The sequence below is a fragment of the Burkholderia sp. BDU5 genome (genome assembly GCF_001522845.1).
Lineage (GTDB): Bacteria > Pseudomonadota > Gammaproteobacteria > Burkholderiales > Burkholderiaceae > Burkholderia > Burkholderia mayonis.
Window position 1 is genome coordinate 1 of the sequence record NZ_LOWC01000015.1, and the last position, 55973, is coordinate 55973.

Genomic DNA, 55973 nt, shown 5'->3' on the forward strand with positions numbered 1-55973 from the left:
GTTCCTCAAACTCGGTTGCTGCCTGATCTGCTGGAATACCCTTCGGCGGGCCGACCAGTCTTTATGAAACCGTCTCTTATATAGAGGGGTCCGCGTTGGGGCGGGTTGGGCCGCATGTTAGAATCGCACGTTGCGTCGCGCGAGCGGCGCCCACGCGAAAGGCGGCCCCGTCTTCGCTCCGAAAAGATACGGATACATGGATCAATTCGCCAAAGAGACCCTGCCCACCTCCCTCGAGGAGGAAATGCGCAAGTCGTATCTCGATTACGCCATGAGCGTGATCGTCGGACGTGCCCTTCCGGATGTCCGCGATGGCTTGAAGCCCGTGCACCGGCGCGTGCTGTTCGCGATGCACGAACTGAACAACGACTGGAACCGGCCGTACAAGAAGTCCGCGCGTATCGTCGGCGACGTGATCGGTAAGTACCACCCGCACGGCGACACGGCGGTCTACGACACGATCGTCCGGATGGCCCAGGACTTCTCGCTGCGCTACATGCTCGTCGACGGTCAGGGCAACTTCGGCTCTGTCGACGGCGACAATGCCGCCGCGATGCGCTACACCGAAATCCGGATGGCCAAGATCGGCCACGAGCTGCTCGCGGACATCGACAAGGAAACCGTCGACTTCGGCCCGAACTACGACGGCAGCGAAATGCAGCCGCTCATCCTGCCGTCGCGGATTCCGAACCTCCTCATCAACGGTTCGTCGGGGATCGCGGTCGGCATGGCGACCAACATTCCGCCGCACAACCTGAACGAGGTCGTCGACGCGTGCCTGTACCTGCTGAGCAATTCGCAGGCGAGCGTCGACGAACTGATCGAGATCATTCCCGCGCCCGATTTCCCGACGGCCGGCATCATCTATGGCGTCGCGGGCGTGCGCGACGGCTATCGCACCGGCCGCGGCCGTGTCGTGATGCGCGCGACGACGCACTTCGAAGAGATCGACCGCGGCCAGCGGATGGCGATCATCGTCGACGAGCTGCCGTACCAGGTCAACAAGCGCTCGCTGCTCGAGCGGATCGCGGAGCTCGTCAACGAGAAGAAGCTCGAGGGCATCTCCGACATCCGCGACGAGTCCGACAAGAGCGGCATGCGCGTCGTGATCGAGCTCAAGCGCGGCGAGGTGCCCGAGGTCGTGCTGAACAACCTGTACAAGGCGACCCAGCTGCAGGACACGTTCGGCATGAACATGGTCGCGCTCGTCGACAACCAGCCGAAGCTCCTCAATCTGAAGGAGATCCTGCAGTGCTTCCTGTCGCATCGGCGCGAAGTGCTGACGCGGCGCACGGTCTACGAGCTGCGCAAGGCGCGCGAACGCGGCCACGTGCTCGAAGGCTTGGCCGTCGCGCTCGCGAACATCGACGACTTCATCGCGATCATCAAGGCCGCGCCGACGCCGCCGATCGCGAAGCAGGAGCTGATGGCGAAGTCGTGGGATTCGTCGCTCGTGCGCGAGATGCTGACGCGCGCCGAGACCGAGAACGCGGCGGCGGGCGGGCGCGAAGCATACCGCCCGGAAGGTCTGAGTCCGGCGTTCGGCATGCAGGGCGACGGTCTGTACCGGCTGTCCGACACGCAGGCGCAGGAAATTCTCCAGATGCGTCTGCAGCGCCTGACGGGTCTCGAGCAGGACAAGATCATCGGCGAATACCGCGACGTGATGGCGCAGATCGCCGATCTGCTCGACATCCTCGCACGGCCGGAGCGGATCACCGTGATGATCGGCGAGGAACTGAACGCCGTGAAGGCCGAGTTCGGCGACGCGCGCCGCTCGAAGATCGAGCTGAATGCGACCGAGCTGAACACGGAAGACCTGATCACGCCGCAGGACATGGTGGTCACGATGTCGCATGCGGGCTACGTGAAGTCGCAGCCGCTGTCCGAGTATCGCGCGCAGAAGCGCGGCGGCCGCGGCAAGCAGGCGACGCAGATGAAGGAAGACGACTGGATCGAGACGCTCTTCATCGCGAACACGCACGACTACATCCTGTGCTTCTCGAACCGCGGCCGCGTGTACTGGGTCAAGGTCTACGAGGTGCCGCAGGGCTCGCGCAACTCGCGCGGCCGTCCGATCGTCAACATGTTCCCGCTGCAGGACGGCGAGAAGATCAACGTCGTGCTGCCCGTCCGGGAATTCTCGGCCGACAAGTACGTGTTCATGACGACGGCCTTGGGCACCGTCAAGAAGACGCCGCTCGAAGCGTTCAGCCGGCCGATGAAGAAGGGCATCATTGCGGTCGGCCTCGACGAGGGCGACTACCTGATCGGCGCGGCGATCACCGATGGCGCGCACGACGTGATGCTGTTCTCCGATGCCGGCAAGGCGGTCCGCTTCGACGAGAACGACGTGCGTCCGATGGGCCGCGAGGCGCGCGGCGTGCGCGGGATGCAGCTCGACGAAGGGCAGCAGGTGATCGCGATGCTCGTCGCGGGCAGCGAGGAGCAATCGGTGCTGACCGCGACCGAGAACGGTTTCGGCAAGCGCACGCCGATCACCGAGTACACGCGCCACGGCCGCGGCACGAAGGGGATGATCGCGATCCAGACGTCCGAGCGCAACGGCCGCGTGGTCGCCGCGACGCTCGTCGACGCCGAGGATCAGATCATGCTGATCACGACGGCGGGCGTTCTGATCCGCACGCGCGTGTCGGAGATCCGCGAGATGGGGCGGGCGACGCAAGGTGTTACACTCATCAGTCTCGATGAAGGCACCAAGCTTTCGGGTCTGCAGCAGATCGCCGAGGCGGACGCTGAGCCCGACGACGATGCGTCGGAGGGCGGCGACGCCTGAGCCAGGTTGTGACCGTCGAGCCGCCGCCCGGCTCGCACGCAAAAATGCGGCGTGACGGGTGCGGCGTATAAACTGTGCATATTTCCATGAGGGAGTGATGATGCAAAAACGATTCAAGCAACTGGTCCTGCTGGCAGCGATGGTTCCGGCGTTCGCGATGGCTCAGTCGCTGTCGAACCAGACTTCGGCTCCGGCGGCCGCTGCTCCGATCGACGCCGACAAGAAGGCAGCCATCAAGGATCTGCTCGACGCGATCGACGCGCCGAAGCTCGTGTCGGCAATCGCGAACAGCGCCGAAATGCAATCGAAGCAGCTCGTGCCGGCGATCCTGTCGGACGCGCTGTCGGAGAACAAGACGCTGAACGACAAGCAAAAGCAAGCTGCCGTGCCGACGCTCCAGAAGAACGCGGTGCCGAAGCTCGTTGACGGCGCGGGCAAGGTGTTCGGCACGCAGCAGTTCTCGAGCGACGCGATGCAGGCTCAGTACGACGCGTACGCGAAGTACTACAGCACGTCGGAGATCAAGGATCTGACGACGTTCTACAAGAGCCCGACGGGCCGCAAGTTCATCCAGGTGCAAGATCAGGTCGGCCGCGACGTCGTGAACGGCCTGATGCAGAAGTACATGCCGCAGGCAATCAAGGCGACGCGCGACCAGGCCGACAAGGAAGTCGCGGGCGTCAAGCCGGGCAAGTAAGCCGCGTCCCGCCGGGGCCCGCCGGCCGGGGCGTTCGCCGCTCGGGTTTGGCGGGTTCGTCGGGACAGTGCGATAATGGTCGTTTGCGCGAGAGCGCAAGCGGCCATTTCCTTTTTTCGCACGGCTTTCGGCCGGTTCGAAGCGGCTGCGTCCCTTCCGAGGTTTTCACGATGCGCGTCTTTAATTTCTCCGCCGGTCCCGCGGCGATGCCCGAGGAAGTGCTGCGCCAGGCGGCCGCCGAAATGCTCGACTGGAACGGCAGCGGCATGAGCGTGATGGAAATGAGCCATCGCGGCAAGGAGTTCATGTCGATCCACGAGGCGGCGCTTGCTGACCTGCGCGAGCTGCTCGACGTGCCCGTGAACTACCGGATTCTATTCCTGCAGGGCGGGGGGATCGCCGAGAACGCGATCGTGCCGATGAACCTGCTCGGCTCGCGCACGACGGCCGATTTCGTCGTCACGGGCTCCTGGTCGCAGAAGTCGTTCAACGAGGCGAAGAAATACTGCACGCCGCATCTCGCTGCGACGGGCAAGACCGAGCGGGGTTACACGCGCGTGCCGGCATTCTCCGAATGGCGGATGTCCGACGATCCGGCATACGTGCACCTGTGCACGAACGAGACGATCGACGGCGTCGAAACGTTCGACATCCCCGATCTCGGCAACGTGCCGCTCGTCGCCGACGTGTCGTCGCACATCCTGTCGCGTCCGCTCGAAATCGCGAAGTATGGTGCGATCTTCGGCGGCGCGCAGAAGAACATCGGGATGGCTGGCGTGACGCTCGTGATCGTCCGAGAGGACCTGCTCGACCGCGCGCTGTCGATCTGCCCGTCGGCGTTCGAATGGAGGACGGTCGCGCTCAACAACTCGCTCTACAACACGCCGCCCACCTACGCGATCTACGTCGCGGGCCTCGTGTTCAAGTGGCTGAAGGCACAAGGCGGCCTGGCCGTGATCGAGCAGCGCAACATCGAAAAATCGAAGCTGCTGTACGACGCGATCGACTCGAGCAGCTTCTATTTGAACAAGGTCGAGAAATCGGCGCGTTCGCGGATGAACGTGCCGTTCTTTCTCGCGGACGAATCGCGCAACGAAGACTTCCTTGCCGGCGCAAAAGAGCGCGGGTTGCTGCAACTGAAGGGCCACAAGTCCGTCGGCGGCATGCGGGCGTCGATCTACAACGCGGTGCCGCTCGCGGGCGTGCAGGCGCTCGTCGAGTACATGAGGGATTTCGAGCGGCAATGCGCGTGATGCGCACCGCTCTTCAGCACGCTTGTTAATTCATGGACGACGAACTCAATACCCGCCTGAAGCCTCTGCGCGAACGCATCGACGCGATCGACGCGCAGTTGATCTCGCTTCTGAACCAGCGCGCGGCAGTCGCGCTCGAGGTCGGCGAGGTCAAGAAGCACTTCAACGCGCCCGTGTTCCGGCCGGAGCGCGAGCAGCAGGTGATCGCGCGCTTGCAGGACATGAGCGCCGGGCCGCTCGCGAGCGAGCACATCAGCGCGATCTGGCGCGAGATCATGGCGGCGAGCCGCTCGCTCGAGCAGACGATTCACGTTGCGTTCCTGGGGCCTGTCGGCACCTACAGCGAACAGGCGATGTTCGACTACTTCGGCCAGTCGATCGAAGGGCTGCCGTGCCCGTCGATCGACGAGGTGTTCCGCTCGGTCGAGGCGGGCGCCGCGGCGTTCGGGGTCGTGCCGGTCGAAAACTCGTCGGAAGGCGCGGTGTCGCGCACGCTCGATCTGCTGCTGCATACGCAGCTTCTGATCGGCGGCGAGCTGTCGCTGCCGATTCATCACAACCTGCTCACGCAGACGGGCAAGCTCGACGGCGTGAAGCGCGTATGTGCGCATGCGCAGGCGCTCGCGCAGTGCCAGCAGTGGCTCGCGGCGAACGCGCCGCATCTCGAGCGGCAGGCGGTCTCGAGCAACGCGGAAGCCGCGCGGCTGGCGGCCGACGACGCGGCGGTCGCCGCGATCGCGGGCGACCGTGCGGCGACGCATTACGGGCTGCAGATCGCATATGCGCTGATTCAGGACGATCCGCACAACCGCACGCGCTTCGCCGTGATCGGCAAGGAGCCGGCAGGACCGAGCGGGCATGACCAGACGTCGCTCATCGTGTCGGTGAAGAACGAGCCGGGCGCTGTGTTCAAGCTGCTCGAGCCGCTCGCGCGGCACGGCGTATCGATGACGCGCTTCGAGTCACGTCCCGCCCGGGTCGGCACGTGGGAGTATTACTTCTACATCGACGTCGAAGGACATCGCGACGACGACGCAGTCAAGGCTGCGCTCGCGGAGCTCGGCAAGAAGGCGGCATTCCTGAAGATTCTCGGTTCGTATCCGCGCGCGCGGTGACGCGCGTCGCGTTGCGCCGCGCCGGCATGCGTGGCCGCGTCGCCCGTAATGGCGCGCGGCAGCGGATGGCGGCGCGTGGCGGCAGGGCTCGCGGCTGGAGCGGCTTGCCGCAGGTAGACGACGCACGGCCCATCGCGCAAGCGGATGCGCGGCGCCTCGGGCAGGCGGCCGTTCGATATTGACCCTCGCGCGCCCGGCTCGGGCGCGTGTTACTTGGCTTTCGTCGTGTCAGGCTTTTCTTTCAACAAACTGGTGATTTTCGGCGTCGGGCTGATCGGCGGCTCGCTTGCGCTCGCATTGCGCGCGGGTGCGTCGGGCGGCGCGCGCGAGGTGGTCGGCGTCGGCCGTTCGACCGCGTCGATCGAGCGTGCGCTCGCGCTGCGCGTGATCGACCGCGCGGCAGCGCTCGACGACGACGCGCAGTTGCGTGACGCGCTCGCGGGCGCCGACATCGTGCTGCTCGCCGCGCCCGTCGCGCAGACGGGACCGCTTCTTGCGCGGATCGCGCCGTTTCTCGACGCATCGACGATCGTCACCGACGCGGGCAGCACGAAGTCGGACGTCGTCGCGGCCGCGCGCGCGGCGCTCGGCGCGCGGATCGGCCAGTTCGTGCCGGGCCACCCGATCGCCGGACGCGAATCGAGCGGCGTCGACGCGGCGCTCGACGATCTGTACGTCGGCCGCAACGTCGTGCTGTGCGCATTGCCGGAGAACGCACCCGATGCGGTCGCGCGCATCGAATCGATGTGGCGCGCGGCGCGCGCCGACGTGCGAGCGATGAGCGCCGAGCAGCACGACCGCGTGTTCGCGGCGGTGAGCCATCTGCCGCACGTGCTGTCGTTCGCGCTCGTCGAGCAGATTCTCGGCGAATCCGACGCCGAGCTGAAATTCTCGTATGCGGCGGGCGGGTTCCGCGACTTCACGCGCATCGCCGCGTCGAGCCCGGAAATGTGGCGCGACGTCTGCCTCGCGAACCGCACGGCGCTCCTCGACGAGCTCGACGCGTACACCCGCGTGCTCGCGCGGCTGCGCGCGGCGGTCGACGCGGGCGACGGCGCCGCGCTCGAAGCCGTGTTCGCGCGCTCGCGCGCCGCGCGCTCGGCGTGGCGCGAGCGCGGCGCGAAGGCCGCGCTCGTCGTCCATTCAGCTCTCCCTGGAACAGGATCTCACATGGAACATCTCGATCTCGGCCCGTTCTCCCATGCGCAAGGCACGGTGCGTCTGCCCGGCTCGAAGAGCATCTCGAACCGCGTGCTGCTGCTTGCGGCGCTTGCGGAAGGCGAGACGACCGTCACGAACCTGCTCGATTCCGACGACACGCGCGTGATGCTCGACGCGTTGGCCAAGCTCGGCGTGAAGCTGTCGCGCGACGGCGATACCTGCGTCGTCGGCGGCACGCGCGGCGCGTTCACCGCGATATCGGCGGATCTCTTCCTCGGCAACGCGGGCACCGCAGTGCGGCCGCTGACGGCGGCGCTCGCGGTCAACGGCGGCGACTACCGGATCCACGGCGTGCCGCGGATGCACGAGCGTCCGATCGGCGATCTCGTCGACGGGCTGCGCCAGATCGGCGCGCAGATCGACTACGAAGGCAACGAAGGCTTCCCGCCGCTCCGGATCCGGCCCGCGGCGATTTCGGTCGAGGCGCCGATCCGCGTGCGCGGCGACGTGTCGAGCCAGTTCCTGACCGCGCTTCTGATGACGCTGCCGCTCGTGAAGGCGAAGGACGGCGCGAGCGTCGTCGAGGTCGACGGCGAACTGATCTCGAAGCCTTACATCGAGATCACGATCAAGCTGATGGCGCGCTTCGGCGTGACGGTCGAGCGCGACGGCTGGCAGCGCTTCACGGTGCCGGCGGGCGTACGGTACCGGTCGCCCGGCACGATCATGGTCGAGGGCGACGCCTCGTCGGCGTCGTACTTCCTCGCGGCGGGCGCGCTGGGCGGCGGGCCGCTGCGCGTCGAGGGTGTCGGCCACGCGAGCATCCAGGGCGACGTCGGCTTCGCGAACGCGCTGATGCGGATGGGCGCGAACGTGACGATGGGCGACGACTGGATCGAGGTGCGCGGCATCGGCCACGACCACGGCAAGCTCGCACCGATCGACATGGACTTCAACCTGATTCCGGACGCGGCGATGACGATCGCGGTCGCCGCGCTGTTTGCCGATGGCTCGAGCACGCTGCGTAACATCGGCAGCTGGCGTGTGAAGGAGACCGACCGGATCGCCGCGATGGCGACCGAGCTGCGCAAGGTCGGCGCGACGGTCGAAGAGGGTGCCGATTATCTTGTCGTGACGCCGCCTGCGCACCTCGTGCCGAACGCGTCGATCGACACCTATGACGACCACCGGATGGCGATGTGCTTCTCGCTCGTGAGCCTGGGCGGCGTGCCCGTGCGCATCAACGATCCGAAGTGCGTCGGCAAGACGTTTCCCGACTATTTCGACCGTTTCCTGGCGCTCGCGAAGGCTTGACGCCCGTATTGACCCGATGAAATCGACTCGACCTTTTCACCCGACCCCAGTTATCACGATCGACGGCCCGACCGCATCCGGCAAGGGCACGGTCGCGGCGCTCGTCGCCGCGCACCTCGGTTTTCACCTGCTCGACAGCGGCGCGCTGTACCGGCTCGCCGCGCTCGCGAGCATCCGCTACCAAGTCGAGCCCGACGACGCCGACGCGCTCGCCAAGCTCGTCGACGGCCTCCACATCACGTTCCGCGAGGGCTGCGCGCAGCTCGACGGCGTCGACGTGTCCGACGAGATCCGTGCGGAAGCGGTCGGCAACCGGGCGTCGGCGATCGCCGTCCATGCGAGCGTGCGCGCGGCGCTCGTCGCGCGGCAGCGCGCGTTCCGCAAGACGCCGGGGCTCGTCGCGGACGGCCGCGACATGGGGACCGTGATCTTCCCGGACGCGGTGCTGAAGGTGTTCCTGACGGCGAGCGTCGAGGCGCGCGCCGCGCGCCGGCATAAGCAATTGATGCAAAAAGGTTTTTCTGCTAATATTGATAACTTGCTTCAGGATTTGCGCGAACGCGACGCACGCGACAGCAATCGCGCAGCCGCGCCGCTCAAGCCCGCAGCAGACGCCAGGCCCCTCGACACGTCGGCCCTCACGATCGAGCAATCGGTCGAACAGGTCCTCGCGTGGTTCCGGGAGCTCGGCCAGCCCGCTTGAAATAGAGGCAAAAGCGTAGTAGGTGCTTCGCGCGTTGCGCGAAGCGTGTGTTAAACCCTAACCCCGTGTGGATTCGCGGGCGCGTCGCCAGCCATGACGGCCGGTGCGGGCGGTAGAGCGAAACCACGCACAATCCGATTTTTATGTCCGACCTGCAAACCTCCACCCCGAATACCGAATCCTTCGCGGCTCTGTTCGAAGAGTCGCTGACCCGCCAAGACATGCGCGCCGGCGAAGTGATCTCCGCCGAAGTCGTGCGTGTCGACCACAACTTCGTGGTCGTCAATGCAGGCCTCAAGTCCGAGGCTTACATTCCGATCGAGGAATTCCTGAACGATCAGGGCGAGGTTGAGGTGCAGTCGGGCGATTTCGTGTCCGTCGCGATCGACGCACTCGAAAACGGCTACGGCGACACGATCCTGTCGCGCGACAAGGCGAAGCGCCTTGCATCGTGGCTGTCGCTGGAAAAGGCGCTCGACAACAACGAACTCGTCACCGGCACGATCACCGGCAAGGTGAAGGGCGGCATGACCGTGATGGTCAACGGCATCCGCGCGTTCCTGCCGGGTTCGCTCGTCGACACGCGTCCCGTCAAGGACACGACGCCGTACGAAGGCAAGACGCTCGAGTTCCGCGTCATCAAGCTCGATCGCAAGCGTAACAACGTCGTGCTGTCGCGCCGCGCGGTGATCGAAGCGACCCAAGGCGAAGAGCGCGCGAAGCTGCTCGAGACGCTGAAGGAAGGCGCGATCGTCAACGGCGTGGTCAAGAACATCACCGACTACGGCGCGTTCGTGGATCTGGGCGGCATCGACGGCCTGCTGCACATCACCGACATCGCATGGCGCCGCGTGCGTCACCCGAGCGAAGTCCTGTCGGTCGGCCAGGAAGTCACCGCGAAGATCCTCAAGTTCGACCAAGAGAAGAACCGCGTGTCGCTCGGCATCAAGCAACTGGGCGACGATCCGTGGGAAGGCATCTCGCGCCGTTACCCGTCGGGCACGCGCCTGTTCGGCAAGGTCACGAACATCACCGACTACGGCGCGTTCGTCGAAGTGGAATCGGGCATCGAAGGCCTCGTCCACGTGTCGGAAATGGACTGGACGAACAAGAACGTCGCTCCGTCGAAGGTCGTTCAGCTCGGCGACGAAGTCGAAGTCATGGTCCTCGAGATCGACGAAGACCGTCGTCGTATCAGCCTCGGCATGAAGCAGTGCAAGCCGAATCCGTGGGACGACTTCAGCCGCAACTTCAAGAAGGGCGACAAGATCACGGGCGCGATCAAGTCGATCACCGACTTCGGCGTGTTCATCGGTCTGCCGGGCGGCATCGACGGCCTCGTCCACCTGTCGGACCTGTCGTGGAGCGAAGCTGGCGAAGAAGCGGTTCGCAAGTACAAGAAGGGCGACGAAGTCGAGGCAATCGTGCTCGGCATCGACGTCGAGAAGGAACGCATCTCGCTCGGCATTAAGCAGCTCGAAGGCGATCCGTTCAGCAACTACGTTGCAATGAACGACAAGGGCTCGATCGTCGACGGCGTCGTGAAGTCGGTCGATGCGAAGGGCGCGGTCATCACGCTGACGCCGGACGTCGAAGGCTATCTGCGCGCGTCGGAAATCTCGCAGGATCGCGTCGAAGACGCACGCAACGTGCTGAAGGAAGGCGACAAGGTCAACGCGATGGTGATCAACATCGATCGCAAGTCGCGCGGCATCAACCTGTCGATCAAGGCGAAGGATTCGGCCGAGCAGCAGGAAGCGATGCGCGGCCTGCAAGCCGATTCGAGCGCCGCTGCGACTGGTACGACCAACCTCGGCGCGCTGCTGAAGGCGAAGCTCGACGGCCAGAACCAGTAAGCCTCGCGAGGTCTGCTGAAGTATGACCAAATCCGAGTTGGTCGCCCAGTTGGCATCGCGATTTCCGCAACTCGTGTTGAAGGATGCGGATTTCGCGGTGAAAACGATGCTCGATGCGATGTCCGACGCACTGTCGAAAGGGCATCGCATCGAAATTCGCGGCTTCGGCAGCTTCGGTTTGAACCGCCGCCCGGCGCGTGTCGGGCGCAATCCGAAGTCGGGGGAGAAAGTGCAGGTGCCCGAGAAGTACGTACCGCACTTCAAGCCCGGCAAGGAATTGCGTGAGCGCGTCGACGGCCGCGCCGGCGAGCCGTTGAAGAACGACGAACCGGAAGATAGCCAGTGACGGTTCAGCCGCAAGCCGATGCCGAACCAGTTTGGCCGAAAGAAAGCGCCCCTTGCGGGCGCTTTTTCTTTGGGCGCACGCAGCGCGGGTTTCGCGAAGCGCGTCAAGCGCCGGCAGAACCGATTCGCGAAGCGCTAAAGGCATCCTTTACAATACGGGGCGCCTGACGCGCTGCGAAGGGGAGTCGCGCGCGCTGCCGAACAATCTCAGTCAAAGAGAGGGAGTCATGAAGTTCATCGTCTGGTTGATCCGTGTGCTGGTGTTCGTGCTGCTGCTCGTGCTTGCGTTGGCCAATACGCAAAGCGCCACGCTGAATTTCCTCGCCGGTTACAACTGGCAGGCTCCGTTGATCCTGATCGGTCTCGCGTTCTTCGGCGTCGGCCTGATCGCCGGTCTGTTGTCGGCGCTGCCCGCGATCTTCCGGATGCGAATGGAGAACGGCCGCCTGAAGCGCGACTTGCGCGCGGCGCGCGAGAACCCGGCCGTCATCGACCAGCCGCCGATGCCGCCCGTCATTTAACGATGCCGACGCCGCGCACCGTGCGCGGCCAAGGTTTTTTTCGACACGTCGCATGGATCTCGATTTCTGGTGGCTGCTCGCCATTCCCGTCGCGTTCGCGCTCGGCTGGATGGCGTCGCGCTACGACCTCAACAAACTGCTGTCCGAGAGCGCGAATCTGCCGCGCTCCTATTTCCGCGGCCTGAACTTCCTGCTGAACGAACAGCCGGACAAAGCCATCGACGCGTTCATCGAAGTCGCGAAGCTCGATCCCGAAACGGTCGAGCTGCACTTCGCGCTCGGCAACCTGTTTCGTCGGCGCGGCGAGACGGACCGCGCGATCCGCGTTCATCAGAACCTGCTGAGCCGCAACGATCTGCCCGTGAACGAGCGCGACCACGCGCTCTTCGAGCTCGGGCAGGACTTCCTGAAGGCGGGCCTGCTCGACCGCGCGGAAGAGGCGTTCCACAAGCTCTCCGAAGGCGACTACGCGCTCGACGCGCAGCGCGCGCTCCTCACGATCTACGAGATCGAGAAGGACTGGAACAAGTCGATCGACACCGCGGCGCGGATCGAGTCGATGGGCGCGCCGCGTCTCGCGACCGAGATCTCGCAGTTCCATTGCGAACTCGCGCAGGACGCGCTGCTGCGCAAGAATGCCGCGCTCGCGACCGAGCATTTGCGCGAGGCGCTCACGGTGAATCCGCAGAACGCGCGCGCAACGATCCTGTCGGGCGACGCGGCCGCCGCGGCGGGCGACCATCGCGCGGCGATCGAACACTGGCGCCGTATCGAGATGCAGAATCCCGCGTATCTGCCGCTCGTCGCCGACAAGCTGATGAAGTCCTACACTGCGCTCGATCAGGCGGCCGACGGCGCCGAGCTGCTGACGGGCTATGCGGAACGCTATCCGTCGAACGATCTGCTCGACGTCGTCTATCAGTACGTCGCGCAGATGCGCGGCAACGACGTCGCGCACGCGCTCGCGCGCACGCAGATGGAGAAGGCGCCGAACCTGTCCGGCATGCTGCATTTGCTCGACGCGCAGATCGCGACGGCCGGCGAGCCGCGCCGCGCGGAGCTCGAAATGATGCGCTTGCTCGTCAAGCAGCGCACCAAGAATTTGCCACGATATACATGCCAGAATTGCGGTTTCCGGGCGCGCCTTTTCTACTGGCAGTGCCCTGGATGCAGCGGATGGGAAACCTACGCGCCGCGGCGCGTCGAACCCGCCGTTGCGTAATGGGGGCAGGCCGCGCGGGATGGCGTGAGATCGCCGCCGCGGGCCTGAACCGGGCGGACGTCGTCCGCTCGAGCGAATCATCGGAATACTTATGAAGATCACCATCATCGGCACGGGCTATGTGGGCCTCGTCACCGGCGCGTGTCTCGCCGAGATCGGCCACGACGTGTTCTGTCTCGACGTCGATCCTCGCAAGATCGACATCCTGAACGACGGCGGCATGCCGATTCACGAGCCCGGGCTGCAGGAAATCATCGCGCGCACCCGCGCGGCGGGGCGCATCACGTTCTCGACCGATGTCGAGGCGAGCGTCGCGCACGGCGAGATCCAGTTCATCGCGGTCGGCACGCCGCCCGACGAGGACGGTTCCGCCGATCTGCAGTACGTGCTCGAGGCCGCGCGCAACATCGGCCGCTACATGACGGGCTACAAAGTGATCGTCGACAAGTCGACGGTGCCCGTCGGCACCGCGCAGCGCGTGCGCGGCGTGGTCGAAGAGGCGCTCTCCGCGCGCGGGCTCGCCGGCAGCGCCGAGCATCGCTTTTCGGTCGTGTCGAATCCCGAATTCCTGAAGGAAGGCGCGGCCGTCGACGATTTCATGCGTCCTGACCGGATCATCATCGGCGTCGACGACGACGCAGCGGGCGCAATCGCCCGCGAGAAGATGAAGAAGCTCTACGCGCCGTTCAACCGCAACCACGAGCGAACGATCTACATGGACGTGCGCTCGGCCGAATTCTCGAAGTACGCGGCGAACGCAATGCTTGCGACGCGCATCTCGTTCATGAACGAGATGTCGAATCTCGCGGATCGCGTCGGCGCCGACATCGAAGCGGTGCGGCGCGGGATCGGCTCCGATCCGCGGATCGGCTATCACTTTCTGTATGCAGGCGTCGGCTACGGCGGCTCGTGCTTTCCGAAGGACGTGCAGGCGCTCATCCGCACTGCGAGCGAGAACGGCCAGCCGCTCAAGATTCTCGAGGCGGTCGAGGACGTGAATCACGCACAGAAGAACGTGCTGCTCGACAAGATCGAGAAGCGCTACGGCGCCGACCTGACGGGCCGCACGTTCGCCGTCTGGGGGCTTGCGTTCAAGCCGAACACCGACGACATGCGCGAAGCGCCGAGCCGGCGTCTGATCGCGTCGCTGCTCGCGCGCGGCGCGACGGTGCGCGCATACGATCCCGTCGCGGTCGACGAAGCGCGGCGCGTGTTCGCGCTCGATCTGCGCGATGCGCCCGACGCGCTCGCGCAGCTCGCGTTCGTCGACTCGGCCGACGATGCGCTCGCGGGCGCGGACGCGCTCGTGATCGTCACCGAATGGAAGGAATTCAAGAGCCCGGATTTCACGCATCTGAAGTCGGTGCTGAAGGCGCCCGTGATCTTCGACGGCCGCAACCTGTACGAACCCGATGCGATGGCCGAGCTCGGCATCGATTACCACGCGATTGGACGCCCCTATGTCGAGCCCATCTCTTCCGAGCGCGCATAAGCATGCGGCGTTGCCCGCCACGGCGCGCGTCGTGGCGCGCGAGCAGATCGCGAAATCGCGCGTGCTCGTCGTCGGCGACGTGATGCTCGATCGCTACTGGTTCGGCAACGTCAACCGGATCTCGCCCGAAGCGCCCGTGCCCGTCGTGCACGTGCAGCGGCAGGAGGAGCGGCTGGGCGGCGCGGCGAACGTCGCGCGCAACGCGGTGACGCTCGGCGGCCAGGCGGGCCTTCTGTGCGTCGTCGGTGGCGACGAGCCGGGCGAGCGGATCGTCGAACTGCTCGGCGCGAGTGGCGTGACGCCGTATCTCGAGCGCGATCCGTCGCTGCCGACGACGATCAAGCTGCGCGTGCTTGCGCAGCAGCAGCAATTGCTGCGCGTCGATTTCGAGGCCGCGCCGACGCACGAAGTGCTGCTCGCGGGGCTCGCGCGCTTCGACGCGCTGCTGCCGTCGTACGACGTCGTGCTGATGTCGGATTACGCGAAGGGCGGGCTCACGCACGTGACGACGATGATCGCGAAGGCGCGTGCGGCGGGCAAGCCCGTGCTCGTCGATCCGAAGGGCGCCGACTGGGCGCGCTATCGCGGCGCGTCGCTGATCACGCCGAACCGCACGGAGCTGCGCGAGGTCGTCGGGCAGTGGACGTCCGAGGACGATCTGCGCGCGCGTGTGACGAAGCTGCGCGGCGAACTCGCGCTCGACGCGCTCTTGCTCACGCGTTCGGAAGAGGGGATGACGCTCTTTTCGAACGATGGCGAGCTGCACGTCAGCGCGCTCGCGCGCGAAGTGTACGACGTGTCGGGCGCGGGCGACACGGTGATCGCAACCGTTGCGACGATGCTCGGCGCGGGGCTGCCGCTCGTCGAAGCGGTCGTGCTCGCGAATCGCGCGGCGGGTATCGTGGTCGGCAAGCTCGGCACCGCGACTGTCGAGTACGACGAACTGTTTCATTGAACGGCGCACGGCGCGCGCTGCCGCGCGCCGTGCGCACACTCTTATCGGTAGGACGATCATGACTCTCATCGTTACCGGCGCGGCCGGCTTCATCGGCGCGAACATCGTCAAGGCGCTGAACGAGCGTGGCGAGACGCGCATCATCGCGGTCGACAACCTGACGCGCGCGGACAAATTCAAGAACCTCGTCGATTGCGAGATCGACGACTACCTCGACAAGACCGAGTTCGTCGAGCGCTTCACGCGCGGCGATTTCGGCAAGGTGCGCGCGGTGTTTCACGAAGGCGCCTGTTCGGACACGATGGAAACCGACGGTCGCTACATGATGGACAACAATTTCCGCTACAGCCGTGCGGTGCTCGACGCGTGTCTCGCGCAGGGCGCGCAGTTCCTGTACGCGTCGTCGGCCGCAATCTACGGCGGGTCGAGCCGCTTCGTCGAAGAGCGCGAGGTCGAAGCGCCGCTCAACGTCTACGGCTATTCGAAGTTCCTGTTCGACCAGGTGATCCGCCGCGTGATGCCGGGCGCGAAGAGCCAGATCGCGGGCTTCCGCTACTTCAACGTGTACGGTCCGCGCGAGTCGCACAAGGGCCGGATGGCGTCGGTCGCGTTCCACAACTTCAACCAGTTCCGCGCCGAAGGCAAGGTCAAACTGTTCGGCGAATACAACGGCTATGGTCCGGGCGAGCAGACGCGCGATTTCGTGTCGGCCGAGGACGTCGCGAAGGTGAACCTGTATTTCTTCGATCATCCGGAGAAGTCGGGCATCTTCAATCTTGGCACCGGCCGCGCGCAGCCGTTCAACGACATTGCGACGACGGTCGTCAACACGCTGCGCGCGCTCGAAGGCAAGCCGTCGCTCACGCTCGCCGAGCAGGTCGAGCAGGGCCTCGTCGAATACGTGCCGTTCCCGGACGCGCTGCGCGGCAAGTACCAGTGCTTCACGCAGGCCGACCAGACGAAGTTGCGCGCGGCCGGCTACGATGCGCCGTTCCTGACGGTGCAAGAGGGCGTCGATCGCTACGTGCGTTGGCTGTTCGGCCAACTGTAAGCAACGCGCCCGCGTCCTTAGACTGGATCTCACGGTCGGCAGCCGCCGGCCGTTTTTTACGGAGATCCAGATGCTGAAGAAACTTCTCGCGGCGGTCGCGCTGTGCGCCGCGACCGCACACGGATGGGCTGCCGTCGACGTCAACGTCGCGAACGACGATGCGCTGCGCGGCATCAAGGGTATCGGTCCGGCGAAGGCCAGGGCGATCGTCGACGAGCGGACCGCGCACGGCCCGTACAAGGATGCGGCCGACCTCGCGCGGCGCGTGAAGGGCATGGGCGGCAAGACGGTCGAGCGCTTGCAGGCCGAAGGCCTCGCGATCGGCGCGGCGCGTGCGCCTGCCGCCTCCACGGCCCCGCAGAAAGCGGCCGCTGCCGGCAAGAAATAATCCGGTCTGCTGACGATGCCGGCGCCGGCGGTCCAGCGGCCGGCGGTTGGGTGATGCCTCCTTCAGGCGCCGCTTCGGCGGCGAATTCCCGCGGCGCACGCCGCGGGCTTTTTGCATTGCCCGAGCGCCCGCGCGAAGGCCGCACGTCCATGGGCGCAGCCGCCTTGACGGCCATCGTGCGCGCACGTTTCTCCGCTGGTTTACAATCGATTCATTCATCGGCATCGGATAAACGTGACGTTCATGGCTTACAAAACTATCGAAGACACGATCGGCAATACTCCGCTCGTGCAACTCGTCCGCCTGCCGGACGACGAGATTCGCGCCCGCAACAACGTGATTCTCGCGAAGCTGGAAGGCAACAATCCAGCGGGTTCGGTAAAGGACCGTCCCGCGCTGTCGATGATCCGCAAGGCGGAAGAGCGCGGCACGATCAAGCCGGGCGACACGCTGATCGAGGCGACGAGCGGCAATACGGGGATCGCGCTCGCGATGGCGGCGGCGATCCGCGGCTACAAGATGGTGTTGATCATGCCGGAGGATCTGTCCGTCGAGCGCCGCCAGAGCATGGCCGCATACGGCGCCGAAATCGTGCTGACGCCGGTGAAGGGCGGGATGGAATTCGCGCGCGATCTTGCCGAGCAGATGCAGCGCGAGGGCAAGGGCGTGATCCTCGACCAGTTCGCGAATGCCGATAATCCGCTTGCGCATTACGAAGGCACCGGCCCGGAAATCTGGCGCGAGACCGACGGCCGCATCACGCACTTCGTATCCGCGATGGGCACGACGGGCACGATCATGGGCACGTCGCAGTATCTGAAGGAAAGGAATCCGAACATCGAGATCGTTGGCGCGCAGCCGGAAGAAGGCTCGCGCATTCCGGGCATCCGCAAGTGGCCGGAAGCGTATCTGCCGAAGATTTTCGATCGCAGTCGCGTCGACCGCGTCGAGAACGTGAGTCAGGCCGCGTCCGAGGCGATGGCGCGCAAGCTCGCGGCCGTCGAGGGCATCTTCTGCGGAATCTCGTCGGGCGGCGCGTGCGAAGTCGCGCTGCGCATCGCGCGGCAGATCGAGAACGCGACGATCGTGTTCATCGTTTGCGACCGTGGCGATCGTTATCTGTCGACGGGCGTATTCCCTGCGTAACGCGCGTCGTCGTCCAGCCGGACCGCAAAAGAAAAAGCGCCGCTTTCGGCGCTTTTTTTCATTCGGGCGACCGCGCGCCGTTTCATTCCGACGATGGCTGTGTGGCGGGCGCGGTATTGTCCGGCGGCGACGTCAGCGCGCCGCTCGCTTCCATTTGTTCCTTCACGCGCTCGCCCAACTGATACACGGCGAGCGCATAGAAGAAGCTGCGGTTGTAGCGGGTCAGCACGTAGAAATTCTGCAGCCCGAGCTTGTACTCGGTCGCGCGGCCGGGCGTCGGCAGGTCGATCACCGTGACGGGCGTGCTCGCCTCCGACGCGATGTTGACGGACGGCTCGTCGAGCACGAGGCCCGCGCGCAGCAATTGCGACAACACCCAATGCGGCTCGGGCCGGCCATCGGCCGCCGCTTGCGCGACGCCTTGGCTGCCCGTGTCGGGCGCGATGCTCCATATCACCGGCCGGCCGGTTTCCCAGCCGTGCTGCTTCAGATAGTTCGCGACGCTGCCGATCGCGTCGGCCTGGCTCGCGCGCAGGTCGATGTGGCCGTTGCCATCGTAATCGATCGCGTATTCGCGGATGCTGCTCGGCAGGAACTGTGGAATGCCGACCGCGCCCGTATACGAGCCGAGCACGCTCGTCGGATCGAGCTGGCTGTCGCGGGTCCACACGAGGAAGTCTTCGAGGTTCTTGCGGAACGTCGCCTGGCGCGTGTCGCGATTCGGCGTGCTCGGATAGTCGAACGCGAGCGTCGTCAGCGCGTCGAGCGTACGGAAGTTGCCCATGTAGCGACCGTAGATCGTCTCGACGCCGATGATGCCGACGATCACTTCGGGCGGCACGCCAAATTCCGCCGACGCGCGTTGCAGCGTCCCCTGGTTCGCGCGCCAGAACTTCACGCCCGCGTTCACGCGCACTGCGTCGAGAAAGCGCGATTGATAGACTCGCCAGTTCTTGACCGTGGGCGACGGCGCGGGCATCACAAGCTTCGCGGCGGTCGCCGAGTAGCTGACGCGTGCGAAGAGCGCATGCAGCGCGTTCGCGTCGAAGTCGTGGCGCGCGACCATGTCGGAGATGAACGCGTCGATCTTCGGATTGTTTGCGTAGCGCTGCGGGACGATTTCTTCTTCGAACGTCTGTCCTTGCGGCACGCTCGATTGCGGCTGCGCTTGCGCGACGACGGCTGCGGCGGGCTGCGTTTGTGCGACGGCGGTGGACGCGAAGAGCGTCGCGGCAAGCGACAGCGCGGCGAACGGGAAGCGAAGACGGAGCGCGAGCGGGGCGGGTGCGGCAGGCTGGTTGAAAGTCATGTCGAGGCGAGGCGGACGAGGCGGATGATTTCGGGGCAGTATAACCGACACGTCCTCCGCGCCGGCCCGGCGCTGGGCGCGATGTGGTAAGTTAGCGGCGAAGTTCGCACCAGACGATATCGCGGACATCCTTGACGGAGACCTGCGGCGCGCACTGGCCGCGTCGCGGAACGAGCATATGCCAACGGCCTTTTACACCCACCCCGACTGCCTGCTGCACGAGATGGGGGAGTGGCATCCCGAGTCGCCGGCACGGCTGTCGGCGATCCAGGATCAACTGATCGCGAGCCGCCTCGACGACCTGATCGTCCACGAGGCGGCGCCGTTCGCGAGCGAGACGGCGCTTGCCCGCGTGCATACGCAGGCGCATATCGACTACATCCGCAGCCGGATTCCGAAGGAAGGCTACGTCGAGATCGATCCCGACACGTCGATGAACCGCCATACGTGGCGCGCCGCGCTGCGCGCGGCGGGCGCGGCCGTCGAGGCGACCGACGCGGTGCTCGAGGGCCGCTACGACAACGCGTTCTGCAGCGTGCGTCCGCCCGGCCATCATGCGGAGCCCGCGCGCGCGATGGGCTTCTGCTTCTTCAACAATGTCGCGATCGCCGCGCGCCATGCGCTCGAGATTCACGGACTGGAGCGCGTCGCGATCATCGATTTCGACGTTCATCACGGCAACGGCACCGAGGCTGCATTCGCGAACGACGAGCGCGTGCTGATGTGCAGCTTCTTCCAGCATCCGCTGTATCCGTTCTCGGGCGCCGATCATCAGGCGCCGAACATGGTCAATCTGCCGATGCCTGCGCGCGCGAACGGAATGGCGGTGCGCGAGGCGGTCGATCTGATGTGGCTGCCGCGGCTCGACGAGTTCAAGCCTCAGATGGTGTTCGTGTCGGCAGGCTTCGATGCGCATCGCGAGGACGACATCGGCGGGATGGGTCTCGTCGAGGCCGACTACGAGTGGCTCACGACGCAGATCTGCGAAGTTGCGCGGCGGCATGCGCAAGGCCGGATCGTGAGCTGCCTCGAAGGCGGCTACAACCTGTCCGCGCTCGGGCGCAGCGTGGTCGCGCATTTGCGCGTGCTTGCCGGGGTGTGAGCGCGCGGCGAGTGTCGCGCAGGCGCGCGGCGGTGCTTCGGGGCGTTGGGGCATGTGTGGTGACGAGCTGACGCGCGCGCGTGCTCCACCGGGTTCGTACGACGAAGATGCTGATCCGCGCAGCCGCTCGCCGGCATCTGGCCGCGAAGCCGCGTAGCGGACGCGATCGTTCGATATCCCTACCATCTGCGGATACGCGGGCTCGGCCGCCGCGCTTTCGCATCCGATCCGGGAATTTCAGTTTCGCTCGGGCACATGCGCCAGGATCCATTCGATCAACGCGCCGATCACGCGCTCACGTTCCAGATCGTTCATCGTCTCGTGATAGCAGCCTTCGTATAGCGTGAGCGTGCGGTCGGGCGAGCCGACGTGCGCGCCGAAATCGCGGCTGCCGTCGGGTTCGGTCAGCTTGTCGGCGGTGCCGTGATAGACGAGAACGGGCACGCGCAGCGCAGCGCGGCCGCGCTCGATCCGCTGCATTGCATCGAGAATTTCGGCGCCGGTGCGCGCCGGTACCGAGCCGTGGTGGACGAGCGGGTCGGCGCGATTTGCGGCGACCACGGCCGGATCGCGCGACAACAGCGCGGCGTCGATCTTGATCGCCGGAAAGCGGGGCCACGCGCGGCTGATGAAGCGGCTCATCGCGAGCATCCACTTCGGCACGTCGCGCCCGGGCGCGAGCGCGGGGCTCGACAGGATGAGGCCCGCGAGTCCGGAGCGGCGCGCGGCCCCGCGTTCGATCATGTAGAGCGCGGCGACCGCGCCGCCCATGCTGTGCCCCATCAGGAAGAGTGGGGTGTCGTCGCGCGCCGCGCTCGAGACGAGCGCATCCGCGTCCTGCAGATACTGATCGAAGCGCTCGACCCATGCGCGTGCGCCGGGCGAATGTCCGTGTCCGCGCAGATCGGCCGCGACGACTTCGATGCCCGCCGCAGTCAGGCGCTCTGCGAGCGCCTGGTAGCGTCCCGCGTGCTCGGCGAGCCCGTGCACGAGCGCGACGGTCGCGCGCGGCACGGCGAACGACGCCGCGGCGGGCCACCGGTATGACGAGAGTTCGAGCCCGTCGCCGGTGCGTAGGCGTTCGCGCTGCGGGGCCACGCCGGCATTGGCAGGGGCGGCGAAGCGAGGCGAAATCGAAGCGGCAGCGTCCATGGCGGAAGTCTCCGGAGCATGTTGTCATGAAGGATGCGCTCGATCATAGACGCCGTCCGTGACGGCCCGTGCGGGCGCATTCCTCTAATCGCGTTTGGTTATGAAAAGGTGGAAATCGATTATTAAGGGAAATGTGGCGGATGCGGTAAACTCGCGGGCCATTCCCTAGATGCGGCGGCGGTCGACAGCGAAGCCCGGCATACCCGGCTGCGCCGTTCCGCCGTTTTGTTTACATGATCGAAATTCGCAACCTTTCGCAGCGTTTCGAGGGGCCTCGCGGCTGGATCGAAGCGTTGCACAACGTCAATCTGACGATTCCGCAGGGCGAGGTCTTCGGCATCATCGGCCGCAGCGGCGCGGGCAAGAGCACCCTCGTGCGCACGATCAACCTGCTCACGCGGCCGTCGGAAGGCCGCGTGATCGTCGGCGGCCGCGACCTGACGCAACTGTCCGCGAGCGAGCTGCGCAACGCCCGGCGCGACATCGGGATGATCTTCCAGCACTTCAACCTATTGTCGTCCCGCACCGTGTTCGACAACGTCGCGCTGCCGCTCGAGCTCGCGGGCGTGAAGCGTGCGGAGATCGAGACGACCGTGCTGCCGCTGCTCGACCTCGTCGGCCTCACCGCGCAGAAGGACCGCTATCCGGCGCAGATCAGCGGCGGGCAGAAGCAGCGCGTCGGCATCGCGCGCGCGCTCGCGAGCAAGCCGAAGGTGCTGCTGTCCGACGAAGCGACGTCCGCGCTCGATCCCGAGACGACGCGCGCGATCCTCGACCTGCTTCGGCGCATCAACCGAGAGCTCGGCCTCACGATCGTCCTCATCACGCACCAGATGGAAGTGATCAAGGACGTGTGCGATCGCGTCGCGGTGCTCGACGCGGGGCGCGTCGTCGAAGAGGGCAACGTGATCGACGTGTTCATGCGGCCGCATCACGAGGTCACGCGCGCGCTGATTGGCGACGTGATCGCGCAGGAGCTGCCGCCCGCGATGAAGGCGCGCGTCGCCGAGCGCCTGAAGACGGGCTCGGGCCATCTGCTGCGCCTCGCGTTCACGGGCTCGGGCGTCGATCAGCCGATCCTGTCGGAGACGATCCGGCGCTACGAGCTGGACTTCAACATCCTGCACGGCCAGATCGACGAGATCCAGGGCCGCGCGTTCGGTTCGCTCGCGGTGCTCGCGACGGGCGAGCCGGGCAAGGTGGGGCAGGCGTTCGCGTATCTGCGCGAGCAGGGCGTCGTCGTCGAGGAGCTTTCGTATGTTGAGTGAAATGTTCGATATGTTCGTGCAGTCGTTCTGGGAGACGCTGATCATGGTCGGCATTTCCGGGGCGGTCGGCGCGCTCGTCGGCCTGCCGCTCGGCGTGCTGCTCTATCTGACCGATCGCCAGGGCGTGCTGCAGAACCTCGCCGTGAACCGCGTGCTGGGCGGCATCGTCAACGCGGTCCGCTCGACGCCGTTCATCATCCTGCTCGTCGCGGTGATTCCGTTTACACGCCTTGCCGTCGGCTCGTCGATCGGCACCGCGGCGGCCGTCGTGCCGCTCACGATCGCGGCGGCGCCGTTCATCGCGCGGCTCGTCGAGACGGCGCTGCGCGAAGTCGATCGCGGCCTCATCGAAGCCGCGCAGGCGATGGGCGCGACGACGGGCCAGATCGTGTTCAAGGTGCTGCTGCCCGAATCGCTGCCGGGCATCGTCGCGGGACTCACGATCACGTTCGTGTCGCTCGTCGGCTATTCGGCGATGGCGGGCGCGATCGGCGGCGGCGGGCTGGGCGACCTCGGCATCCGCTACGGCTATCAGCGCTATCTGCCGGAAGTGATGTGGACGGTCGTTGCGATCCTGATCGTGTTCGTGCAGATCGTGCAGTCGTTCGGCGATTGGCTCGTGCGGCGCCTGAGTCACAAGTAAAACAACGATTGCGAGCGAGCGCCGCGCGTCGTGACCGACGGCGGCGCCGCAACCGCAGAGGAGATCCGAAGATGCAACGAAGAACGATGCTCAAACTCGCCGCCGCGTTCGGCGCGGCCGCATGCGTCGCGAGCGCGCGTGCGCAGGTGCAGGCGCAGCCGATCAAGGTCGGCGTGACGGGCGGCCCGCACGCGCAGGTGATGGAGGAAGTGAAGAAGGTCGCCGCGAAGGGCGGGCTCGACATCAAGATCGTCGAGTTTTCGGATTACGTGCAGCCGAATGCGGCGCTCGCGGCAGGCGACATCGACGCGAACAGCTATCAGCATTATCCATATCTCGAAGCGCAGGTGAAGGATCGCGGCTACAAGATCGTCAAGGTCGCTGACACCGTCACGTTCCCGATGGGGATCTATTCGAAGCGCGTGAAGTCGCTCGCGGAGCTGCGCCCGGGCGCGCGGATTGCGATCCCGAACGATCCGACGAACGGCGGCCGCGCGCTATTGCTGCTGCAGAAGCAGGGCCTGCTGAAGCTGCGCGACGGCGCGGGCCTGAAGGCGACGCGCTTCGACGTCGTCGACAATCCGAAGCAACTGAAGATCGTCGAGCTCGACGCCGCGCAGATTCCGCGCTCGCTCGCCGACGTCGACGCGGCCGCGATCAACACGAACTACGCGATGGAGGCCGGACTCAAGCCGAAACAGGACGCGATCGCGATCGAGGGGCCGAACGGTCCGTACGCGAACATTCTCGCGGTGCGCGCCGAAGACAAGGACAAGCCGTGGGTCGCGAAGCTCGTCGCCGCGTACCGGTCGCCCGACGTGAAGCGCTTCATCGAACGCCAATTCGGCGGCGCGGTGATCACCGCATGGTGAGCGGAACGCGGGGCGCTGCCGATTAGAGGCGGAGGTCGAAAACCCGGGCTTGGCGTCCGGGTTTTTTCTCTTTTAAAATAGAACGACCGTTCGCTATTGTCGGCATGCCGCAAGGGGGCGCTATCCTCGGTAGCCGCAAATTGAATGACCGGTGTTGCCGCCGCGTGGGCGAGCCTCGCTATAAAATGGCCGCTGGTCGTATTCGTAACTTTGGAGCGTGTGCATGAAAATCCTGGTGCCAGTGAAGAGAGTGGTCGATTACAACGTGAAGGTCCGGGTGAAGACGGACGGCACGGGGGTCGATATCGCGAACGTGAAGATGTCGATGAATCCGTTCGACGAGATCGCGGTCGAGGAAGCGGTGCGCCTGAAGGAAGCGGGCGTGGCGACGGAAGTGATCGCGGTGTCGGTGGGCGTCGCGCAGGCTCAGGAAACGCTTCGCACGGCGCTCGCGATCGGCGCGGACCGTGCGATTCTCGTCGAATCGAACGACGAAGTGCAGCCGCTCGGCGTCGCGAAGATCCTGAAGGCGCTGGTCGACAAGGAGCAGCCGCAGCTCGTGATTCTCGGCAAGCAGGCGATCGACGACGATTCGAACCAGACGGGGCAGATGCTGGCGGCGCTCGCGAACCTGCCGCAGGCGACGTTCGCGTCGAAGGTGACGATCGCCGACGGCAAGGCCACGGTCGCGCGTGAAGTGGACGGCGGCGCGGAGACGCTGTCGCTGACGCTGCCGGCGGTGGTGACGACCGATCTGCGCCTGAACGAGCCGCGCTACGTGACGCTGCCGAACATCATGAAGGCGAAGAAGAAGCCGCTGGAGACCGTGAAGCCGGAAGACCTGGGCGTGGACGTTGCGCCGCGTCTGAAGACGCTGAAGGTGGTGGAGCCGGCGAAGCGCGCGGCGGGCGTGAAGGTGCCGGACGTGAAGACGCTGGTCGAGAAGCTGAAGACCGAAGCCAAGGTGCTGTAAGGGGAGCGGAAAGAGATGACGATTCTGGTAATTGCCGAACATGACAATGGGTCGATCAAGGCGTCGACGCTGAACACGGTGGCTGCCGCCGCCGCAGTTGGCAAATTCGTCGGCGGCGACATTCACGTGCTGGTCGCGGGCCACAACGCGCAGGGCGCGGCGGACGCGGCGGCGAAGATCGCGGGCGTCGCGAAGGTGCTCCTGGCCGACGCGCCGCAACTCGAAGCGGGTCTCGCGGAGAACGTCGAGGCGACCGTGCTGAACATCGCGAAGGACTACTCGCACATCCTCGCGCCCGCGACGGCGTACGGCAAGAACATTGCGCCGCGGATCGCGGCGAAGCTGGACGTCGCGCAGATCAGCGACATCACGGCGGTCGACTCGGCCGATACGTTCGAGCGCCCGATCTACGCGGGCAACGCGATCGCGACGGTGCAGTCGAGCGATCCGATCAAGGTGATCACGGTGCGCGCGACGGGCTTCGACCCGGTTGCGGCGGAAGGCGGCAGCGCGTCGGTCGAGAAGATCGAGGCGGCGGCGGATGCGGGTGCGTCGCAGTTCGTGAGCCGCGAGGTGACGAAGCTGGACCGTCCGGAGCTGACGTCGGCGAGCATCATCGTGTCGGGCGGCCGGGGCTTGGGCAGCGGCGAGAACTACACGAAGGTGCTGGAACCGCTGGCGGACAAGCTCAGCGCGGCGCTCGGCGCATCGCGTGCGGCGGTCGACGCGGGCTACGTGCCGAACGACTACCAAGTGGGCCAGACGGGCAAGATCGTCGCGCCGCAGCTGTACATCGCGGTGGGCATTTCGGGCGCGATCCAGCATCTGGCGGGGATGAAGGATTCGAAGGTGATCGTCGCGATCAACAAGGACCCCGAAGCGCCGATCTTCAGCGTGGCCGACTACGGCCTCGTCGGCGATCTGTTTACGCTCGTGCCGGAACTCGTGAACGAGCTCGGCTGACGCGCAGCGCGCGTCGCGTTCAGCGCACGGAGCAAGTCGAACATGAACAAAGGGGCGCGGCGAGCGCCCCTTTTCACACCATAAACGGACCAGGAGAGGAGCACCATGAGCTATACCGCACCCGTCAAGGACATGCTGTTCGTGATGAAGGAGCTGGCCGGCATCGACGAGGTCGCGAAGCTGCCCGGCTACGAGGACGCTGGCTTCGATACGGCTGCCGCCGTGCTCGACGAATCGGCGAAATTCTGCGGCGAGGTGCTCGCGCCGCTCAACGTCGAAGGCGACAAGAATCCGAGCAGTTGGAAGGACGGCGCCGTCACCGCGACGCCCGGTTTCAAGGAGGCGTTCCGCCAGTTCGTCGAAGGCGGCTGGCAGGGGCTGCAGCATCCGACCGAATACGACGGCCAGGGTCTGCCGAAGCTGATCGCGACGCCGTGCATCGAGATGCTGAACGCGTCGAACCTGTCGTTCGCGCTGTGCCCGCTCCTGACCGACGGCGCGATCGAAGCGCTCCTCACGGCCGGCACCGACGAACAGAAGTCCCGCTACGTGCCGAAGCTCATCTCCGGCGAGTGGACGGGCACGATGAACCTGACCGAGCCGCAGGCAGGCTCGGACCTCGCGCTCGTGCGCTCGCGCGCGGAGCCGCAAGGCGACGGCTCGTACAAGGTGTTCGGCACGAAGATCTTCATCACGTGGGGCGAGCACGACATGGCCGACAACATCGTCCACCTCGTGCTCGCGCGCACGCCGAACGCGCCCGAGGGCGTGAAGGGCATCTCGCTCTTCATCGTGCCGAAGTTCTTCGTCAACGACGACGGCAGCCTCGGCGCGCGCAACGACGTGCACTGCGTGTCGATCGAGCACAAGCTCGGCATCAAGGCGAGCCCGACCGCGGTGCTGCAGTACGGCGACCACGGCGGTGCGATCGGCTATCTCGTCGGTGAAGAGAATCGCGGCCTCGAGTACATGTTCATCATGATGAACGCGGCGCGCTTCGGCGTCGGCATGCAGGGGATCGGCGTCGCCGACCGCGCGTACCAGAAGGCCGCCGAGTTCGCGAAGGAGCGTGTGCAGAGCCGCCCTGTCGATGGCTCCGCGAAGCAGTCGGTAACGATCATCCATCATCCGGACGTGCGCCGGATGCTCGCGACGATGCGCGCGCTGACGGAAGGCGCGCGTGCGCTGTCGTACGTCGCCGCCGCGCATAGCGATCACGCGCATCGCGCCGCCGACGAAGGCGTGCGCGCGAAGCATCAGGCGATCTACGAGTACCTGGTGCCGGTCGTGAAGGGCTGGAGCACCGAGATGGTCAACGAGGTCGCGAGCCTCGGGATTCAGGTGCACGGCGGGATGGGCTTCATCGAGGAGACGGGCGCTGCGCAGTATTATCGCGACGCGCGGATTCTCGCGATCTACGAAGGCACGACCGCGATCCAGGCAAATGACCTCGTCGGCCGGAAGACGGCGCGTGACGGCGGCGCGGTTGCGAAGGCGATCGTCGGCGAGATCCGGCGGACGGTCGAAGCGCTCGGCGCGCACGACGGCCCGGCATTCGCCGCGATGAAGACGCAACTGGCGCACGGTGCGCGCGCGCTGTCGGACGTCGTCGATTTCGTCGTCGCAAACGTGAAGGGTGATCCGAACGCCGTGTTCGCCGGCAGCGTGCCGTATCTGAAGCTCGCGGGCGTCGTGCTGTGCGGCTGGCAAATGGCGCGCGCGCTTCTCGTCGCACAGCGGAAGCGCGCCGACGATCCGAAGTTCTACGACGCGAAGATCGCGATCGCGCAGTTCTACGCGGAGCACATCCTCGTGCAGGCAAGCGCGTTCGAAGCGTCGATCGTCGGCGCGAAGGGCGGCCAGAGCGTGTTCGCGCTGACGGAAGACCAGTTCTGATCGTCCGGTTCGGTCAGTAGACGTGGAAACGAAGAACGGCGCCCCTGAGGGCGCCGTTCTTTTTGGGAAGCGCGGCCGCACGCACATGCGGCTGCGCCGGTCGCGCATCAGCGCGTCATGCGTATGCCGGGCGGTGCTCGCCGTCCGTTTCGGTCAGATAGCGATGCACCGACAGGTCGTCCGCGCGGATCGCGGGCTTCTTGCCGGACATCAGGTCCGCGAGCAACTGGCCCGAGCCGCACGACATCGTCCAACCGAGCGTGCCGTGGCCCGTATTGAGGAACAGATTCGGCACGGGCGTGCGGCCGACGATCGGCGTGCCGTCCGGCGTCATCGGGCGCAGGCCGGTCCAGAACGACGCATTCGCCGTATCGCCGCCGCCCGGGAACAAGTCGTTGACGCACATTTCGAGCGTTTCGCGGCGTGCTTGGCGCAGCCGCTTGTCGAAGCCGACGATCTCCGCCATTCCGCCGACGCGGATGCGGTCGTCGAAACGGGTGATCGCGATCTTGTAGGTCTCGTCGAGCACGGTCGACACGGGCGCCTTCGCGGCATCGACGATCGGCGCGGTGATCGAATAGCCCTTCAGCGGATACACCGGAATCTTCACGAGATTCGCGACGAGGTTCGTCGAGTACGAGCCGAGCGCGACCACGTACGCGTCGGCGCGCACCATCTCGCCGCCGCACTGGACGCCGGCGATCTTGCCGCCCGCAATCGCGAGCGCATCAATGCTCGTATTGAAGCGAAACTTCACGCCGAGCTGCTCGGCGAGCGCGGCCAGGCGCGTCGTGAAGAGCTGGCAGTCGCCCGTTTCGTCGCCCGGCAGCCGCAGCCCGCCCGTCAGCTTGTGCGAAACCGCGGCGAGCGCCGGTTCGGCCTTCTTTAGTTCGTCGCGCGACAGCAGTTCGAACGGCACGTTCGCGTCGCGCAGCACAGCAATATCCTTCGCGGCGCCGTCGAGTTGCTGCTGCGTGCGGAACACCTGCAGTGTGCCGCCCGTGCGGCCTTCGTACTGGATGTCCGTCTCGGCTCGCAGCGCCTGCAGGCAATCGCGGCTATATTCGGCGAGGCGCACCATGCGGCCCTTGTTCAGCGCATAGCGCTCGGTCGTGCAGTTGCGCAGCATCTGCCACATCCATTGCAGCTGGAAGCGCGTGCCGTCGAGACGGATCGCGAGCGGCGCATGCTTTTCGAACATCCACTTGACCGCCTTCAGCGGCACGCCGGGCGCAGCCCACGGCGCCGCGTAGCCGGGCGAGATCTGGCCCGCGTTCGCAAAGCTCGTGTCGAGGGCGGGGCCGGCCTCGCGGTCGATCACCGTGACTTCGTGGCCCGCGCGCGCCAGATAATAGGCGCTCGCCACGCCGACCACGCCGCTGCCCAAAATAACCACACGCATAGCTGCTCCGGATAGAAAACGCCGGATGGCGCGCGGCGCACCCGATGCGCTCTGCGATCTACATCCGACCTAGTTTTTTTCGCTATGGTATTGTTGAGTTACTAGGTTTTGTTATTGTATTTTTTCAATTTTCAGTAAAAAGCGATGAGAACTCAACGTCAGCCAGTGCGCGCGCTCGACAAGCTGGACCGGCGCATTCTGAAGCTGCTGCAAGAGGACGGCCGCATGGCGATGAAGGACCTCGCCGAGCGCGTCGGACTGACGGTCACGCCTTGCATCGAGCGGGTGCGGCGGATGGAGCGCGACGGCGTGATCACCGGCTACCACGCGCGCGTCGATCCTGGGCAGCTCGGCGCGGCGCTCCTCGTGTTCGTCGAGATCACGCTCGATCACAAGAACGGCAACATGTTCGAGCAGTTCCGCCGTGAGGTGATGAAGATCGACGAAGTGCTCGAATGCCACCTCGTGTCGGGCGATTTCGACTATCTGATCAAGGCGCGGATCGGCGAGATGGCCGACTACCGGAAGCTGCTCGGCGACATCCTGCTGCAACTGCCGGGCGCCGTGCAGTCGAAGAGCTACGTCGTGATGGAGGAAATCAAGGAGACGCTGATGATCGCGGTCGACGAGTGATCGCGAGAGCGCACATCCGAAGTGCTTGGCACGTGCCGCCAATTACTGTATAAATATACAGTAATTGGCGGCATTGTCATTGGCGGCTTCGGCCGCTTACCAGAGGCGTGATGAGCGATCGATCCGACGTCGAATATCCGGTGGCGCCGCCCGTGCCCCGCAAGGGGCGCGGCGCGGTGGACAACCTGCAGGGGCGCTACGAGACCGTCGCGCGCGAGGTGATCGACGACGGCTGGGCGCGCGACGACGAACGCGAGCCGCCTGTCCCGTTGCGCACACAGGTGTTCGAGGAGCGCGCGAGAACGATTCTCACGCGCAACGCATCGCCGGACATCCCGTTCAACGTGTCGCTGAATCCGTACCGCGGCTGCGAGCACGGCTGCATCTACTGCTTCGCGCGGCCGACGCACAGCTATCTTGGACTGTCGCCGGGGCTCGATTTCGAGAGCCGGATCTACGCGAAGGTGAACGCGGCGGAATTGCTCGAGCGCGAGCTCGCGAAGCCGCGTTACGTGCCGGAGCCGATCGCGCTCGGCGTGAATACCGACGCGTATCAGCCAGTCGAGCGCGAACTGCGGATCACGCGGCAGGTGATCCAGGTGATGCACGATAACGGGCAACCGTTCGCCGCGATCACCAAGTCGTCGTTGATCGAGCGGGATCTCGACCTGCTCGCGCGGATGGCCGAGCGTCAGCAGGTGATGGCGGCCGTCACGATCACGACGCTCGATCCCGAACTCGCGCGCGCGCTCGAGCCGCGCGCCGCGACGCCTGCGCGCCGGCTGCGGACGATCCGTGCGCTGCGCGACGCGGGTGTTCCGGTCGGCGTGAGCGTCGCGCCGATGATCCCGTTCGTCACCGAGCCCGATCTCGAGCGCGTGCTGGAGGCGTGCGCGGACGCGGGCGCGACGCATGCAAGCTATATCGTGCTGCGGCTGCCGTGGGAGGTCGCGCCGCTTTTCACAGAATGGCTTGCCGCGCATTTCCCGGATCGCGCGGAGCGGGTGATGGCACGTGTGCGGGACATGCGCGGCGGCAAGGACTACGACTCCGATTTCAGCTGGCGGATGAAGGGCGAAGGGATATGGGCGGATCTGCTCAGGCAGCGCTTCCGGATGGCGGCCAAGCGCTGCGGACTGAACGAGCGCACGCATGGCATTCTCGATTTTTCGCAGTTTCGCGCGCCGCAGCGGCTGAAGCCGCCGAAGCCGCTCGCGCTGCCAAGCTCAGCGCGGAAGGCTGACGACGGTTCGCAGCTCAGCCTGTTTTGAGTCGCACGTGGTGCGTCGACAGAGCGCGCGGATGCGTCATTGCGAGATCTGCTTCGCGGCCTCGACCTGTGATTCGAAATAGGTCTGGAACGCGAGCGCGAGCCCCGTCATCAACAGGAACGCCCCGATCAGCAACGAAAAGATCACGACGAACACGACGCCCCAGCCGGAGCGGCTGTGGCGGCCCGTGGCGGCGTTGAATTGTGTGTCCCATTTGTCATCGGCGCGCAGCCCGTAGACGAGCGCGGCGAGGAACGCGGCGAGCAGCGATATCGCGCCCGGCACGGCGAGCCACCAGCCGAGCGCGGCCGTGCGTCCCGACGCCGCGAGCAGCAGGAACCCGGGGATGCCGATGCTCGTCGCGAGCAAATGCGCCCAGCCGGCGAGGTCCGTCCAGCCGTACAGATAGAAACGGTGTGCGCCGAGCGAACCGAACAGGAGTGCGAGCAGTGCGGTGAGCGTCTTCGAGCGAAAGCGGGGCGGCGTGGACGTGCTGCTGGACATGTCGGGGCAGGATATTGGGTGTCTTATTCATAGACGCCCCGGCGAGACAGGGGCGCGGCGGTCGGCTCGCATTCTACGATGCGGGGCGCCGCAAGGTCACGCAGCGGTTGCGTCAATGCGTCGCATCATAGGTGATCCGGTAGATCGCGCCCGCATGGTCGTCGCTGATGAGAAGCGATCCGTCCGGCAGTGGCAGCACGTCCGCCGGGCGGCCCCAGACGCTTTCGTCGGGTCTCAACCATCCCTGGACGAACGCTTCCTGGTGCGCGGACCGGCCGTCCGGCGAGGCGATCACGCGCATGACCCGGTAGCCGACCTTGCGGCTGCGATTCCACGAGCCATGCTCGGCGATGAAGATGTTGTTGCGGTATTCGGGCGGGAACATGTCGCCCGTGTAGAAGCGCATGCCGAGCGCGGCGACGTGCGCGCCCAGCTTGAGCACGGGCGGCACGTAGCTTGCGCACGTGTGGCCGTGCCCGAACTGCGGATCGAGCACGTCGCCGCCATGGCAGAACGGATAGCCGAAGTCGAGGCCCGCGCGCGGCGCGCGGTTCAGCTTGTCGTCGGGGCGATCGTCGCCCATCAGGTCGCGGCCGTTGTCGGTGAACCAGAGCTCGCCCGTCGCCGGATGCCATGCGAAGCCGACCGTGTTGCGCACGCCGCGCGCGTAGACCTCATAGCCGCTACCGTCGGGGTTCATCCGGCCGATCATCGCGTAGCGGTCGCGGTCGGCGACACAGATGTTGCACGGCGCGCCCGTCGGCACGTAGAGCTTGCCGTCAGGGCCGAACGCGATGAATTTCCAGCCATGATGACGCTCGGTCGGCAGCGCGTTCGTGACGACGACGGGCTTTGGCGGCGCGGCGAGCCGTTCGTCGATCCGATCGAGGCGCAGAATTCGCGACACGGCCGATACGTACAGCGCGCCATCGCGATACGCGACGCCGACCGGCATCTCGAGTCCCGACGCGATCACATGGTGCGTCCGCACATGGCCGTCGCGCACGACGAGCGCATGCACGTGGCCCTCCATGCTGCCGACGTACAGAATTCCGCGCGGCGACCACGCCATTTCACGCGCGGCGGGCACGTCGTCGGCGAGCACCTGGACGCGAAAGCCGGGCGGCACGCTCAACTCGTCGATCGGCAGTGCGGCGGATGCGGCGGTTGTGGCGAGAACGAGACAGGCGGCCGCAGCGGTGCGTAGCAGCGTCGGCAGGTCTGAGGAAACGATGCGCGACAGGGGGATGAGCGGACGCATGGCGGACGGAGGCGGGCGAGCGCGAAGCGCACGATGGCGGAATTGTAAGCCTTCGGAGAGCGCCTCCGGGATTTTTGTCAGGTAAGTGTTTGTTGTGCCTTCGGTTTCCGGCTATAATCGCACGTTTCAGTAGTTTTCGAACCCGGTTTCCCGAAGGAATTCATATGGTCATCATCCGTCTGGCTCGCGGCGGCTCGAAGAAGCGCCCGTTCTACAACATCGTCGCTACCGATTCGCGCAACCGTCGCGACGGCCGCTTCATCGAGCGCGTCGGCTTCTACAACCCGGTCGCGACGAAGGGCGAAGCACTGCGCATCGCTCAAGACCGTCTGACGTACTGGCAAGGCGTCGGCGCGCAACTGTCGCCGACCGTCGAGCGTCTCGTCAAGCAAGCGCAAAAGGCGCAGCCGGCTGCCTAATATGGCGCGGCGTGCCGGAAGTGCCGGCTGTGAGGTTCGTTGATGGCTGGTCACGACTCCGGTAGCGTAAAGCGCGGGCGGTCGCCGTCGTTCGGCGTATTCGTCCGCAAGCCCGTCGAGCGCGCGCCCACGAAAGAGGCGGGCGGCGGCGCGGCTGATTCGGAAGCAATTCGCATCGACACGGCGCAGTCGTGGCCGGACGATGCGGTCGAGGTTGGCGCGGTCGTCGATGCGTACGGCCTCAAAGGCTGGGTCAAGCTCGCGGCCCACGCCGGTGCGGGGCGAGGCGGCGATGCGCTCCTCGAGGCCCGCGATTGGTGGCTGCAAAAAGGCGCGGAGCGTAAATTCGCGCGCATCACGCAAGCGAAGTTGCATGGCGACGCGATCGTCGCGCATCCGGCCGGCTCCGCCGATCGCGATGCGGCACTCGCGTTGCGCGGTTTCCGCGTGTTCGTGCGTCGCGACGATTTCCCCGCGCTCGCCGACGGCGAGTTCTACTGGGTCGACCTGATCGGCCTCGACGTCGTCAACGAGGCGGGCGTCGCGCTCGGCAAGATCGCCGACATGATCGACAACGGCGTGCATTCGATCATGCGCGTCGAATATCCGACGACCGGCAAGGACGGCCGGCCGGTGGTCGGCGAGCGGCTGATTCCGTTCGTCGGCGTGTACGTGAAAGCGGTCGAGCAGGCGGCGGGGCGCATCGTCGTCGACTGGGAAGCCGATTACTGAAATGGACGAAGCCACGCAGAGCGCGATCCAGTTCGACGTCGTCACACTCTTTCCGGAGATGTTTCGCGCGTTGACCGACTGGGGCATTACGAGCCGCGCGGTGAAGCAGGGGCGGTTCGGCTTGCGTACGTGGAATCCGCGCGATTTCACGGCCGACAACTACCGCACCGTCGACGATCGTCCGTACGGCGGTGGTCCCGGCATGGTGATGCTCGCGAAGCCGCTCGAGGCGGCGATCGGCGCGGCGAAGGCCGCGCAGGCGGCGCAAGGTGCTGCGACGTCGCGCGTCGTGATGATGTCGCCGCAAGGCGCGCCGCTCACGCACGACCGCGTGATGCGGATGGTCGCGGAGCCGGGTGTCGTGCTGCTGTGCGGTCGCTACGAGGCGATCGACCAGCGCCTGATCGATCGTTGCGTCGACGAGGAACTGAGCCTCGGCGACTTCGTGCTGTCGGGCGGCGAATTGCCGGCGATGGCGCTGATGGACGCCGTCGTGCGCCAGCTTCCGGGCGTGTTGAACGATGCTCAGTCGGCGGTGCAGGACAGCTTTGCCGAAGGGCTGCTCGATTGCCCGCACTACACGCGCCCCGAGGAATACGAGGGCGTGCGCGTGCCGGACGTGCTGCTCGGTGGGCACCATGCCGAGATCGAGCGCTGGCGTCGGCAGGAAGCGTTGAGAAATACTCTGGCGAAGCGCCCTGATCTGATTGCGCGGGCGCGTCGCGAAAAGTTGCTGAGCCGGGCCGACGAGGCGTGGCTTGCAAGTCTCGCGAAAGAAGCGAAGCAGGCCTTCTGAGGCGGCGCTCCGTTCGCGAATATGGCGGCGTCATGCATGCGTGCGCGGCGCCTGATGTGAATCCATCCTCTATCGGGGCCGAGCCGGGCGACCGGCAGGTGCGAACGCCGACAAGATGGCTTTAGGAGTCAGTGATGAATCTGATTGAAAAACTTGAGCAGGAAGAGATCGAGCGCGCGCTCGCAGGCAAGACGATCCCCGAATTCGCCCCGGGCGACACGGTGATCGTGAACGTGAACGTGGTGGAAGGTAGCCGCAAGCGCGTTCAGGCTTACGAAGGCGTCGTGATCGCGAAGCGCAACCGTGGTCTGAACTCGTCGTTCATCGTCCGCAAGATTTCGTCGGGCGAAGGCGTCGAGCGTACGTTCCAGACGTACTCGCCGCTCTTGGCGAGCATCGTCGTGAAGCGTCGCGGCGACGTGCGTCGCGCGAAGCTGTACTACCTGCGCGAGCGTTCGGGCAAGTCGGCTCGGATCAAGGAAAAGCTGGTGTCGAAGGATCGCGCCGCTGCTGCGAAACAGTAAGCGCAGTCGGGAACGCGTGCCGGATCCAATTCGGTGTGCGTTCCGCCAGGCGTGGAAAGGCGCCGTGCGGATGCTTCCGCACGGCGTTTTTTTCGGCAGCCTGTCGAAAGCCGCGGCGGCGCCGCGGCTTTTTTGTATCCGCTGAATCCTCGTGTATCCGAGCGATCGCGGGTGCCTCGACGCACTGCGCGTGTGATGCCGGAAGCCGGCCGGCATTCCGGCGGCCCCGGATTTCGATCGCCGGTCCGAAAGCGCGCCGCATCCGCTCATAGAAACTGGCCGAGCGGCAGATCGAGATCGATCGTCGCGTGGCTCAGTTCCGCTGCGGCTGCCTGAGCCTTCGCCGAAAACAGTCGCATCAGGACGATCTTGTTCAGCGCGTCGCTGCGCAGTGCGCCGTCCGCATGGCTGCCGATCAGCGTGACACGCGAGGCGATCGGCCAGCGGCCGGCTCGCGCATAGAAGCTCGCGAGCGGCGGATCGCACGTGAACACGCCGATGTCGATGCCGCTCGCTTCCATCCACTGCGTCGCCGCCGCGACCGTGCGCGTTCCGAGCCCCGCGCGCCGGTGGGCGGGATCGGTCGCGACCCAACTGAGGCCGCCGATCGAAAAGCGTTCGCCTGCGTGCGAAATCGTCTTGCGCACGATCGCTGCGTAGCTGACGATGTCGATGCTCTTCGGCGCCGACACATAGAACGACATCGCGTCGAGGCGCGGGTCGTGGATCACGGGCGCCGTGTCGCCGGGTTCGCATGCGTCGTCGGGATCGACGCGTTGGTGCAGCAGGGCGAACTGGCGCCGAAGCGCTTCGGGCGCGTCGTTATAGCGAATCGAGCAGAGTGCGTAGGCGGTCGTCATGGCGTGTAGTCGTCGTGATGTCGGAAGGGCCCGGCGTGGCGCCGATCGCGGTTCATGTGGATCCGTCAATCGTCCGCCCGCCGGTTGTCGAATCGTGTTGCCGGAAGCGCGGCCGCGCTCGTGCAGGTTTCAGCCTTCCGGTATTCGCAGGTTGCGAGGTCGAATCGATCGGGTTCGTATCGATCCGTACGCGTTGGAAATTGGATCGAGCGACTCGATTCTCGGGCGGAGCAGCCGTGTCGAATGCGGTCACACTCAGGTTTCCCGCATCCGCGAGACGCGCGGACAGGGGCGCTGATGCGTGTCGCTTCCCGTTCGATTGCAATGGGCGTCGGGCGTCTCGTGAATGCCGAACGCATTGCGCAAATCGATCGGCAAGCAGGTCCACCCCGAACGAAATGTCGCCGCATTCGGAACGTGTGGCTTCCTCGGGCTCGATCGTCACGAGGCGACTTCGGGCGCGAAACCGGAAAGCACACGTGCGCCGCACCGACTATTTCCTGCTCATTTTGCGCGCCGGAAGGCCAGGCGGCCGGGATCCGTTCGGTTCACCGGAAAATACGCGCAAACGCTGTCACTCGCGCAGCGCCGTCGGCGATCGCGCTGGAAACTCGCTCGGCCTGACGGCAAATCGCTACCGCCGAATTCGTGCCGAACAGCTGGGGTTTGCGACTCGTATCCGTCCGCCGCCACGGCTCGAGCCGCCGCAGCCGCAGCCGCAGCCAGTCTAAACAGACTGCCTGGCGTATATTGTGGCGTTGCGTACTTTTTTGCGATCCAGCCGTCTTCAAGACGGCGTTTTGATATTTTTGCTCGTATTTCATCGGCGCCCGGCGTCCTCGGGCAACCCGAAGTCGAACTGTGGCGCTGAATCCGCTCGCCGGATCGAGACGTTTGAAAGAGCGAATGGGCGGCGCAAGCGCCACGCGACGGTATGACGAATTCGGCCGATACGGCGCGAGTCGACGCTCGCCGCATGCCGCTTGCCGTGAATCCGCCGCTGCAGCCAATCTTCGCGCACCGTTTCCGAGCCGAATATCCCGATGCACGTCGCTTCGAGCTTGGATTTGCCGAGTCCGGGCCCATCGACATTTCGCACGGTATTTTCCGCTGCTTTTTGCGTGCATTCGGCGGGCGAACTGCGGACGGCGCTATTCCGGCACCATATAATGAGCCGAGAATCGACAAAGAACGTCGGCCGAATCCGCAGCGGTTTTTTCTGTCGCCGATGACAGTGTCGTTCGACGATCCGCCGCGCCGAGCGCTTTTTTCTTTCCGGCGCGACAATATGATCGTATTCATTCCAAGAAGAGCGTCCCCCTTGATCCGTCGCCCCATCATCGACCCCGAAGTGCTGCCGATCGAGACGACCGGCGCCGGCCTGCCGGCCGTCCCGCCGCCGTTGCTGACGCCGGAGGGCCTGCGCGACCGTTTCGCGCGACCGCTCGAATGGATGCAGGAACCCGCCGAGGCGCAACTCGTCGAAGGCGTCGATCCGCGCAGCGCGGCCGTACTCGTGCCGATCGTCATGCGCGAGCGCGGCTTGACCGTGCTGCTCACGCAGCGCGCCGACCACCTGAACGACCACGCCGGCCAGATCAGCTTTCCGGGCGGGCGCCGCGAGCCCGACGATCTCGATGCGAACGCGACCGCGCTGCGCGAGGCGCACGAGGAGATCGCACTCGCGCGCGAGCGCGTCGAATTGCTGGGTGCGCTGCCCGACTATCTGACGGGTACTGGCTTTTGCGTGACGCCCGTCGTCGCGCTCGTGCATCCGCCTTTCACGGTGCAGGCGGACACGCTCGAAGTGGCCGAGATCTTCGAAGTGCCGCTCGATTTTCTGATGAATCCCGCGCATCATCAGGTGCGGGTGTTTCGCTGGGAGGGCGGCGAGCGCCGTTTCTTCGCGATGCCGTATCCGCGCGGCCCGGTCGGCGGCCAGTACTTCATCTGGGGGGCGACGGCCGGCATGCTGCGCAACCTGTACCGCTTCCTCGCGGCCTAGCGGCGGGCGCCACAGTCGACGCACGCCGCGGGCCATCCGGCGCGTCCGCTGTGCTATCGTTACGCGAAAAATCAATCATCCCAGAACGGCACGGCCCTTCGCATGACTTTCTTCTCGGTTCTCCTTGCCCTCATCATCGAACAGGTCCGCGCGCTGTCGCCGAGCAATCCGGTCTTCGCGCTGTTTCAGTCTCATGCGGAATCGGCTGCGCACGGCTTCGACGCCGGCAAGCGGAAGCATGGCGTGCTCGCGTGGCTCGTCGTCGTGCTGCCCTGGGTGCTTGCCGCCGGGCTCGTTTATTTCCTGCTGTACAAGGTGAGCTTCGTGCTCGCGTTTCTCTGGAATGTCGTCGTCGTGTACTTTACGCTCGGCTTCCGGCAGTTCAGCCATTACTTCACCGACATCCACCTCGCGCTCAACAACGACGATGTGCCGCGCGCGCGCGACATCCTGCGAGAATGGACGGGCATCGACACGGTCGACATGCCGGTCAGCGAGATCGTCCGCCATACGCTGATCCATGCGGTCGTCGCGTCGCACCGCCACGTGTTCGGCGTGTTCTTCTGGTTCGTTTTGCCGATCGGCCCCGCGGGCGCGGTGCTGTACCGGATCGCCGAATATCTGGCGCGTAGCTGGTCGGTGCAGGCGGACGACCGCACCGCGGCGTTCTCGACGTTCGCGCAGCGTGCGTTCTTCGTGATCGACTGGGTGCCGGCGCGCCTGACCGCGCTCGGCTTCGCGATCGTCGGCAACTTCGAGGATGCGATCTACGCGTGGCGCAATCACACGCGACAGTGGCCCGACCCGAACGACGGCGTGCTGCTCGCGGCCGGCAGCGGCGCGCTTGGCGCGCGGCTCGCAGGCCCGCTCGCGGAGCCGTCGAGCGTCGATGCGCTGGCGGCCGGCGACAGCGGCCCGATGACCGTCGGCGACGACTGCACGCCGCGCACGCTGCAGTCGGCCGTCGGCCTCGTGTGGCGCGCGGTGATCCTGTGGATGCTGCTCCTGCTGATGCTGACGATCGCCGTCTGGGTGTCGTGACGCGAAGGCGGGGCGTAGTGCGTTCTTCGTCCGGACCGGCGACGATCGCCGGAGAAAAAGCCGGCTTCGAGCCGTAATGCAGTTCAGTTAAGCATGGTTCGCCGTGGCCTTGCCGAACCAAGGAAAAGGGCCGCTCCGGTATCAATCGGAGCGGCCTTTTTGATCTCAACCGAACGGCATTAGGCTTCGAGCCGGCTTTTTTTGCATGTTCTGCGCTTGCTGCGGGTCGCGGACGCCCGAATGGGCGTCAAATACGCGTAAAGCGGGGCGAAGCGCTGCGTCAGCCGTCGCGCGGTTCGCGGTTCGCGCCGCAATGCCAGCACGCGGTGAACTGCGCGTCGAGCGTCTCGCCGCAGCGCGCGCAGCGCCACGGCGTCGCGCCGGCGGGCGGCCCGGCCGACGCCGCCTCGATCAGCCGCCGCGCGAGCGCCTCGTCGCGCTCGTCGTCGAGCCAGATTTCCGGCAGGCACGCGTCGATCGGCAGGCCGCCGAGCGCGCCGCCCGCGAAGCGGTTGTGCAGCTCGCAGCCGACGCCCGCCACGTCGAGTACGTTCGCCCAGTGCTGGGCGGTCGCGAGATCGGGGGCCCTGAAGCGCATCGCGGCGTCTCCTCTGTGCACGACGAATGGGCGAGCGGGCGGCTCGCGGCCGCCGAGGCGCCCGGCTAGCGGACGATCTGGCTCGCCTCGTGCACGAGCTGTGCGTACAGCGTGTGGCGCGAGGGCGCGATCTTGCCGTCGGCGACGGCTTCCAGGATCGCACAGCCAGGCTCGTGCAGATGATGGCAATTATAGAAACGGCAGTGCGGCAACAGCGGCCGGAACTCCGGGAACGCGCGCTCGAGGCGGCCTTCCGTCAGATGATAGAGCCCGAACTCCTGGAAGCCGGGCGAATCGATCAGCGCGCCGCCGTCGGCGAGCGGATAGAGGCGCGTGAACGTCGTCGTGTGGCGGCCGCTGTTGAGCGCTGCGGAGATCTCGCGCGTCGCCGCCTCGGCGTCGGGCACGAGCAGGTTCACGAGCGTCGATTTGCCCATCCCCGACTGGCCGAGCAGGATCGTCGAATGGCCGGCGAGGCGCGGCGCGAGCTGCGCGCGTGCGTCGTCGGGCGCGCCCTTGATCGATAGCTCGAGCACGTCGTAGCCGAGCGCGCGGTACGCCGCCAAACGCTCGCGCGCAACCGGCAGCGCGGCTTCGACATCGATCTTGTTCAGCAAGACGATCGGCTTCAGCTCGTTCGCCTCGGCGGCGATCAGCGCGCGGCCGAGCAGGTCTTCGCTGAAGTACGGCTCGGTCGCGAGCACGATCAGCAACTGATCGAGATTCGCGGCGAAGAGTTTCGACTTGAACTGGTCGGAGCGGTAGAGCAGGTTGCGCCGCTCACCGATCTCGACGATCACGCCCTGGTCGGCCGACGTCCGTTCGTAGACGACGCGGTCGCCGACCGCGACGTCGCTCTTCTTGCCGCGCGGAAAGCACTGCAGCATCGGGCCGCCGTCGGCGGGCGCGACGACGTAGTGGCGGCCGTGCGCGGCGATCACGCGTCCTTCGACGCGCTCGCCGCCGCGCGCGGCGGCCTTGGCCGGCTGCTTCGTCGGCGCGCGCTTCATGAGAGCTGGAGCAGCCGGTCGATCCGTTGCGACGCGGGCGGGTGCGAGTAGTAGAACGCGGTGTAGACGGGGTCGGGCGTGAGCGTCGACGCGTTGTCTTCGTAGAGCTTCACGAGCGCGTTGACGAGGTCGCGCGCGTCGGTCTGGCTCGCGGCGAACGCGTCGGCTTCGAACTCGTGCTTGCGCGAACTCAGGCTGCCGAGCGGCGTGACGAAAAACAGGAACACCGGCATCGACAGGAAGAACAGCACGAGCGCGACGCCCGCGTTGCTGCCTGCGAGCGACGGCATCACACCGAGGCCCGTGTAGAACCACGTGCGCTGCGCGAGCCAGCCGAGGAGCGCAAGGAGCGCGAGGCTCAGCGCGAACGTCCAGAGCATCCGCTTCATCACGTGGCGGCGTTTGAAATGGCCGAGCTCGTGCGCGAGCACGGCTTCGATTTCGTTGCCCGTCAGGCGGGCGAGCAGCGTATCGAAGAACACGATCCGCTTCGCGGCACCGAATCCCGTGAAATACGCATTGCCGTGCGCGGAGCGGCGGCTGCCGTCCATCACGAAGAGGCCCTTCGCCGCGAAGCCGCAGCGTTTCATCAGCCCCTCGATCCGCGTGCGCAGCGCGTCGTCGGACAGCGGCTCGAACTTGTTGAAGAGCGGCGCGATGAAGGTCGGATAGAGCACGAGGACGAGCAACTGGAAGCCGACCCACACGGCCCACGTCCACAGCCACCAGAGCGCTCCTGCCTGGTTCATCAGCCACAGCACGACGAACAGGAGCGGCAGCCCGAGCGCCGCGCCGAGGAGCGCGTTCTTTGCGAGATCGGCGAAGAACAGGCGCTTCGTCATCCGGTTGAAGCCGAAGCGCTCTTCGATGCCGAACTGGCGGTAGTACTCGAACGGCAGGTCGACGGCGCTCGAGATCGCGAGCACCGCGGCGACGAGCGCGACCTGCTGGCCGTAGCCGTGGCCGAGCCAGCCGGTGAGGAGCGAATCGAGCGCGCCGACGCCGCCGAGGAGCGTGAGCCCGACGAGCACGGCCGAGCCGACGACGATCTCGAACATCGTGAGCCGGGTGCGTTCGACCGTGTAGTCGGCGGCGCGCTGGTGCGCGGTAAGCGGGATCGTTTCGCGGAACTGCGCGGGCACGCGGCCGCGATGTGCGGCGACGAAGCGGATCTGCCGCGACGCGAGCCACAGCTTGGTGCCCGTCATCGCGACGAGCGCGACGGCGAAGAGCAGGGTGAAGGTATAGGCGGACATCGAGGGCGCTAGTGGTATCTATGCGAGAATTATATGTTCTTGCGGACCCGGCCCGCTTGTCGCTTGCCGGTCCGCGTGGCGGCGCGCGCGCCGCCCGTCCATTTCCCAGGATTGCTCATGACCGATATCTCTGCCGTGGCCGGCCAGCCCGCGCTCGTTCGCAACGAACTGAACCTCGTCTGGCTCGACATGGAAATGACAGGCCTGAACCCGGACAGCGACCGTATCATCGAGATCGCCGTCGTCGTCACCAATTCGACCCTCGACATCGCGGTCGAAGGCCCCGTGTTCGCGATCCATCAGAGCGACGAGACGCTCGCGAAGATGGACGACTGGAACAAGAACACGCACGGCCGTTCCGGCCTCATCGACCGCGTGCGCGCGTCGACCGTCACCGAGGCGGACGCCGCCGCGCAGATCGAGGCGTTCCTCGGCCAGCACGTGCCCCCTGGCAAGTCGCCGATGTGCGGCAACTCGATCTGCCAGGACCGCCGCTTCATGGCGCGCTGGATGCCGGAACTCGAGCGCTTCTTCCATTACCGCAACCTCGACGTCAGCACGCTCAAGGAGCTGTGCCGGCGCTGGCAGCCTGCGATCTACAAGGGCTTCCAGAAGCGCGCGATGCATACGGCGCTTGCCGACATCCACGAGTCGATCGACGAGCTCAAGTACTACCGCGAGCACTTCCTGATTCCGGCCGCGCCGGCAGGCGAAACCGCTTGAGCGGCGGTCCGCGCGTCGTGGCGCCGGGCCGGGGAGGCGGGCGGGCGTCGCTGCGCCGCGGCGATCATTTCGGCGCGCGCACCGCGCTCTTCGGCCGGAACGCCGCGCATACGGCCGGATTCGTCTCCGCGTAAGGGCCGCCGATCAGGTCGATGCAATACGGCACCGCAGCGAAAATGCCCGGCACCTCGACCTTGCCGCCGTCGCCGCGCAGCCCTTCGAGCGTTTCCTTGATCGATTTCGGCTGGCCGGGCAGGTTCACGATCAGCGCCGCGTGATCCGCGGCCTCGCGGATCACCGCGACCTGCCGAGACAGGATCGCGGTCGGCACGAAATTCAGGCTGATCTGCCGCATCTGCTCGCCGAAGCCCGGCATCTCCTTCGTCGCGACCGCGAGCGTCGCCTCGGGCGTCACGTCTCGGCGCGCGGGGCCCGTGCCGCCCGTCGTCAGCACGAGGTCGCAGCCGGCCGCGTCGACGAGCTCGACGAGCGTCGCCGAGATCGTCGGCGCGTCGTCCTGGATGAGCCGCGTCTCGGCCCGCCACGGCGACGCAAGCGCCGACGCGAGCCACTCCTTCAGCGCGGGAATGCCTTTGTCCTCGTAGACGCCGCTGCTGGCGCGGTCGCTGATCGACACGAGGCCGATCACGAGTTCGTCGGGATGGTTACGCTTCGTCGTCGTCATCGTCGGAAGAAGAGGCGTGATCGGGCGAATCGTCCGCGTCGCCTGCCGCGCCGCTCGCCGTCTTGATCCATTGGAACAGCTCGCGGAAGTAGCGGGGCGGCTTGCCCTGCTGCGCTTCCCTGCGCGCGTTGCGGATCAGCATGCGGCCTTCCTGCACGTCGGCGGCCGGATGCTCGTGGATGAACGCGGTCAGCGCGTCGTCGCTCGCGAGCAGTCGCTCTCGGGTGCGCTCGATCCAATGCAGGCGTGCGGTCTCTGCCTTGTTGACGCCGCGCTGCGTGTCGAGCGCCAGCCGCAGCGCGGCTGTTTCGTCGGCGGAGAGCGAGCGCATCACGCGGCCGACGTACTGGATCTGGCGGCGTTTGCCTTCATGATCGGTAATGCGGCGCGCCTCGCGCACGGCTTCGGCGAGATCTTCCGGCATCGGCATGCGCTTGAACGCATCCTTCGGCAACTCGACGAGGGCGACGCCCAGTTCCTGAAGCGCGTGCATGTCGCGCTTCAGTTGGGACTTGCTGGGGCGATCGTAACCGTGGCTGGCGTCTTCGGCGGCGGGCTCGATCGGTTGGATACGGGTTTTGCGTGTCATGGGCGGCATTGTATCGCGCCGCGCACCGCGCATCGCGTTCGCCGACCCGCGTCGCCCGCGCCGGACCTTGCTATGATCGCGGGATACGCACATTTTGAAACACGCGGGCGAACCGCCCGCCACCGGATACCACGACGATGGCTGCAAACCTCGACGCCCAGGCGCACTATTTCCCGCACACGCAGAACGAACTGAAAGAAATCGCGACGGATATCCTCCGGCACGCGAAGGCGCTCGGCGCGACCGACGCCGCGACCGAAATCTCCGAGGGCGACGGCCTGTCGGTGTCGGTGCGGCGCGGCGAGGTCGAGACGATCGAGCACAACCGCGACAAGACGGTCGGCGTGACCGTCTTCATCGGCAAGAAGCGCGGCAACGCGAGCACGTCGGATTTCTCGCCCGCCGCGCTGAAGGACACGGTCGCGGCCGCGTACAACATCGCGCGCTTCACGGCCGAGGACGACGCGGCGGGGCTCGCCGAAGCCGAGCTGCTCGAAACCGATCCGCGCGATCTCGATCTCTATCATCCGTGGCGCATCTCGGCCGACGAAGCGGTCGACATCGCGCGCCGCTCGGAGGACGCCGCGTTTGCGGTCAGCCCGCAGATCCGCAATTCTGAGGGCGCGAGCGTGTCCGCGCAGCACTCGCAGTTCGTGCTCGCGACGTCGCGCGGCTTTCTTGCCGGCTATCCGTACTCGCGCCACTACATCGCGTGCGCGCCGATCGCGGGCAGCGGCCGCCACATGCAGCGTGACGACTGGTACACGTCGAAGCGCCGCGCGGACGAGCTCGCTTCGCCCGAGTCGGTCGGCCGTTATGCGGCCGAGCGTGCGCTCGCGCGGATCGGCGCGCGCCGCCTCGATACGCGCAAGGTGCCGGTGCTGTTCGAGGCGCCGCTCGCGGCAGGCTTGCTCGGCGCGTTCGTGCAGGCGGTGAGCGGCGGCGCACTGTATCGCAAGACGTCGTTCCTCGTCGACAGCCTCGGCAAAGAGGTGTTCGCGCCGCACGTGCAGATCGTCGAGGACCCGCACGTGCCGCGCGCGATGGGCAGCGCGCCGTTCGACGAGGAAGGCGTTCGCACGCGCGCGCGCAGCGTCGTGAAGGACGGCGTCGTCGAGGGCTATTTCCTGTCGACGTACTCGGCGCGCAAGCTCGGCACGCAGACGACCGGCAACGCGGGCGGCTCGCACAACATCGCGCTGAAGAGCGCGCTCACGCGGCCGACCGACGACTTCGACGCGATGCTGAAGAAGCTCGGCACGGGTCTTTTGCTGACGGAACTGATGGGGCAGGGCGTCAACTACGTGACGGGCGACTATTCGCGCGGCGCGGCGGGCTTCTGGGTCGAGAACGGCGAGATTCAGTATCCGGTCGAGGAGATCACCGTCGCGAGCACGCTGCAGGAGATGTTCCGCCACATCGTCGCGATCGGCGCGGATTCGATCGTGCGCGGGACGAAGGCGACGGGCTCGGTGCTGATCGAGCAGATGACGATCGCGGGGCAGTGAGCGTCGCGATCGGTTCGATCGTGTAAAAGCAAAAAGCGCCACGGCAAGCGGCGCTTTAGAATGCTGACGAACCCCTCGTTTTTCGGAACGAGGGGTTTTGTCTTTTTGGGCGTCTTTGCCGCAGCGGCGCGTGGACGCGCGCCGCTGCCCGCGTCAGCCGGCGCGCTTGCGCCGGTAGACGACGAAAGCGTACGTGAAATCGTTCGGCTCCGCCGCGCGATGTGCGTCGCGCGACACCTCTTCCCATTGCGCGGGATCGGGCGCGGGAAACGACGCGTCTCCTTCGAAGTCCTTGTCGATCTCGGTGACGACCAGCTTGTCCGCGTGCCGCAGGCCCTCCGCGTAGAGCTGCGCGCCGCCGATCAGAAACGCCTCGGCCGCGCCGTCGCGCGCAGCGAGGGCGAGTGCGTCGTCGAGCGACGAAACCGTGTCGCAGCCGTCGAAGCGCCGCGCGGCGTCGCGCGTGACGACGATGTTGCGGCGACCGGGCAGCGGCCGGCCGATCGATTCATGCGTCTTGCGGCCCATGACGATCGGTGCGCCCATCGTCGTGCGCTTGAAGAACGCGAGATCCTCGGGGAGTTTCCACGGAAGTTGGTTGTCGCGGCCGATTACGCCGTTGCGGGCGCGTGCGACGATCAGGGTCAGCGTCGTCATGACGGAAAGAAAAGATGCCGAAGGGCACGATTTTACCGGATCGCGCATCGCGCGCCGTGCCGGCCTCGTTCGGCGCGGCGGGATGGGCGGCGTTTGCATCGCGTCGGTCCGAATGCCGCTTCGCGCGCGGCACGCGCGGCGACGGACGCCTCGCTCGCCGCGCCTTATACGTCATGCACCGTGCCGCATGCGCGGAACGCGCGCATCACGTGCGCTCGGCTTCGTCGCCGGCGTTGCCCGCGCCCGGCCGATGCGCGGCGCCCCATGACAGCTCGCGCAGCCCGTGCGACACCATCAGCCGATACAGCGTCGCGCGCGACACGCCGAGCTCGGCTGCCGCTTCCGTCAGGCGGTGGCGATGCCGCAGCAGCGACGCTTCGATCGTCCGGCGCTCGGCACGCTCGCGCGCTTCGGCGAGCGTCGTCGCCTGGCGCGTCGCGTACGGCGCGAGATCGAGATCGGCGGCCGATAGTTGGCGGCCGTCGGACATCACGATCGCGCGCCGGATCCGGTTGATCAGCTCGCGCACGTTGCCGGGCCACTGATAGTTGTACATCGCTTCGATCGCGCACGATGTGAAGCCGCGAATCCGGCGCGCGCCGTCGCTCCTGAACCGATGCAGGATGTGATGCGCGAGGATTTCGATGTCCTTGCCGCGCGCGCGCAGCGGTGGCTCTTCGAGCTTCAGCACGCACAGCCGGTGAAACAGGTCCTCGCGGAAGCGGCCTTCGCGCATCGCCGTTTCGAGATTGACGTGCGTCGCGGAGATGATCCGCACGTCTACCGCAATCGACTCGTGTCCGCCGAGGCGCTCGATCTTGCCTTCCTGCAGGAAGCGCAGCATGCTCGCCTGGCTTTCGAGCGGCATGTCGCCGATCTCGTCGAGGAACAGCGCGCCGCCGTCGGCCGCTTCGACACGGCCGATCTTGCGCTGGCTCGCGCCCGTGAACGCGCCGCGCTCATAGCCGAATAGTTCGGACTGCAGCAGATGATTCGGAATCGCGCCGCAGTTGATCGCGACGAACGGTGCCTTGCGGCGCTCCGAGCGCTCGTGGATCGCGAGCGCGGTCAGCTCTTTGCCGGTGCCGGATTCGCCGGAGATGAACACGGTCGCGTCGGTTGCGGCCACCTTGCGGATCATCCGGAACAACTGCTGCATCGCGTCGCATGCGCCGACCATCTCGTCGCCCGTCGTCTGGGCGATGCCCGCTGCGAAATCCAGATCGTACAGCGAGACCATCCCGTATGCGTGGCCGACGAGATAATCGATCGTCTCGTGCGGCGGCGGGCCTTGCGTGTAGTCGAAGCAGTACTGACGAATCAGCCGGCGCACGTCGGGATCGTTGATGCGCGTGTCGCCCGCGAGTGCGATCCAGCCGACCTGCTGCTGCCGCAGCACCAATTCAAGCGTCGACAGCTCGCGCGGCGCGAAACCGTCGAGATCCGCGATCCCCGCCTGTGGCTGGTTCGGCTTCACGCGGCGCGCCGCTTCGTTCGCCGAGCGCGCGACGTGCACGTTCCAGCGCCGCGCGCGCAGATGTTCGACGAGCGTCGTGTCGGGCGTGCGCGACAGGTAGACGAGCGGGCGTATGGCCTGCTCGTCCGCGCTCGGGTTGGTCGATGCGGACGAGGAATGCGTGGCGTGACCGGGCGGCGTGCAATCGGGGTAGGGACGGAAGTCGTGCACGATGCACCTCTGCAGATATTGTTCGGAACGTGTCGGGGATGCGCGCGTCGATAGTGGCTCGCGGCGCGTCGTATGCGTTGTCGGGCGCGATCGTCGGCATATGCGTATCGAAGGTGTGATCGAAGGCGTAATCGAAGCGGGCGCGCGGCGCGGGGATCGACGCCGGTCGGCTTGCGCTCGGCTCGCGCACCGATGCGGCGTAGGCGCATTCGGTCGGGATGGGCTGGTGGCGTCGAGCGCGATGTGCGTCGCGCGGTGCGCGGAAAACGTAAGCGCGCCGGCAGCGTCGTGTCGGCTGACGCAGCCGTGTTGTGTGGTCGTCGACCATGCCCGGCCGATCGCCGACCAGACGATCGAGGACACACGCGCACGACGCGCGGCGCGCGAATGCGGCTGGCCGAGCGGGCGTCGGCGCGATTTCCCCGGACATGTCGGTCCCCCCGTGGCGTGTCGCGTTGCGATCGTCGCGGCGCGATGCGCATTCCTCGGTAAGTCGTCGTCGGCTGCGTTTCAGCGCGGCGACCGCGAGTGATTGTCCTCCCAGTTGCCGGCATCGCCAGCGGTCTTCGTTTCGATGCTGCCGATTGCGCTCGTCGCGGCGAGTACGTTCGCTCGCCGCGCCGGGAAAACGTGCGCGACGATGCGACGTGTCGCCACGTCGTCGGCGTCGCGCATGCGTGGCGAATGTCTCGGCGTGTTCGCCGGCGCCGACATATTCGCATTCGTCGAGACGTATACCGCGCGATCCCGATCGCTTGGCTGAACGACGCACTTCGATGCGACGAATGAGCGGCCGTCATGCATCGAAGGCGTGTGCTGCGGATCGCCGAGACCCGAGTCGGTCGCGCGATTCGATGTCGATGTCGATTCGTGCGCGTCGTGCGGCGGATCGCCCGAACGATTGGACGACAAATCGACAAGCGGCGATCGATACGCAGCGAGCGATGCGCGGTTCCGATCGGCGATGCGCGAGCGCAGTCGCGCATCGCCGGCGATATTGCGCGCGGATCGTGTGCGATGCGAGTCGCAGCGACGGTGCATGCCGCACGAGGCGCTCGACACCGGCGCGATTGGCCGATCGTCGGCGGCCGTCGCGGCGAGGCCGTCGCGCGCTGCATCGACGCGATCGGCGCGCGCCAACCAGCGGGACAGGTCCGCGCGCGGCGTGAGGCCGGTTGCGCCGTGTGGAGCGGGGGGGAGCGGCGAAGCGAACGCGAAACCGATTGCCGACGCAAGCATCATCGCCGATGCAACGAAGAGGCGTTTCATCAGACACTCCGACATGTATGGATTCTGCTGCCAAAAAGAGTGCCCGCCGGGGGACGGAGCACCAAAACGTTCGCCGTTGCATGAACGGCTCCGGCTATCTGGATGACCTGGACGATTCCGATGAGATGCGCGAGCGCGTCGCCGTGGCGCAATGCCCGCTGCATTTCATGCCCCCCCGCCGGCTGTCCCAGACTTCCGTGTTTAGGGACCGCCTCGGATAGTTCGCTATCCGAGGCGGTTTCCGCTTTCGCGCTCAGCGTGCGGGTTGCGACGCTGTCGCGCTGAAGACCTGCTGTGCCCGCATGCCGATGCGCGGGCGACGGACCCCGCGGATTCGGCAATGCGATGCATCCGGCGCTCGTCGTCGCATGCGATGCGCCGTTCCGAGCGAGACGGATGGAGATGCGTGAGTGCTTCGGACTGGGGCGAGATGCGGCGGCCGTGTTCCGCGCATCGGTCGCGCTCGTGTGGCGCGGCTGCTCGCGCGAAACCGCGACGTCGTGATGATCGTGATCATCGCGAATGCGCAGCGCCTGTCGACGCGCGCCGCGCGATGCGATCGCATGCGTGCAGATCGCGCTGCCTGGAACCGCGCCCATCGGCTCAACGCGCACGATTGCGGCGGCGGAACCGGTCCGCAAAGCGTGCAACGCGCGGCGCGACGACGGCTGCGAGGCGTCGGGCAGTACAGCCATCTCGTCTCCTCTTCGTCTTGCGTGGTTTTGTCGCGGTGGGCCTGGCCCTTTACATGCGAGTCCGTCATCGCCTCGTATAGCTCGTGCCGTCGCCTCGAACCGTGCGCTGCGCATCGGACGGCACGGGCAGCGGTGTCGGCGGCCCAATCTCGTCCCACAGCGTCACGGCCGCGCTGCGGCCGGAGAGCGGCGTCGCGACGGGAACAGAGGCCGCCACACGCTCCCGCTGTCGCGCGAATACGCCGGCATCGACATGCACGAAACGCTCGGTCCATTCGGCAGCGGTGACATGCACGGGCTGCTTGTCGACGTTCCGGTATGTATCGTTTTCGTGCGCGATTGCGACGAAAGGCGACAACGCCGCAAACAATACCGTGAGCACTGTGACGATGAGATGTGGTCGATAGGCAAGACAAGCGGCGATGCGCATGACGTCTCTCCGGTTTGCCGGTGATCGAGCGAAATACATGCCACCGCGCGCCATCCGTTGACTGGACGAGCTGCCCGAATGCGCGGACGAATCGGGGTACGGCCAAACACGTGCAAAACGTTTCAGCTTTGAAACGGCCGATCGGGAATACCGCTGATTCAAAAATCGACGGATTAATCTAATCTTCCATTCAAGCGCACGACGAATTAAGCGAATCGTTAGATACAGTCTTTCGGAATATCAGCAGAGGAATGCAATTGATTTGATGCAGCCGATGCTGAAAAAAGATGATTTAATTCATTTGCTTTGTCGTGCGCTTGTCAGTAGGCTGAAACAACACAGATCCGAAAAATGGGGGGCGGCCGTGACCACCGCCTCTGATTTTCGAGCCAAGCGTCGATCTACGGGGAACGCAGTTCCAGTGGAAGTGAAAAATGACGAGCCGAGTCCTTTTCGTAGATCCCGGCTCGGTTCCGTCGCGCACCTGTGCCAGGCCGCGCGACGCAAATCGATTGACTGGGTGGCGTCATGGATGTTGCGGCAAGGCATCTCATTTACTATTCCCATCGTCCGAATGCGGATCTGCAGCGCTGTTTCGACCAGCATGGATGGCAGGCCGACGTTGTCGATTCGCCGCGCGAGATGCGGCGTTCCGCCGCGCGAGGCGTGATTGCCGGCGGGTTGCTCGATTTTTCGTGCGGAGTCGGGGCTGCGGAATTGCGCGAGCTCGAAGCGAGTCTGAAGACGCCGAACGTCGGCTGGATCGCGATGACGCGACGGGGGCAGATGGAAGAAGAGGCGGTGCGCCGGCTCGTGCGCGATTACTGCTTCGATTACGTGACGGTGCCTTACGAGCGCGAGCGCATCGTCGAGTCGGTCGGCCACGCGTATGGGATGGTCACGCTGTCGGAAGGGCTCGCGCCCGCCGCCGCGACCGTGCGCAACGAAGGCGAGATGGTCGGCACCTGCGATGCGATGCTCGCGCTCTTCAAGATGATCCGCAAGGTCGCCGCGACCGACGCGCCTGTGTTCATCTCCGGCGAATCGGGGACCGGCAAGGAACTGACGGCGGTCGCGATTCACGAGCGCTCGGCGCGCGCGAATGCGCCTTTCGTCGCGATCAACTGCGGCGCGATTCCGCCAACGCTCCTGCAAGCCGAGCTGTTCGGCTACGAGCGCGGCGCGTTCACCGGCGCGAACCAGCGCAAGATCGGCCGCATCGAAGCCGCGAACGGCGGCACGCTGTTCCTCGACGAGATCGGCGATCTGCCGTTCGAGAGCCAGGCGAGCCTGTTGCGCTTCCTGCAGGAGCACAAGGTCGAGCGCGTCGGCGGACATGCGTCGATTTCGGTCGACGTGCGGATCATCTCCGCGACGCATGTCGACATGCAGGTCGCGCTGCGCAACGGGCGCTTCCGCGAAGACTTGTATCACCGGCTGTGCGTGCTGAAGCTCGAGGAGCCGCCGTTGCGCGAGCGCGGCAAGGACATCGAGATCCTCGCGAAGCACATGCTCGAGCGCTTCAAGGGCGATGCGCACCGGCGGCTGCGCGGCTTCACGCCCGACGCGATCGCGGCGCTTCACAACTACGCGTGGCCGGGCAACGTGCGCGAGTTGATCAACCGGGTCCGGCGCGCGATCGTGATGTCGGAAGGGCGCATGATCAGCGCGGCCGATCTCGAGCTGTCGAACTACGCGGAGGTCGCGCCGATGTCGCTCGAGGAGGCGCGCGAGAGCGCCGAGCGGCATGCGATCGAAGTCGCGCTGCTGCGGCATCGCGGCCGGCTCGCGGACGCCGCGCGCGAGCTCGGCGTGTCGCGCGTGACGCTCTATCGGCTGCTTTGCGCGTACGGGATGCGCGACGACGGCAGCGCGCGCGGGAAGCGCGACGAGGACCTGCGTCGGGCCTGCTAGCGCGGGCCTTGCTAAAATGGCGGGCACGGCCGCTTCCCGCGGCCGGAGGAACCCGCATGAAACAGTATCTCGACCTCGTTCGCACCATTCTCGACGCCGGCGCCTGGCAAAGCAACCGTACGGGCATACGCACGATCAGCATACCCGGCGCGATGCTGCGCTTCGATCTGCAGCAGGGCTTTCCCGCCGTGACGACGAAGAAGCTCGCGTTCAAGTCGGCGATCGGCGAGCTCGTCGGTTTCCTGCGCGCAAAGCGCAGCGCGGCCGACTTCCGCGCGCTCGGCTGCAAGGTCTGGGACGCGAATGCGAATGAGAACGCGCAGTGGCTCGCGAATCCGTATCGCCGCGGCGACGACGATCTCGGCGATGTGTACGGCGTTCAGTGGCGACGCTGGCCGGGCTACAAGGTGCTCGACGCGCACGCCGACGCGCAGATCGCCGATGCGACGTCGCGCGGCTTTCGCGTCGTCGCTCGATTCGGAGAGGACGGCGCGCGCAAGGTGCTGCTCCACAAGGCGATCGATCAATTGCGCGACTGCCTCGACACGATCGAGCGCGATCCGTCGAGCCGCCGCATTTTGTTCCACGGCTGGAACCCCGCGGTGCTCGACGAGATCGCGCTGCCCGCGTGTCATCTGCTGTACCAGTTCCTGCCGAACGTCGAGCGACGCGAGATCTCGCTGTGCCTGTACATCCGCAGCAACGACGTCGGGCTCGGCACGCCGTTCAACCTCGCGGAAGGCGCGGCGCTCCTGGCGCTCGTCGGCCGGCTGACCGGCTACGCGCCGCGCTGGTTCACTTACTTCATCGGTGATGCGCACATCTACGAGAATCAGCTCGACATGCTGAAGCAGCAGCTCGAGCGCGAGCCGTTCGAGAGCCCGCGGCTCGAAATCGCCGAGCGTGTGCCCGATTACGCGAAGACGGGCAAGTACGAGCCGGAGTGGCTCGAGCGCGTCGAGCCGTCGGATTTCTCGCTCGTCGGCTATCGTCATCACGAGCCGCTGACCGCGCCGATGGCCGTCTGAGCGATCGAGCGGCGCGGGTGACGCGTGGTTCGTTCGTCATCCGACCCACAAAAAACCCACGAATTTCGTGGGTTTTTTTGTCGATGCCGGCCGGCCCGTTCATGCGTGCCGACGCTCGTCGCGATGTGCATCGAAGCCATGCTGCTGATCCGGACGCACCTGACGCGGAGGCTCCTGGCGCGGCGCGGGCGGCGGACTGTGCGGCGCGGCTTGCGGCGGCGGCGGCGCGGGACGCGGCTCCATCCGCGGCGCTTCCATGCGCGGAGCCGGCATCCGCGGCGCTTCCATCCGCGGGGCTTCCATTTGCGGACGCGGCGCAGGGGCGGGCGCGCGATATTCGTTGCGCGGCGCGGGCGGCGCGACTTCCTGGCGCGGCATTTCGCGCGGTGCGGCGCGCGGCGCTTCGGCAGCGCGCATTTCGTTGCGCGGCGCAGGCGAGCCCGGCTGCGGCTGTGCGCGCTCGGCGGGCTGCGGCGCGGCGTGCGTCGGCGTTGGCGTCGAACGGATCGGCGGCACTGCGTTCTGCGTCGGCGACCGGTAATTGAGCGGCGGATTCGGCGTGCCGCTCTCACGCGACTGGCCGCCGTTCGCGCGTTGCTGCCCGATCGGCGGATGCGGTTGTGTCCACGACGGCTGCGGGCGCTGCGCTTCGCCCGGCGCGCGTGCTTCATTGCGCGCGCCCGGGTTGTTGCCGGCCGCGGGCGGCCGCGGCACGCCGTTGTTGATCGACGGCGCGGCATTCGGCCGCATCGCGTTTTGCGGCCCGGCGGTCGCGCCCGGAACGGCAGGCGCGTGCGGCGCGTTAAGCTGCGCGCCGCCCGGCTGCGGGATACCGGGACGTGCGATGTTCGGCTGCGCGGTATTCGGTTGGGCTGCATTCGGCTGCGGCATGTTCGGCGGCTGCGGTCGCTCGCCCGCGCGCGCGGCTGGATTGCCGACGCCGCCCTGCGGTCCGCGTCCCGGCTGCGCGACGGGCACGTGCGTGTCGACGAGCTGCACGTTGCGCATCGCCCAGCGGTTCGGCGCGCCCGTGTTTTCGGGCGAACGCATGGGCCGCATCGCATAGTTCGGCGGCACTGCGGTCTTCACGACGGGCGCGCCCGCGCCCGGCACCCGCGCGCCGCTTTGCGCGAGATGCGCGGCGAGCTGGTCGCGATACGCGGCCGGCACGACGGGGTTGCGCGTCGCGACGATCGAGCGCTGCTCGGCGGCCGCGGGCGGCCGGTACGCGGCGCTGCGCAGCGCGCCGTTGAAGCTCTGCCGCACCGGCGCGACACCGGGCGCGCCCGAGCCGATATGCGCGTTGCGCCATTGCTGCGGATCGACCTTGTGCGCGAAGCGCGACACCGGCTGCCCATGGACGAACGCGGTCGCGGGCACGGCCGTCACCGCGTTCGGCGCACGGAAGTTCACGTACGTGTTGTGGATGTTCGTCACGTTCACCGTCTTGTTGACGTTGATGTTGTTGACGTTGTTCACGATCACCGTCTGGTTCACGTGCTGGTAGTAGCGTGGGCTCCAGCCGCCCCAGCTCGGCCGCCACGGGTCGTGCGGGCCGAGCGGGAACCATGCGACGCCCGCCGCCGCGATTCCGCCGACCGCGAGGCCCACGCTCCAGTCGAAGCCGCCGCCGCCTCCGCCGACGAACGCGACGAGCGCAGGCGCGTAGCACGGCGGCGCACTGACGACGAGCGGGCCCGGCACCCATGCCCACGAGTCGTCGACGTACGCCCAGCGGCCGTAGTGGTACGGTGCGAAGCCCCACGGCTCGTCGTCGACCCAGGTCCAGCCCCACGGCGCCTGCCAGATCCAGTGGCCGGTGTGGTACGGCGCCCAGCCGGCGGGCACTGCGCTCGGCACCCACACTTCGCCGTAATCGGGGTCGTCGCGCCACGTCCCGTTTGCGTCGAGATCCTGGTAGCCCGGGATTTCGCGCGACACGTAGCGGGCCGTCACCGAGCGTTCCTCGGCGGCGTCGCGGCTCGCGGCCCAGTCGTCGAGACCGTCGGGCGGCGGCACGGCGCCCGTGTCCGCGACCTGCAGCCCGGTGCCCGTGAAGACGACCCGCTGTCCGGCCGATACCGGCATCTGCGTGCCGTCGCCGTAGACGGTTGCGCTGCCGCGCCGCACGCTGACGGTCGTGCTCGATCCGTCGGATGCGACGTCGACGCGGTAGTCGCCGGGGGCGCCGACGGCGAGCGCGAGGTTCGGCGTGTCGATCTCGTACGACGCGCCGGGCGGCAGCTCGCGCACGTGCGTCGACAGCGTGCCGAGCGGCACCT

General features: G+C 66.4%; 53 protein-coding genes and 1 pseudogene (1 of these 54 running past the window's edge). 36 read left to right on the plus strand and 18 right to left on the minus strand.

What is annotated here, in order from left to right:
* The first annotated feature begins 196 nt into the window (after window positions 1-196).
* From gyrA to cysM, 16 genes and pseudogenes are all read left to right on the plus strand, one after another.
* Window positions 197-2797, plus strand: coding sequence for a DNA gyrase subunit A (gene gyrA / locus WS69_RS03265; protein ID WP_059469385.1), 2601 nt, complete (start codon window positions 197-199; stop codon window positions 2795-2797).
* 100 nt (window positions 2798-2897) lie between these two features.
* Window positions 2898-3494, plus strand: a complete 597-nt coding sequence (locus WS69_RS03270) for a DUF2059 domain-containing protein (RefSeq protein ID WP_059469505.1) — start codon at window positions 2898-2900, stop codon at window positions 3492-3494.
* A gap of 170 nt (window positions 3495-3664) precedes the next feature.
* Window positions 3665-4747: a 3-phosphoserine/phosphohydroxythreonine transaminase gene (serC, locus tag WS69_RS03275; protein ID WP_059469386.1), complete on the plus strand. Its 1083-nt coding sequence runs from the start codon at window positions 3665-3667 to the stop codon at window positions 4745-4747.
* Window positions 4748-4779: 32 nt separating this feature from the next.
* Window positions 4780-5862 carry a prephenate dehydratase gene (gene pheA, locus WS69_RS03280; protein ID WP_059469387.1) on the plus strand — a complete coding sequence of 361 codons (1083 nt, stop codon included), beginning with the start codon at window positions 4780-4782 and terminating at the stop codon, window positions 5860-5862.
* 144 nt (window positions 5863-6006) lie between these two features.
* Window positions 6007-6927: pseudogene (locus WS69_RS35435) on the plus strand (prephenate dehydrogenase/arogenate dehydrogenase family protein); the annotation flags it as partial.
* Between the two features lie 105 nt (window positions 6928-7032).
* Complete coding sequence (gene aroA, locus WS69_RS35440; RefSeq protein ID WP_059469506.1) at window positions 7033-8337, plus strand: 3-phosphoshikimate 1-carboxyvinyltransferase; 1305 nt, start codon at window positions 7033-7035, stop codon at window positions 8335-8337.
* A gap of 16 nt (window positions 8338-8353) precedes the next feature.
* On the plus strand, window positions 8354-9040 hold the full coding sequence (gene cmK, locus WS69_RS03290) for a cytidylate kinase CmK (RefSeq protein ID WP_059469388.1): 687 nt from the start codon (window positions 8354-8356) through the stop codon (window positions 9038-9040).
* Between the two features lie 143 nt (window positions 9041-9183).
* Window positions 9184-10896 (plus strand): 30S ribosomal protein S1, encoded by a 1713-nt coding sequence (gene rpsA, locus WS69_RS03295; RefSeq protein ID WP_059469389.1) that lies wholly within the window; start codon window positions 9184-9186, stop codon window positions 10894-10896.
* 22 nt (window positions 10897-10918) lie between these two features.
* Window positions 10919-11242 carry an integration host factor subunit beta gene (locus WS69_RS03300; protein WP_059469390.1) on the plus strand — a complete coding sequence of 108 codons (324 nt, stop codon included), beginning with the start codon at window positions 10919-10921 and terminating at the stop codon, window positions 11240-11242.
* Window positions 11243-11468: 226 nt separating this feature from the next.
* Entirely contained in the window at window positions 11469-11762 is a 294-nt protein-coding gene (locus WS69_RS03305) for a LapA family protein (RefSeq protein WP_059469391.1), read from the plus strand.
* A 52-nt stretch (window positions 11763-11814) separates the two neighbouring features.
* The gene (gene lapB / locus WS69_RS03310; RefSeq protein ID WP_059469392.1) at window positions 11815-12984 is read left to right on the plus strand and encodes a lipopolysaccharide assembly protein LapB; all 1170 of its coding nucleotides are present in this window, start codon (window positions 11815-11817) and stop codon (window positions 12982-12984) included.
* A 91-nt stretch (window positions 12985-13075) separates the two neighbouring features.
* On the plus strand, window positions 13076-14476 hold the full coding sequence (locus tag WS69_RS03315) for a UDP-glucose dehydrogenase family protein (protein ID WP_059469393.1): 1401 nt from the start codon (window positions 13076-13078) through the stop codon (window positions 14474-14476).
* A complete protein-coding gene (gene rfaE1 / locus WS69_RS03320; protein ID WP_156437912.1) occupies window positions 14445-15431 on the plus strand; it encodes a D-glycero-beta-D-manno-heptose-7-phosphate kinase in 987 nt (328 codons plus the stop codon). The genes WS69_RS03315 and rfaE1 overlap by 32 nt, the downstream gene beginning before the upstream one ends.
* 58 nt (window positions 15432-15489) lie before the next feature.
* On the plus strand, window positions 15490-16482 hold the full coding sequence (gene rfaD / locus WS69_RS03325; protein WP_059469395.1) for an ADP-glyceromanno-heptose 6-epimerase: 993 nt from the start codon (window positions 15490-15492) through the stop codon (window positions 16480-16482).
* Window positions 16483-16552: 70 nt separating this feature from the next.
* A complete protein-coding gene (locus WS69_RS03330) occupies window positions 16553-16870 on the plus strand; it encodes a ComEA family DNA-binding protein (RefSeq protein WP_059469396.1) in 318 nt (105 codons plus the stop codon).
* Between the two features lie 243 nt (window positions 16871-17113).
* Complete coding sequence (gene cysM, locus WS69_RS03335) at window positions 17114-18016, plus strand: cysteine synthase CysM (protein ID WP_059469397.1); 903 nt, start codon at window positions 17114-17116, stop codon at window positions 18014-18016.
* 82 nt (window positions 18017-18098) lie between these two features.
* Here the strand turns inward: cysM and mltB are convergent, their stop codons facing one another.
* A complete protein-coding gene (gene mltB / locus WS69_RS03340; RefSeq protein WP_059469398.1) occupies window positions 18099-19325 on the minus strand; it encodes a lytic murein transglycosylase B in 1227 nt (408 codons plus the stop codon).
* A 178-nt stretch (window positions 19326-19503) separates the two neighbouring features.
* On the opposite strand from mltB, the gene WS69_RS03345 reads away from it, so the two are divergent.
* The gene (locus WS69_RS03345; RefSeq protein WP_059469399.1) at window positions 19504-20427 is read left to right on the plus strand and encodes a histone deacetylase family protein; all 924 of its coding nucleotides are present in this window, start codon (window positions 19504-19506) and stop codon (window positions 20425-20427) included.
* A gap of 237 nt (window positions 20428-20664) precedes the next feature.
* On the opposite strand, the gene WS69_RS03350 is transcribed toward WS69_RS03345, so the two are convergent.
* Complete coding sequence (locus WS69_RS03350; protein WP_059469400.1) at window positions 20665-21579, minus strand: alpha/beta hydrolase; 915 nt, start codon at window positions 21577-21579, stop codon at window positions 20665-20667.
* A 233-nt stretch (window positions 21580-21812) separates the two neighbouring features.
* On the opposite strand from WS69_RS03350, the gene WS69_RS03355 reads away from it, so the two are divergent.
* From WS69_RS03355 to WS69_RS03380, 6 genes are all read left to right on the plus strand, one after another.
* The gene (locus WS69_RS03355) at window positions 21813-22847 is read left to right on the plus strand and encodes a methionine ABC transporter ATP-binding protein (protein WP_059469401.1); all 1035 of its coding nucleotides are present in this window, start codon (window positions 21813-21815) and stop codon (window positions 22845-22847) included.
* On the plus strand, window positions 22837-23490 hold the full coding sequence (locus tag WS69_RS03360; protein WP_006025728.1) for a methionine ABC transporter permease: 654 nt from the start codon (window positions 22837-22839) through the stop codon (window positions 23488-23490). Before WS69_RS03355 ends, WS69_RS03360 begins: the two co-directional genes overlap by 11 nt.
* A 71-nt stretch (window positions 23491-23561) precedes the next feature.
* Entirely contained in the window at window positions 23562-24362 is an 801-nt protein-coding gene (locus tag WS69_RS03365) for a MetQ/NlpA family ABC transporter substrate-binding protein (protein ID WP_082715907.1), read from the plus strand.
* A 223-nt stretch (window positions 24363-24585) separates the two neighbouring features.
* Window positions 24586-25335 (plus strand): electron transfer flavoprotein subunit beta/FixA family protein, encoded by a 750-nt coding sequence (locus WS69_RS03370; RefSeq protein WP_059469403.1) that lies wholly within the window; start codon window positions 24586-24588, stop codon window positions 25333-25335.
* A 15-nt stretch (window positions 25336-25350) separates the two neighbouring features.
* On the plus strand, window positions 25351-26298 hold the full coding sequence (locus WS69_RS03375; RefSeq protein WP_059469404.1) for an electron transfer flavoprotein subunit alpha/FixB family protein: 948 nt from the start codon (window positions 25351-25353) through the stop codon (window positions 26296-26298).
* A gap of 105 nt (window positions 26299-26403) precedes the next feature.
* The gene (locus WS69_RS03380) at window positions 26404-28194 is read left to right on the plus strand and encodes an acyl-CoA dehydrogenase (RefSeq protein ID WP_059469405.1); all 1791 of its coding nucleotides are present in this window, start codon (window positions 26404-26406) and stop codon (window positions 28192-28194) included.
* 115 nt (window positions 28195-28309) lie between these two features.
* On the opposite strand, the gene WS69_RS03385 is transcribed toward WS69_RS03380, so the two are convergent.
* Window positions 28310-29596, minus strand: coding sequence for a D-amino acid dehydrogenase (locus WS69_RS03385; RefSeq protein ID WP_059469406.1), 1287 nt, complete (start codon window positions 29594-29596; stop codon window positions 28310-28312).
* A gap of 144 nt (window positions 29597-29740) precedes the next feature.
* Between WS69_RS03385 and WS69_RS03390 the strand changes: the two genes are divergently transcribed.
* Both WS69_RS03390 and WS69_RS03395 read left to right on the plus strand, forming a co-directional pair.
* Window positions 29741-30229 (plus strand): Lrp/AsnC ligand binding domain-containing protein, encoded by a 489-nt coding sequence (locus tag WS69_RS03390; protein ID WP_059469407.1) that lies wholly within the window; start codon window positions 29741-29743, stop codon window positions 30227-30229.
* A gap of 110 nt (window positions 30230-30339) precedes the next feature.
* Entirely contained in the window at window positions 30340-31500 is a 1161-nt protein-coding gene (locus WS69_RS03395) for a PA0069 family radical SAM protein (protein ID WP_059469408.1), read from the plus strand.
* Window positions 31501-31536: 36 nt separating this feature from the next.
* On the opposite strand, the gene WS69_RS03400 is transcribed toward WS69_RS03395, so the two are convergent.
* Together WS69_RS03400 and WS69_RS03405 are read right to left on the minus strand one after the other, a co-directional pair.
* A complete protein-coding gene (locus tag WS69_RS03400) occupies window positions 31537-32004 on the minus strand; it encodes an NINE protein (protein WP_059469409.1) in 468 nt (155 codons plus the stop codon).
* A gap of 112 nt (window positions 32005-32116) precedes the next feature.
* Complete coding sequence (locus WS69_RS03405) at window positions 32117-33265, minus strand: PQQ-dependent sugar dehydrogenase (protein ID WP_059469410.1); 1149 nt, start codon at window positions 33263-33265, stop codon at window positions 32117-32119.
* 164 nt (window positions 33266-33429) lie between these two features.
* Here WS69_RS03405 and rpsP point away from each other — a divergent pair, with 164 nt between their 5' ends.
* The 4 genes from rpsP to rplS all read left to right on the plus strand — a co-directional run bounded on the left by rpsP (window position 33430) and on the right by rplS (window position 35736).
* Window positions 33430-33684, plus strand: coding sequence for a 30S ribosomal protein S16 (gene rpsP, locus WS69_RS03410; RefSeq protein ID WP_004189402.1), 255 nt, complete (start codon window positions 33430-33432; stop codon window positions 33682-33684).
* A gap of 42 nt (window positions 33685-33726) precedes the next feature.
* Window positions 33727-34416, plus strand: a complete 690-nt coding sequence (rimM, locus tag WS69_RS03415; RefSeq protein WP_059469411.1) for a ribosome maturation factor RimM — start codon at window positions 33727-33729, stop codon at window positions 34414-34416.
* Window position 34417: 1 nt separating this feature from the next.
* Complete coding sequence (trmD, locus tag WS69_RS03420; RefSeq protein WP_059469412.1) at window positions 34418-35212, plus strand: tRNA (guanosine(37)-N1)-methyltransferase TrmD; 795 nt, start codon at window positions 34418-34420, stop codon at window positions 35210-35212.
* 134 nt (window positions 35213-35346) lie between these two features.
* Window positions 35347-35736 (plus strand): 50S ribosomal protein L19, encoded by a 390-nt coding sequence (rplS, locus tag WS69_RS03425; protein WP_059469413.1) that lies wholly within the window; start codon window positions 35347-35349, stop codon window positions 35734-35736.
* Between the two features lie 266 nt (window positions 35737-36002).
* On the opposite strand, the gene WS69_RS03430 is transcribed toward rplS, so the two are convergent.
* The gene (locus tag WS69_RS03430) at window positions 36003-36596 is read right to left on the minus strand and encodes a GNAT family N-acetyltransferase (RefSeq protein ID WP_059469414.1); all 594 of its coding nucleotides are present in this window, start codon (window positions 36594-36596) and stop codon (window positions 36003-36005) included.
* Window positions 36597-37144: 548 nt separating this feature from the next.
* The gene (locus WS69_RS32900; protein WP_156437914.1) at window positions 37145-37420 is read right to left on the minus strand and encodes a hypothetical protein; all 276 of its coding nucleotides are present in this window, start codon (window positions 37418-37420) and stop codon (window positions 37145-37147) included.
* Between the two features lie 497 nt (window positions 37421-37917).
* On the opposite strand from WS69_RS32900, the gene WS69_RS03435 reads away from it, so the two are divergent.
* Together WS69_RS03435 and WS69_RS03440 are read left to right on the plus strand one after the other, a co-directional pair.
* Window positions 37918-38601, plus strand: a complete 684-nt coding sequence (locus WS69_RS03435; RefSeq protein WP_059469415.1) for a CoA pyrophosphatase — start codon at window positions 37918-37920, stop codon at window positions 38599-38601.
* Window positions 38602-38703: 102 nt separating this feature from the next.
* Window positions 38704-39642 (plus strand): CobD/CbiB family protein, encoded by a 939-nt coding sequence (locus WS69_RS03440; RefSeq protein WP_059469416.1) that lies wholly within the window; start codon window positions 38704-38706, stop codon window positions 39640-39642.
* Between the two features lie 280 nt (window positions 39643-39922).
* On the opposite strand, the gene WS69_RS03445 is transcribed toward WS69_RS03440, so the two are convergent.
* The 3 genes from WS69_RS03445 to WS69_RS03455 all read right to left on the minus strand — a co-directional run bounded on the left by WS69_RS03445 (window position 39923) and on the right by WS69_RS03455 (window position 42506).
* Window positions 39923-40240, minus strand: coding sequence for a putative signal transducing protein (locus tag WS69_RS03445; RefSeq protein WP_059469417.1), 318 nt, complete (start codon window positions 40238-40240; stop codon window positions 39923-39925).
* A 65-nt stretch (window positions 40241-40305) separates the two neighbouring features.
* A complete protein-coding gene (gene rsgA / locus WS69_RS03450; RefSeq protein ID WP_059469418.1) occupies window positions 40306-41250 on the minus strand; it encodes a ribosome small subunit-dependent GTPase A in 945 nt (314 codons plus the stop codon).
* Entirely contained in the window at window positions 41247-42506 is a 1260-nt protein-coding gene (locus tag WS69_RS03455) for a M48 family metallopeptidase (protein WP_059469419.1), read from the minus strand. The genes rsgA and WS69_RS03455 overlap by 4 nt, the downstream gene beginning before the upstream one ends.
* Before the next feature lie 117 nt (window positions 42507-42623).
* On the opposite strand from WS69_RS03455, the gene orn reads away from it, so the two are divergent.
* Complete coding sequence (orn, locus tag WS69_RS03460) at window positions 42624-43229, plus strand: oligoribonuclease (protein WP_010105445.1); 606 nt, start codon at window positions 42624-42626, stop codon at window positions 43227-43229.
* Between the two features lie 64 nt (window positions 43230-43293).
* On the opposite strand, the gene mog is transcribed toward orn, so the two are convergent.
* Window positions 43294-43914, minus strand: a complete 621-nt coding sequence (gene mog / locus WS69_RS03465) for a molybdopterin adenylyltransferase (RefSeq protein WP_082715908.1) — start codon at window positions 43912-43914, stop codon at window positions 43294-43296.
* Window positions 43895-44503, minus strand: coding sequence for a ribosome biogenesis factor YjgA (gene yjgA / locus WS69_RS03470; RefSeq protein ID WP_059469507.1), 609 nt, complete (start codon window positions 44501-44503; stop codon window positions 43895-43897). The genes mog and yjgA overlap by 20 nt, the downstream gene beginning before the upstream one ends.
* Before the next feature lie 137 nt (window positions 44504-44640).
* Between yjgA and pmbA the strand changes: the two genes are divergently transcribed.
* Window positions 44641-46011 carry a metalloprotease PmbA gene (pmbA, locus tag WS69_RS03475; protein WP_059469420.1) on the plus strand — a complete coding sequence of 457 codons (1371 nt, stop codon included), beginning with the start codon at window positions 44641-44643 and terminating at the stop codon, window positions 46009-46011.
* 153 nt (window positions 46012-46164) lie between these two features.
* Here pmbA and WS69_RS03480 read toward each other — a convergent pair whose 3' ends face one another.
* The 5 genes from WS69_RS03480 to WS69_RS03505 form a co-directional block, all read right to left on the minus strand.
* A complete protein-coding gene (locus WS69_RS03480) occupies window positions 46165-46668 on the minus strand; it encodes a dihydrofolate reductase (protein ID WP_059469421.1) in 504 nt (167 codons plus the stop codon).
* Between the two features lie 205 nt (window positions 46669-46873).
* Window positions 46874-48355, minus strand: coding sequence for a sigma-54 dependent transcriptional regulator (locus WS69_RS03485; protein WP_059469422.1), 1482 nt, complete (start codon window positions 48353-48355; stop codon window positions 46874-46876).
* 510 nt (window positions 48356-48865) lie between these two features.
* Window positions 48866-49030 carry a hypothetical protein gene (locus WS69_RS32905; protein ID WP_156437919.1) on the minus strand — a complete coding sequence of 55 codons (165 nt, stop codon included), beginning with the start codon at window positions 49028-49030 and terminating at the stop codon, window positions 48866-48868.
* Between the two features lie 593 nt (window positions 49031-49623).
* Entirely contained in the window at window positions 49624-50319 is a 696-nt protein-coding gene (locus tag WS69_RS32910; protein ID WP_156437921.1) for a hypothetical protein, read from the minus strand.
* A 64-nt stretch (window positions 50320-50383) separates the two neighbouring features.
* Window positions 50384-50749, minus strand: coding sequence for a hypothetical protein (locus WS69_RS03505; protein WP_059469426.1), 366 nt, complete (start codon window positions 50747-50749; stop codon window positions 50384-50386).
* A gap of 265 nt (window positions 50750-51014) precedes the next feature.
* Between WS69_RS03505 and WS69_RS34460 the strand changes: the two genes are divergently transcribed.
* From WS69_RS34460 to WS69_RS03515, 3 genes are read left to right on the plus strand one after another with little or no spacing between them, the layout of a single operon-like run.
* Window positions 51015-51419 carry a hypothetical protein gene (locus WS69_RS34460; protein WP_231747070.1) on the plus strand — a complete coding sequence of 135 codons (405 nt, stop codon included), beginning with the start codon at window positions 51015-51017 and terminating at the stop codon, window positions 51417-51419.
* Entirely contained in the window at window positions 51332-52663 is a 1332-nt protein-coding gene (locus WS69_RS03510) for a sigma-54 dependent transcriptional regulator (RefSeq protein WP_231747067.1), read from the plus strand. Before WS69_RS34460 ends, WS69_RS03510 begins: the two co-directional genes overlap by 88 nt.
* 56 nt (window positions 52664-52719) lie before the next feature.
* Window positions 52720-53691 (plus strand): thymidylate synthase, encoded by a 972-nt coding sequence (locus WS69_RS03515; RefSeq protein ID WP_059469428.1) that lies wholly within the window; start codon window positions 52720-52722, stop codon window positions 53689-53691.
* 99 nt (window positions 53692-53790) lie between these two features.
* On the opposite strand, the gene WS69_RS03520 is transcribed toward WS69_RS03515, so the two are convergent.
* Window positions 53791-55973 carry the 3' portion of a DUF6600 domain-containing protein gene (locus WS69_RS03520; RefSeq protein ID WP_059469509.1) on the minus strand. Its footprint extends 379 nt past the window's final position, so only the last 2183 of its 2562 coding nucleotides appear in the window; the start codon falls outside the window, past its right edge; it ends in the stop codon at window positions 53791-53793.

What these genes read in the sequence shown, in the direction of transcription:
- gyrA (WP_059469385.1), top strand. Translation starts at nt 197, where the DNA reads ATGGATCAATTCGCCAAAGAGACCCTGCCCACCTCCCTCGAGGAGGAA.
- WS69_RS03270 (WP_059469505.1), top strand. Translation starts at nt 2,898, where the DNA reads ATGCAAAAACGATTCAAGCAACTGGTCCTGCTGGCAGCGATGGTTCCG.
- serC (WP_059469386.1), top strand. Translation starts at nt 3,665, where the DNA reads ATGCGCGTCTTTAATTTCTCCGCCGGTCCCGCGGCGATGCCCGAGGAA.
- pheA (WP_059469387.1), top strand. Translation starts at nt 4,780, where the DNA reads ATGGACGACGAACTCAATACCCGCCTGAAGCCTCTGCGCGAACGCATC.
- aroA (WP_059469506.1), top strand. Translation starts at nt 7,033, where the DNA reads ATGGAACATCTCGATCTCGGCCCGTTCTCCCATGCGCAAGGCACGGTG.
- cmK (WP_059469388.1), top strand. Translation starts at nt 8,354, where the DNA reads ATGAAATCGACTCGACCTTTTCACCCGACCCCAGTTATCACGATCGAC.
- rpsA (WP_059469389.1), top strand. Translation starts at nt 9,184, where the DNA reads ATGTCCGACCTGCAAACCTCCACCCCGAATACCGAATCCTTCGCGGCT.
- WS69_RS03300 (WP_059469390.1), top strand. Translation starts at nt 10,919, where the DNA reads ATGACCAAATCCGAGTTGGTCGCCCAGTTGGCATCGCGATTTCCGCAA.
- WS69_RS03305 (WP_059469391.1), top strand. Translation starts at nt 11,469, where the DNA reads ATGAAGTTCATCGTCTGGTTGATCCGTGTGCTGGTGTTCGTGCTGCTG.
- lapB (WP_059469392.1), top strand. Translation starts at nt 11,815, where the DNA reads ATGGATCTCGATTTCTGGTGGCTGCTCGCCATTCCCGTCGCGTTCGCG.
- WS69_RS03315 (WP_059469393.1), top strand. Translation starts at nt 13,076, where the DNA reads ATGAAGATCACCATCATCGGCACGGGCTATGTGGGCCTCGTCACCGGC.
- rfaE1 (WP_156437912.1), top strand. Translation starts at nt 14,445, where the DNA reads ATGTCGAGCCCATCTCTTCCGAGCGCGCATAAGCATGCGGCGTTGCCC.
- rfaD (WP_059469395.1), top strand. Translation starts at nt 15,490, where the DNA reads ATGACTCTCATCGTTACCGGCGCGGCCGGCTTCATCGGCGCGAACATC.
- WS69_RS03330 (WP_059469396.1), top strand. Translation starts at nt 16,553, where the DNA reads ATGCTGAAGAAACTTCTCGCGGCGGTCGCGCTGTGCGCCGCGACCGCA.
- cysM (WP_059469397.1), top strand. Translation starts at nt 17,114, where the DNA reads ATGGCTTACAAAACTATCGAAGACACGATCGGCAATACTCCGCTCGTG.
- mltB (WP_059469398.1), bottom strand. Translation starts at nt 19,325, where the DNA reads ATGACTTTCAACCAGCCTGCCGCACCCGCCCCGCTCGCGCTCCGTCTT.
- WS69_RS03345 (WP_059469399.1), top strand. Translation starts at nt 19,504, where the DNA reads ATGCCAACGGCCTTTTACACCCACCCCGACTGCCTGCTGCACGAGATG.
- WS69_RS03350 (WP_059469400.1), bottom strand. Translation starts at nt 21,579, where the DNA reads ATGGACGCTGCCGCTTCGATTTCGCCTCGCTTCGCCGCCCCTGCCAAT.
- WS69_RS03355 (WP_059469401.1), top strand. Translation starts at nt 21,813, where the DNA reads ATGATCGAAATTCGCAACCTTTCGCAGCGTTTCGAGGGGCCTCGCGGC.
- WS69_RS03360 (WP_006025728.1), top strand. Translation starts at nt 22,837, where the DNA reads ATGTTGAGTGAAATGTTCGATATGTTCGTGCAGTCGTTCTGGGAGACG.
- WS69_RS03365 (WP_082715907.1), top strand. Translation starts at nt 23,562, where the DNA reads ATGCAACGAAGAACGATGCTCAAACTCGCCGCCGCGTTCGGCGCGGCC.
- WS69_RS03370 (WP_059469403.1), top strand. Translation starts at nt 24,586, where the DNA reads ATGAAAATCCTGGTGCCAGTGAAGAGAGTGGTCGATTACAACGTGAAG.
- WS69_RS03375 (WP_059469404.1), top strand. Translation starts at nt 25,351, where the DNA reads ATGACGATTCTGGTAATTGCCGAACATGACAATGGGTCGATCAAGGCG.
- WS69_RS03380 (WP_059469405.1), top strand. Translation starts at nt 26,404, where the DNA reads ATGAGCTATACCGCACCCGTCAAGGACATGCTGTTCGTGATGAAGGAG.
- WS69_RS03385 (WP_059469406.1), bottom strand. Translation starts at nt 29,596, where the DNA reads ATGCGTGTGGTTATTTTGGGCAGCGGCGTGGTCGGCGTGGCGAGCGCC.
- WS69_RS03390 (WP_059469407.1), top strand. Translation starts at nt 29,741, where the DNA reads ATGAGAACTCAACGTCAGCCAGTGCGCGCGCTCGACAAGCTGGACCGG.
- WS69_RS03395 (WP_059469408.1), top strand. Translation starts at nt 30,340, where the DNA reads ATGAGCGATCGATCCGACGTCGAATATCCGGTGGCGCCGCCCGTGCCC.
- WS69_RS03400 (WP_059469409.1), bottom strand. Translation starts at nt 32,004, where the DNA reads ATGTCCAGCAGCACGTCCACGCCGCCCCGCTTTCGCTCGAAGACGCTC.
- WS69_RS03405 (WP_059469410.1), bottom strand. Translation starts at nt 33,265, where the DNA reads ATGCGTCCGCTCATCCCCCTGTCGCGCATCGTTTCCTCAGACCTGCCG.
- rpsP (WP_004189402.1), top strand. Translation starts at nt 33,430, where the DNA reads ATGGTCATCATCCGTCTGGCTCGCGGCGGCTCGAAGAAGCGCCCGTTC.
- rimM (WP_059469411.1), top strand. Translation starts at nt 33,727, where the DNA reads ATGGCTGGTCACGACTCCGGTAGCGTAAAGCGCGGGCGGTCGCCGTCG.
- trmD (WP_059469412.1), top strand. Translation starts at nt 34,418, where the DNA reads ATGGACGAAGCCACGCAGAGCGCGATCCAGTTCGACGTCGTCACACTC.
- rplS (WP_059469413.1), top strand. Translation starts at nt 35,347, where the DNA reads ATGAATCTGATTGAAAAACTTGAGCAGGAAGAGATCGAGCGCGCGCTC.
- WS69_RS03430 (WP_059469414.1), bottom strand. Translation starts at nt 36,596, where the DNA reads ATGACGACCGCCTACGCACTCTGCTCGATTCGCTATAACGACGCGCCC.
- WS69_RS32900 (WP_156437914.1), bottom strand. Translation starts at nt 37,420, where the DNA reads ATGAAATACGAGCAAAAATATCAAAACGCCGTCTTGAAGACGGCTGGA.
- WS69_RS03440 (WP_059469416.1), top strand. Translation starts at nt 38,704, where the DNA reads ATGACTTTCTTCTCGGTTCTCCTTGCCCTCATCATCGAACAGGTCCGC.
- WS69_RS03445 (WP_059469417.1), bottom strand. Translation starts at nt 40,240, where the DNA reads ATGCGCTTCAGGGCCCCCGATCTCGCGACCGCCCAGCACTGGGCGAAC.
- rsgA (WP_059469418.1), bottom strand. Translation starts at nt 41,250, where the DNA reads ATGAAGCGCGCGCCGACGAAGCAGCCGGCCAAGGCCGCCGCGCGCGGC.
- WS69_RS03455 (WP_059469419.1), bottom strand. Translation starts at nt 42,506, where the DNA reads ATGTCCGCCTATACCTTCACCCTGCTCTTCGCCGTCGCGCTCGTCGCG.
- orn (WP_010105445.1), top strand. Translation starts at nt 42,624, where the DNA reads ATGACCGATATCTCTGCCGTGGCCGGCCAGCCCGCGCTCGTTCGCAAC.
- mog (WP_082715908.1), bottom strand. Translation starts at nt 43,914, where the DNA reads ATGACGACGACGAAGCGTAACCATCCCGACGAACTCGTGATCGGCCTC.
- yjgA (WP_059469507.1), bottom strand. Translation starts at nt 44,503, where the DNA reads ATGACACGCAAAACCCGTATCCAACCGATCGAGCCCGCCGCCGAAGAC.
- pmbA (WP_059469420.1), top strand. Translation starts at nt 44,641, where the DNA reads ATGGCTGCAAACCTCGACGCCCAGGCGCACTATTTCCCGCACACGCAG.
- WS69_RS03480 (WP_059469421.1), bottom strand. Translation starts at nt 46,668, where the DNA reads ATGACGACGCTGACCCTGATCGTCGCACGCGCCCGCAACGGCGTAATC.
- WS69_RS32905 (WP_156437919.1), bottom strand. Translation starts at nt 49,030, where the DNA reads ATGCGCGACGCCGACGACGTGGCGACACGTCGCATCGTCGCGCACGTT.
- WS69_RS32910 (WP_156437921.1), bottom strand. Translation starts at nt 50,319, where the DNA reads ATGGCTGTACTGCCCGACGCCTCGCAGCCGTCGTCGCGCCGCGCGTTG.
- WS69_RS03505 (WP_059469426.1), bottom strand. Translation starts at nt 50,749, where the DNA reads ATGCGCATCGCCGCTTGTCTTGCCTATCGACCACATCTCATCGTCACA.
- WS69_RS34460 (WP_231747070.1), top strand. Translation starts at nt 51,015, where the DNA reads ATGCAGCCGATGCTGAAAAAAGATGATTTAATTCATTTGCTTTGTCGT.
- WS69_RS03515 (WP_059469428.1), top strand. Translation starts at nt 52,720, where the DNA reads ATGAAACAGTATCTCGACCTCGTTCGCACCATTCTCGACGCCGGCGCC.